This window comes from Achromobacter sp. ACM05 (genome assembly GCF_019218915.1).
GTDB classification, from domain to species: domain Bacteria; phylum Pseudomonadota; class Gammaproteobacteria; order Burkholderiales; family Burkholderiaceae_B; genus Achromobacter; species Achromobacter animicus.
This window is the reverse complement of sequence record NZ_JAHUWQ010000001.1, coordinates 1,025,181-1,081,074: the sequence shown is the minus strand read 5'-3', so window position 1 is coordinate 1,081,074 and position 55,894 is coordinate 1,025,181. Positions and strand designations below refer to the sequence as shown.

The window sequence follows — 55,894 nt, the reverse complement described above, 5'->3', positions numbered from 1 at the left end:
CCACGGGCAATATCCCCGTCACCATGCCTACGTTCACGAACACGTAGATGAACAGCATCATCGTCAGCGCCCCCGCCAGCAGCCGGCCGAATTGCGACGCAGCCCGGGATGCGATCGTCAGACCGCGCGCCATCATCAGGCCGTACAGCACCAGGATTGCAATGCCGCCGTACAAGCCGAATTCCTCGGCGTACACGGCAAAGATGAAGTCAGTCGTGCGTTCCGGGATGAAGTCCAGGTGCGTCTGCGTTCCCTTCATGTAGCCCTTGCCGTAGACGCCGCCCGAGCCCACTGCGATCATTGACTGGATCGTGTGAAAGCCCTTGCCCAGCGGATCGGAGCTGGGATTGAGCAGTGTGCAGACCCGGTGCTTCTGGTATTCATGCAGCACCACCCAGTCCACATCCGGCTCGCAGAGCTGATCTTCGTAATAGACCAGTGTGCCGATGGCAATGACGCCGGCCAGCATCACCGGCACCAGCAGTTTGAACGACAGTCCCGCGAAATAGATCACGAAAAAGCCCGCGCCGAACACCAGCAGCGCCGTGCCCAGGTCGGGCTGCAGCACGATCAGGCCAAAAGGTGCGGCCAGCATCGCGGCGGCGGCGAGGAAGTCGCGCACGCGGACCGCGCCTTCGTGGCGCTGGAAATACCAGGCAAGCATCATCGGCACCGCGATCTTCATCATCTCGGACGGCTGGATGCGGGTCACGCCCAGGTTCAGCCAGCGGGTTGCGCCCTTGCTGGTTTCGCCGAAGAACTCGACGCCCAGCAGCAGCACCACGCCCACCACATAGAACGGCAACGCCAGCTTCATCAGCAGCTTTGGCGGAATCAGCGCCATTGTCCACATCGCGAAGAACGCGATGATGAAGTTGCGCGACTGTTCCGCGAAGCGCCAATCCGTGCCACCGACGGCCGAGTGCATCACCGTCAGGCCCAGCGCCGCGAACATCATCAGGATCGCGAGCAGCGGCCAGTCGAAGGCCGTGAATACGCGCAGCAGAATCAGGCCAAGACGTTTCATTGTTGGCGCACCAGGTCGGAGGCGATGTCATCGACGGTCGCCATGGTGTCGGCGGGCTGGGGACGCGCGATCTTGTCCTGGCGATCCTTGGCCAGCCAGTAATCGAAGACCTTGCGCGCGACCGGGGCCGCCACGCTGGCGCCCCAGCCGGCGTTTTCGACGATCAGCGCCACGGCGATGCGCGGTTGCTCGAGCGGCGCGAAGCCCATGAACAGCGCGTGATCGCGCAGGCGTTCGTCGATCGCGCTGGCCCGGTAGTGGCCGCCACGCAGACTGAACACCTGCGCCGTGCCAGTCTTGCCGGCCGCCTGGTACGGCGTGTTGGCGAACGCGCGCCGCGCCGTGCCGGCGCGCACCACGTCGGCCATGGCGTTCTTGATGACGTCCACGTTGGCCTGCTTGAGGGGTATGCGGTAGTCCGGCGGTGCCTCGGTGGGCTTGGCCACGCCCGAGCGCGAATCGCGTACCGCGTGCACCAGGTGCGGGCGGCGGTACAGGCCGTTGTTGGCCAGCGTGGACGTGCCCTGCGCCAATTGCAGCAGCGTAAAGGCGTTGTAGCCCTGACCCACCGCCACGGAAATCGTTTCGCCCGCGTACCAGCGCTGGCGCTCCTTGTCCTTGTAGGCCGAGCGCTTCCAGTCGGTGGACGGCAGCACGCCGCGTTTCTCGCCTTCCAGGTCGATGCCGGTGATCTGGCCGAACCCGAACTGCTTGGTGAAATCGTGCAGGGCGTTCACGCCGATTTCAGGGCCGAGCGAATAGAAATAAGTGTCGGACGACACGACGATGGCCTTGTGCATGTCCGTCATGCCGTAGGCCGCGCCGCCCGCGTTGCGGAACTTCTGTCCGCCGAATTCGTAATAGCCCGGGTCCGAAACCCGATCGGTCGCGCGGCGTTTGCCCAGTTCCAGCGCCGCCAGCGCCACGAAAGGCTTGTAAGTGGAGCCGATGGGATACGTGCCGTACAGGGGACGGTTGATAAGCGGATGGTCCGGCGATTCGTTCAGCATGCGCCAGTTGTCGACGTCGATGCCATCCACGAACAGGTTCGGGTCGAACGACGGCTGCGACACGAACGCCAGGACCTCGCCCGTATCCGGGTCGATGGCGACGAGTGCGCCGCGCTGGCCCTCGAAGGCCTCTTCGGCCACCTTCTGCAGGCCCATGTCGATGGACAGCATGATGTCCGAGCCCGGCACCGGATCGATACGGCGCAGCGTGCGCATGGGCCGGCCGCCGGCGGTGACCTCGACTTCTTCGAGGCCCGTGCGGCCGTGCAGCTGCTCTTCCCAGGTCTTTTCGATGCCCTTCTTGCCGATGACCTCGGTGCCGCGGTAGTTGCCGAGCTGCCCGGCCCGGTCCAGCTCTTCGATGTCGTTGTCGGCGATGCGGCCGATGTAGCCGACCACGTGCGCAGCCGACACGCCCTGCGGGTACTCGCGCACCCAGCGGGCGCGCAGTTCCACACCCGGGAACTGGAAGGCGTGCGCGGCAAACCACGCGGCTTCGGTTTCGTTCAGGTTGTTGCGCAGTTGCAGGCTGGCGTAGCGGCTGGATTCGGCCGCGCGGCGCTTGAAGCGGCGCTGGTCGGACGGGCTGATGTAGACGACTTCGGTCAGGCGCTCGAAGAGTTCGTTCATGTTGCCCGCGTGGGCCGGCACGACTTCTAGCGTGTAGGTGCGGTAATTGCGGGCCAGGACTTCGCCGTTGCGGTCCAGGATCTCGCCGCGGCGCGGCGGAATCGGCACGACCGCGATGCGGTTGCGGTCGGCGCGTTCGGACAGGCCCTCGTAGCGGTCGACCTGCAGATACCAGAAACGGCCGACCAGCACGCCGAAGCAGACCAGGGCGAAGGCGCCGCCCACCCAGGCGCGCAGGCGAAAGCGCTGCTTCTGCTGCTGGCCGGTTTTCTTGAATTCAAACATGACGCAACGCCGCCGTCAGGCGGATGAGGATTCGGCGTCGTCGACACCGCGTTGCGGCAGGTGCAGCACCCAACCCGCCAGCGGCCACAATGCAGCCGTCAGCAGCACGCTGATGCCCCAGTCCCAGCCCGGCCATTTTCCGGCCAGCCACGCGTGGATGATCTGGGTGACGAAGCGCGCAATGAAGAACACAGGCAGCATGTGCATCGCCTGGCTCCAGAGGTCGAACCGTTGCAGCCGGCGATGCAGGACCACCGCGCCGTAGGCGACGAGCGTGTACGACAGCGCGTGCTCACCCAAGAGACCGGCGTCGTGCACGTCCATCAGCACGCCGAAGAAGAAAGCCGTGAACAGACCCACGCGGCGCGGCTCGTGCACGCACCAGAAAGCGATGATGAGCAGCAGCACGTCGGGCGCGCCCTGCCACAGACGCCACGGCAGCAGCGACACCAGCCAGGCGAGCAGGACGGTGCCCCACACGAAGAAGGCATGCGCGGGGCCCGACAGCCGGTCGGGATGCACGTTGCTGGGCGTGCCAAGGCGGCGCGGGGACTGCCCCGCAGCGTGTTGGTTAGTCCGATCCACCGGAATCGACCTCCTGACGGTTGGACTCGGCGCGATCCACATCCACCTGCAGAACCAGGAAATGGCGATAGCGTTCGGGATGGGCCAGCGGTTCACATACGGCGCGCGCGAAACCGGAGGCGGTATCGCGTTCCACCGAGGTCACCTTGGCCACGGGCAGGCCGGCGGGAAAGAGGCCGCCGACGCCGCTGGTGACAATAGTATCGCCTTCCTTGATGTCGGCATTGGCCGCCAGGTAACGCACTTCCATCTTGCCGGGCGAGTTGCCGCCGAACGCAATCAGACGAAGTCCGTTGCGCAGAAGTTGCACGGGGATGGATACCTGCTCGTCGGTGACGAGCGCCGCCTCGGCGGTCATGGGCGTCACGCGGACGATCTGGCCAACCACACCGCCTTCGTCGATGACGGGCATGCCGGGCGCCAAGCCAGCCTTGCTGCCCTTGTTGAAGACCAGGCGCTGCGTGAACGCGTTGGTGGGTTCGTACATGACTTCAACGACCACGGCGGACTGCGCCACGGTGTCGGTCACGCCAAGCAGGCGGCGAAGCTGGGAGTTTTCGGCGGCAAGCTGCGCCGCGTGGGATGCGACTTGGGCGAGTTCGATGCGCTGACGCTGCAAGGCTTCGTTTTCGCTGCGGATGAGGTTGGCCGCGTTAACCCATTCGTTGACTTGCTGGACGAGATCGCGCGGCGCCATGACGGCACGCTGGAACGGATAAAGCCCTACGGCAATCGCGCGGCGCGCCGGTTCCAGCATGCGCCATTGGGAATCCATGACGATCAGGGCCAGAGCAAGGACGACCAGAACGACCAGCCGCACCTCTGCCGGTGGGCCGCGCCTGAATAGGGGGGGAGTCCCTTGTCGTTGCATGAATCTCAGCCCGGGCGCCCGCGTCCGAGGCCCCCGCAGCGGCCGGAGCCAGAAAAAAGCGGGGCTCCGGGCTGGCGGGCAATATTAGTCGTTGATGAAGATGGCGCCCAGTTTCTCAAGGTGTTCCAGCGCCTCGCCGCAACCGCGCACGACGCAGGTCAGGGGATCGTCGGCCACCACGACCGGCAGGCCGGTTTCTTCTTGCAGCAGGCGGTCCAGGTCACGCAGGAGCGCGCCGCCACCAGTCAGGGCGATGCCCTTGTCGGTGATGTCGGCGCCCAGTTCGGGCGGCGTCTGTTCGAGCGCGATCTTGACGGCGGAAACGATCTGGTTGAGCGGATCGGTCAGCGATTCGAGGATCTCGTTGGACGAGACCGTGAAGCTGCGCGGCACGCCTTCGGCCAGATTGCGGCCCTTGACTTCGATTTCGCGGACTTCGGAACCCGGGAATGCCGAGCCGATTTCCTTCTTGATCAGTTCGGCCGTGGGTTCGCCGATCAGCATGCCGTAGTTGCGGCGGATGTAGTTGACGATGGCTTCGTCGAACTTGTCGCCGCCGACGCGCACGGAACCCTTATAGACCATGCCGCCCAGCGAGATGACGGCCACTTCCGTGGTGCCGCCGCCGATGTCGACGACCATCGAGCCGCTGGCGTCGGACACGGCCAGGCCGGCGCCAATGGCGGCGGCCATGGGTTCTTCGATCAGGAACACGTGGGAAGCGCCGGCGCCGAGCGCCGATTCACGGATGGCGCGGCGTTCAACCTGGGTGGAGCCGCAGGGTACGCAGACGATGATCCGCGGGCTGGGCGCCAGCATGTTGCGGGGGTGCACCATGCGGATGAACTGCTTGAGCATCTGTTCGGTGACCGTGAAGTCGGCAATCACGCCGTCTTTCATGGGCCGAATGGCCTCGATGTTGCCGGGAACGCGACCGAGCATCTGCTTGGCTTCGTGCCCGACGGCCTGAATGATCTTCTTGCCGTGGGGGCCGCCTTCATGACGGATTGCGACCACGGAAGGCTCATCGAGAACGATGCCCTTGCCGCGGACGTAAATCAGCGTATTGGCGGTACCTAGGTCAATCGCCATATCGCTGGAAAAATAACTGCGCAGGAATCCGAACATGGGAGCTCAGCTAAATTCTGGGGGGAATTGGGGTCAAGCCGCGGGGCGTTTGGCCCGTGAAACAACGGGTCCGCCTGTCATCACGGCGATTAAACCGTGAATCATAACTTATAATTTCCCCGGAAATAGCGCATAAATGCAGGCTATTCAAGCTTTGTAACGGGTTTGGCGTATGCATACTGCCCACTCCCGCCCCGCGGCCTTCGCTTACCGATTTTTGCAATCCCCCATGGCGCTCAACGACAAAGATGTGGCCCGCATTGCCCGGCTGGCCAGAATCGAACTGACCCCCGACCAGCGCACTGTCGCGCAGGCCGAACTCAACGGCATCCTCCACCTGATCGAACGGCTTCAGTCCGTCGATACCCAAGGCGTCGAACCCCTGGCTCATCCTTTGTCCGCGCACGAGGACATCGTATTGCGCCTGCGTGAAGACGCCGTGACCGAAGCCGGATCGGAAGCCCGCCGCCAGGAACTGCTGGCCAACGCGCCCGATGCCCAGGACGGCCTGTTCCTGGTTCCCAAGGTCCTGGATTAAGTCATGACGAAACCTGCCCTGCATACCCAATTCGAGGGGATCGCCGCGTTGCGCGCGGCCCTCGCGCAACGCGAAGTCAGCGCGGTAGACCTGGCGCAAAGCGCCCTGTCGGCCGCAGAAGCGGCCAGCGGCCTGAATTCCTTTTTACATATTGACGCCGAATTGACGCTGGCCCAGGCCCGCGCGGCCGACGCTGCACTGGCGGCCGGCACCGCGGGTCCGCTGGCCGGCATTCCGATCGCCCACAAGGACGCGTTCGTGACGCGCGGCTGGCGCACTACCGCGGGCAGCAAGATGCTCGACGGTTACGTCAGCCCGTTCGATGCGACCGTCGTGGAACGCCTGGGCGCGGCCGGCGCGGTGTCGCTGGGCAAGCTGAACTGCGACGAATTCGCCATGGGCTCGGGCAACGAGAACTCGGCATACGGCGCCGTGAAGAACCCCTGGGATCACGCCGCCGTACCCGGCGGCTCGTCGGGCGGTTCGGCCGCCGCCGTGGCCGCCCGCCTGGTCGCCGCCGCCACCGGCACCGACACCGGCGGTTCGGTCCGCCAACCCGCCGCGCTGTGCGGTGTCAGCGGCATCAAGCCCACTTACGGCACCGTGTCGCGTTACGGCATGGTGGCCTTCGGCTCCAGCCTGGACCAGGCCGGCCCGCTGGCCCCCAGCAGCCGCGACCTGCTTGAAATCCTGGATGTCATCAGCGGCTTCGATCCGCGCGACGCCACCAGCCTCGAAAAATGCGATGGCGCGGTCAACGAACCCGGCCGCGTGCGCCGCGACTTCGACGCCGCGCAGGCCCGTTTTGACGCCGCCGGCAGCCAGCCGCTCAAAGGCCTGCGCATCGGCGTGCCTGAAGAATACTTCGGCGCCGGTCTGGCCCCCGATGTGGCCGCCGCCGTGCAGGCCGCGCTTGAGCAATTCGAGGCGCTGGGCGCCGTGCGCGTGCCCGTCTCGCTGCCGCGCACCGAGCTGGCCATTCCGGCGTATTACGTCATCGCCCCCGCCGAAGCGTCCAGCAACCTGGCCCGCTACGACGGCGTGCGCTACGGCCATCGCGCCAAGCAGTATGGCGACCTGAACGAGATGATCAGCCGCTCGCGCGCCGAAGGCTTCGGCGACGAGGTCAAGCGCCGCATTCTGATCGGCACCTACGTGCTGTCGCACGGCTATTACGATGCTTACTACTTGCAGGCGCAGCGCCTGCGCCGCCTGATCGCGCAGGACTTCCAGCGCGCCTATGCCGACCAGTGCGACATCATCATGGGACCGGTGACGCCGTCGGTCGCCAAGAACATCGGCGACAACCGCGACGACCCGACCGCCGACTGGCTGGCCGACGTCTACACGCTGGGCGTCAGCCTGGCGGGCCTGCCCGCCATGTCGATCCCCTGCGGCTTCGGCGGCGAAAAACAGAATCGCCCCATCGGCCTGCAGATCATCGGCAACTACTTCGACGAAGGCCGCCTGCTGGCCATCGCCGACCGCTACCAACACGTGACGGACTGGCATCAGCGTGCCCCTGTCCAGCAAGGCTGAGAACATGAACTGGGAAATCGTCATCGGCCTGGAAACGCACACGCAGCTTTCCACGGACTCCAAGATCTTTTCGGGCAGCAGCACGCAATTCGGCGCCGCACCCAACACGCAGGCGAACGAAGTTGACCTGGCCCTGCCGGGCAGCCTGCCGGTCATGAACCGCGGCGCGGCCGAACGCGCCATCCGCTTCGGCCTGGCCGTGGGCGCCAAGATCGCCCCGCGCTCGGTTTTTGCGCGCAAGAATTATTTCTACCCTGACCTGCCCAAGGGCTACCAGATCAGCCAGTACGAGCTGCCGGTGGTGGTGGGCGGCTCGCTGTCGTTCTTCGTCGGCGAAGAAGAAAAGACCGTCAACCTGACGCGCGCCCACCTTGAAGAAGACGCCGGCAAGTCCCTGCACGACGACTTCAACCTGGGCAATGGCAGCCCGGCCAGCGGCATCGACCTGAACCGCGCCGGCACCCCGCTGCTGGAAATCGTGACCGAGCCCGAAATGCGCTCGGCTGCCGAGGCCGTGGCCTACGCGCGCGCGCTGCACAGCCTGGTCGTGTGGCTCGGCATTTGCGATGGCAACATGCAGGAAGGCTCCTTCCGCTGCGATGCCAACGTGTCGGTCCGCCCCGTGGGCCAGAGGGAATTCGGCACCCGCACCGAGATCAAGAACGTCAACTCGTTCCGCTTCCTGGAACGCGCCATCACCTATGAAGCGCGCCGCCAGATCGAGCTGATCGAGGACGGTGGCACCGTCGTCCAGGAAACGCGCCTGTACGACGCCGACCGCGACGAAACGCGCAGCATGCGCAGCAAGGAAGACGCGCATGACTACCGCTACTTCCCCGATCCCGATCTGCCCACGCTGGTGATCTCCAGCGCGTGGGTGGACGAGGTCCGCGCCGCCATGCCCGAACTGCCGGCCGCCCAGCGCGCCCGCTTCGAAACGGAATACGGCCTGCCCGCGTACGACGCCGCGCAACTGACCATCAGCCGCGATCTGGCCGCGTACTTCCAGGCGGTCGCCAACGCGCTGCCGGCCGGCCAGGCCAAGCTCGCGTCCAACTGGGTCATGGGCGAAGTCGCCGCCGTGCTCAACAAGGAAGAAAAGACCATCGCCGAATCGCCCGTCGCGGCGCCGGCGCTGGCGGCCCTGATCGGGCGCATCATCGACGGCACGATCTCCAACAAGATCGCCCGCGAGGTCTTCGGCGCCATGTGGGCTGGCGAAAACGGCGGCGATGCCGACGCCATCATCGAATCGCGCGGCCTGAAGCAGATCAGCGACACGGGCGCCATCGGCGCGATGATCGACGAGGTGCTGGCTGCCAACCCGGCCATCGTCGAGGAGTACCGCGCCGGCAAGCAGAAGGCGTTCAACTCTTTGGTCGGCCAGATCATGAAGGCGGCCCGCGGCAAGGCCAATCCGCAGCAGGTGAACGATCTGCTGAAGCAGAAGCTGGATAGTTGATGGACCGCCGGTTCTCGTCGCGGAGAACCGGCGCAATATCAGACTGAATCGGGGGCCGCGGCATATTGCCGCGGCCTTTTGTTTGGCCAAGAATGATCTGGTCGATTTCGCCGGAGGCTTGGCCATGAACTACACCGAGGTCAGCAGCAACGACTTGCTGCACCGATTCACCGATTACCTGCAGGCCCTCAGCCAGGGGCAGCACTTCATCATCGCTGTCGACGGCGTGCGCCGCGCAAGGCTGACGCCCGTCCTGCCCGATACCTCACTGAACGCGCACGATGCCCTGGAGGCCATGAAGCGCCTGCACACCGCGGCTCCGGTCTCCCACGACATCATCCGCGCCTGGATCGAAGAAGGCCGTGAATGAACACCATCCGTCTGGTGCCGGACGCGTCGGTCGCCCTTGCCTGGCTGCTGTACCGCGTGGATGTCCACGAATCGCTGCTTGCCCAGCATCTGCTCGACGTCGCGCACGGCTCGCAGAACACCGTGCCTCACATCTGGCGCGTGGAAGTTGCCAATGGCGTTTTGCGTGCAGAGCGCAGCCAGCGCATTTCGCGGGCCCAGGTCGCTGCGTTCAATCAACTTCTCGACAACCTGCCCATCGCCGCCGACAACGACGATGCGGCTTCCAGCATCGCGCGCACCTGCCAGCTTGCCCGCGCCCATGGGTTGACTGCCTACGACGCCAGTTATCTCGAACTCTCGCTGCGGCAGCGCGCGTGCCTGGCCACCTTTGACCGCAAGCTGGCGGACGCGGCGCGGGCCAGCGGCGTCACCGTGTTCGGGCAACCGCACGGCGTCGCCGAACCCGTTGCGCCCTACCTATGGCAATGACGTTTTGGCAATTGCATCTTTGCAATGACAAAGGGCGGCCCATGGCCGCCCTTTGTCATTGCTTTCAGCAACGAGACGCTTACTTCACCCCGTACTTCGTCCGATACGCCAGCACGGCATCCCGGTTCTCCGCAAACGACGCATCATCCTGCAGCAGGGCCAGGATGTCGGTCAGCGAGGCAATCGCCACCACGGGGATGCCGTAGGTCTTGGCCACGTCCTGCACGGCCGAATGCGGCGACAGGGCGTCGTCCGGGCCGGCGCGTTCCATGCGGTCCATCGCGATCAGCACGGCGGCCGGTTCGGCGCCGGCGGCGCGGATGATTTCCACGGACTCGCGCACCGACGTGCCGGCCGTGATCACGTCGTCAATGATGACGACCTTGCCTTTAAGCGGAGCGCCGACCAGCGTGCCGCCTTCGCCGTGATCCTTGGCTTCCTTGCGGTTGTAGGCGAACGGCACGTCGCTGCGGCCCTGCATGTCCGGGTGGCCGGCCAGCGCCACGGCGGTGGCGGTGGACAGTGGGATGCCCTTGTACGCGGGGCCGAACAGCATGTCGAACTCGACGCCGGAATCCAGCAGCGCCTGTGCGTAGAACTGCGCCAGCTTGCCGACCGAGCGGCCATTGTTGAACAGGCCTGCGTTGAAGAAATAGGGGCTGATGCGGCCCGACTTGACCTTGAAACTGCCAAAGCGCAGAACGCCCTCGTTCAAGGCGAAACGGACGAAATCCAGGGCGGTGACGGAGGACGGGGCGGCGGGCATGCAGGGTGATCCGGTAGGTGGCAGACCCCGCATTTTATCCGCTGTCGGGGCTGTTCCAGGTGGCCGCGGTGGAGTCGGTTAAATTCCTGGCATTGTCCGCCCCCCTGCGGCCGCATTACAGGAGTTTCGCTTTGCTGCGCATCACGTCGATCAACCTCAATGGCATCCGGTCCGCCTTCAAAAAGGGCCTGCAACCGTGGATGGAAAAGCACGCCGCCGACGTGCTGTGCCTGCAGGAAATCAAGGTATCCCACGAGGACCTGACCGACGAACTGCGCCATCCGCCCGGCTACACCGGCCACTTCCACCACGCCGTGAAGAAGGGCTACAGCGGCGTGGGCATCTACCTGCGAGATGCCGCCGAGCGCGTGAACAACGGCTTTGATTGTGAAGAGTTCGATAGCGAAGGCCGCATCATCCGCGCCGACTGGAAGGATCTGTCGGTCATCAGCGCCTACCTGCCTTCCGGCTCCAGTGGCGACGAACGCCAGCAGGCGAAGTACCGCTTCCTGGACAGTTTCGGCCCGTGGATCGATGCCTTGATGCACGAGCACAAGACGACCGGCCGTGAATTCGTCATTTGCGGCGACTGGAACATCGCGCACAAGGAAATCGACCTGAAGAACTGGAAGGGCAACATGAAGAATTCGGGCTTTCTGCCCGAAGAGCGCGCGTGGCTGACGGACGTCTTCGACAAGCGCGGCTTTGTGGACGTATTCCGCACCATCGACGACCGCCCCGACCAGTACACTTGGTGGAGCAATCGCGGCCAAGCCTGGGCCAAGAACGTCGGGTGGCGCATCGACTACCAGATCGCGACCCCCGGCATCGCGGCCAAGGCGCGCAGCGTCGCCATCTACAAGGACGAACGCTTCTCGGATCACGCGCCGTTGACGATCGATTACGACTTCACTTTGCGCGCGTGATTTTTCTCAAAATAAATATAGGGACGCATTAAGGGCGCCAAGCGGGCGGCGGCGTCTTTGCGACGCTGCCGGATGCCCCGCAGCGGCGTATCAGAAGGCGCCCTGCCCTATGCCGCATCGGCGAAATTAAACGGGGACACTTCAAAAATCCCTGAATTTTCAAGCTCCCCCGTTTGATCAGCCCGGTTTCCATCCACAGGCGATCAACACTCCGCTTTTATACGTCCCCGTTTATCGCCCGGAAAAATCCGTTTGTTATCAAGGTGATGGCGCAGTTTTTCGCTTTGCGCAGGGCAACATTTTGCCCCTACAATCCCCGCACCATACAGGTGCAGCCATGCACCAAAACAAACTGATCGCGCCCCAATTTGGCGCAATTTCCGCACCTATTCGAAGCACCCCCGAGGAGATCATGGTGAAAGTGCAGAGTCTGGACGACTTCCTGCGTGGCGTCGCCGCGCGCGACCCGCAGCAACCCGAATTCATGCAAGCCGTCCAGGAGGTGATGCTCAGCTTGTGGCCCTTCGTCGAGAAGCATCCCCACTACGCCGAGCACGCTCTGCTGGAACGCCTGGTCGAACCGGAACGCGTCATCCAGTTCCGCATCTGCTGGACCGACGATCAGGGCCGCGCCCAGGTCAACCGCGGCTTCCGCATCCAGCACAGCTCCGCAATCGGGCCCTTCAAGGGCGGCATGCGCTTTCACCCGTCGGTGAACCTGTCGATCCTGAAATTCCTCGCCTTCGAACAGACCCTGAAGAATTCGCTGACCACGCTGCCCATGGGCGGCGGCAAGGGCGGTTCCGACTTCGATCCCAAGGGCAAGTCCGACGCCGAAGTCATGCGCTTCTGCCAGGCGCTGATGATCGAGTTGTATCGCCACCTGGGTCCGGACACCGACGTGCCCGCCGGCGATATCGGCGTGGGCGCGCGTGAAGTCGGCTTCATGGCCGGCATGATGAAAAAGCTGTCCAACTCGACCGCCAGCGTCTTCACCGGCAAGGGCCTGACCTTCGGCGGCAGCCTGATCCGCCCCGAAGCCACCGGCTACGGCACCGTCTACTTCGCCGAAGAAATGCTCAAGCGCGTGGGCAAGTCGTTCGACGGCATGCGCGTGTCCGTGTCGGGCTCGGGCAACGTGGCGCAGTACGCCATCGAGAAGGCCATGGCGCTGGGCGCGCGCGTCATCACCGTGTCGGATTCGAACGGCACCGTGGTCGACGAAGCCGGCTTCAACCACGAGAAGCTTGTGGCGCTGATGCACATCAAGAATGACCTGCGCGGCCGCCTGGACACCTACGCCCGCCAGTTCGGCCTGCAGTACGAAGCCGGCAAGCGCCCGTGGCACGTGCCCGTCGACGTCGCCCTGCCCTGCGCCACGCAGAATGAGCTGGAGCTGTCGGACGCCCAGACGCTGATCAAGAACGGCGTGCTGGCGGTTGCCGAAGGCGCCAACATGCCCGCCACGCTGGACGCCGCCAAGGCCTTCATCGCCGCGCGCGTGCTGTACGCGCCGGGCAAGGCCAGCAACGCCGGCGGCGTCGCCGTGTCGGGCCTGGAAATGGCCCAGAACTCGGCCCGCCTGTCGTGGACCCGCGAGGAAGTGGACACCCGCCTGCATGCCATCATGCGCGACATCCACGAAAACTGCGTGCGCCACGGCCATTCGGAGCGCGAGTACGTGAACTACCTGGACGGCGCCAACATTGCCGGCTTCGTCAAGGTCGCGGACGCCATGCGTCAGCAAGGGCTGTATTGATCGCCGCCCGCTGAAGCGCGCGCGACAACGCGCGGGCCCGGCATGCAAAAGGCCGACTCGGATGAGTCGGCCTTTTGCATTGCGGCGATGGCGGGCCGCGGATGGGCCCGCGCCTGCGCCTTTAAAAAGCGCGCAGCCTGGCGGGGTGGCGCAAAGATCAGTGCTTCATCGCGCCGTGATCGTGGCTCATGCCGGGATTGTGCGAGGCCGGCTTGACCTTGAACTCCACCGCCACTTCGCCTGCCTTTTCGAACTTGAGCGTGGCGGGCACAGTGGCGCCATCCTTGAACGGCGCCTTCAGCTTGATGAACATGACGTGATAGCCGCCCGGGCTGAGCTTGACCTCGGTATCGGCGGGCAGCGCGATGCCGCCTTCGACCTGACGCATCTTGGAGACGCCGTTTTCGGTCTGCACGGTGTGCAGTTCGACGCGTTCGGCGGCATCCGACGAGACCGACAGCAGACGGTCCGGCGCCTTGGCATCGTTGTCGATATCCATGTACCCCGCACCGTTGGCCTGTCCGGGCGCCGAGGCGCGGACCCAGAGATCGTCGACTTCGACCTGGCCGACCTTGTAGTCCTTGGCCCACGCCGAACCGGCGGTGCACAGGCCGATCGCGGCAACAACGGCAAACTTGCGGATGTTCATGGGTGTCCTCCTGAGACGTTAGCGGCGCCTGACCAGGCTGCGGGCGGCTGACAGCACCGAGTCGGTCAAGGCTTCCATGGCCTCGGAGTTTACCCGCCAATGCTGCCAGTAGAGCGGCACGTCCTCCCACGCCCGGCCGCGCAGCAGAACGAGTTGACCGGCATCAAGATGTTCCTGCACGAGCGGCAGCGGGTTCATGGTCCAGCCCAGTCCGCCCAGCGTGGCCTGCACGAAGGCGCGCGTGGACGGCACCCACCAGACCGGCGGCTCCCACGGCGCGGGGTCGGCGATCTTGTGCGCAAACCGCGCCTGCAGCGCGTCCTTGCGGTTGAAGACCAGAACGGGCGCCTGAGCCAGCGTCTGCGCGTTGACGCCCGAGGCGAAGTAGCGCTTGTGGAAGTCCGGCGTGCAGGTGGCCACGTAGCGCATGCTGCCCAACGCGTGGATGCGGCAGCCCTGCACCGGATCGGCCAGCGTGGTCACGGCGCCCAGCACGGAGCCGTTGCGCAGCAGCGCGGCCGTGTGATCCTGGTCTTCGGACAGCATGTCCAGCGTGGCGCGGGTGCGCGCCGCGAATTGCAGGGCGGCGTCGACGAACCAGGTTTCCAGGCTGTCGTGGTTGACCGCGATGGGGATGCTGGCGTGGGGCACGTCGTCGTCGGCGACGCCCAGCCGGTTCAGCGCGTCGTGCTCCAGCAAGGCGGTCTGCTCGGCCAGTTGCACCAGCACCTGTCCGTCTGCCGTGGCGGCGGCCGGCACCGTGCGTTGGACCAGCAGCCGGCCCATCCGGTCTTCCAGCGCCTTGATCCGTTGCGACACCGCCGACGGCGTGACGCTGAGCGACAGCGCCGCGCGCTCGAAACTCCCTTCGCGCACCACTGCGGCCAGGGCGCGCAGGTTGCCATGATCGATTTTCATGAGATTAGAAATACTTAATATAGTGAAGGAAAATTAGCTGTATTTCATATACATGGCAAGGGAAAATGGCGCATTGCCGATTGCTCTCAGCAATTCGGCCATCCATCAAAGCGCCGCTACAGGCGTTGCAGTCACAGGTATTTTTTCCATGTTTGCCACCTTGTCATCCCCCACCTTTCTTACCGCCTGGGCCAGCGGCACGGCCACGGGCCTGGGCCTCTTTGCCGTCGTGGGCGCGCAAAGCGCGTTCATCCTGCGCCAGGGCCTCATGCGCGCGCATCTGCTGAGTGTCGTCGCCATCTGCGCGCTGATCGACGCGGTCTTCATCTTTGCCAGCGTGTCCGGCCTGCAGGCGCTGACCGCGTGGTTCCCCTGGCTGACGACCGCCGTGCTGTGGTTCGGTGTGGCGTTCCTGACCTGGTACGCGGCGCAGTCCGCGCGCCGCGCCTGGACCGCCACGGGGGGTCTGGCCGCCGCCCGCGACGTGGTGCCGTCGCGCCGCGCCGCCATGCTGGGCGCGCTGGGTTTCTCGCTGCTGAACCCGCACTTCTGGCTGGACATGGTGGTGGTCGGCTCACTGGCGCACGGCTTCGAAGACGCCCGCATGGCCTTCGCCGCCGGCGCTTTCACCGCCAGCCTGCTGTGGCTGGCGGTACTGGGCATCGGGTCGCGGCTCTTTGCTCCCTTCTTTGCCAGCGCGTCGGCCTGGCGCGCGCTGGACGGCATCATCGCCGTGGTCATGGCTGGTTTGGCGATCAGCCTGGCGCTGAAGGGCGTCTGAGCCTCGCCATGTACACCTCCACGTTCATCTTCGCCATAAAGCAGTTCGACGACGCATTCCACCGCCTCGACCAGCGCATCGCAGAGGCGGCGCGCGCGATGCCGGGCTACCTGGGGGAAGAATCCTGGGAAGACACCACGCGCGGGTTGTTCGCCAATGTCTATTACTGGCAATCGCTTGAAGCGTTGGACGCGCTGATCCGGCATCCGGCGCATCAGCAGGCCAAGGCCGCGCAGTCGCAATGGCTGGACGGTTACCGGGTGGAGATTGCCCAGGTGCTGCGCCAGTACGGGCACGGCGTGCCCGCGCCGGCACTTTTATAATCGGCGCCTCACCACTTTCTGTCGGGCGCCGGGCCGGCCCGCCAACGCGCCATGCGTGGACCTTCGCCTTCCAAAGACGTGCGCCTGCCGCCGCTTGCCGCCATCCAGGCGTTCGAAGCGGCCGCGCGGCTGGGTTCCTTCGAGCGTGCGAGCGAAGAACTCTTCGTCACAGCCAGCGCCATCGGCAAGCGCATCGCATCGCTGGAAACCTTGCTGGATGTCACGCTGTTCATTCGAAGCAGCCGCGGTGCGACGCTGAGCGCGGCCGGACGCGAGTACCTGGAACAAGTGCGTACGGCGCTCGATCTGCTGTCCGACGCCTCGCTGCACAAGCGCAACGAACCCAAGCTGGAAACGCTGCGCGTCGTGTCCACGCCGACATTCGCCCGGCAGGTGCTGATTCCTGCCCTGCCCGGTTTCACCGCGGCAAACCCCGGCGTCGAACTTGAAATCATGCTGTCCATTCCCTACCTGGACATCATGCCCCCCAACGCCGACGTCTGGATCCGCTTTGGCAGCGGCAAATATCCCGGCCTTCATGCGCATCCGCTCACGCACGATCCGGTGTTCGCGGTGTGCGCACCGAGTTATCAAGCGGCGCGCGGCCCGTTCAAGCGGCCCGCCGATCTGGCGCGCGCCGACCTGTTGCGTTGCCCGATGGAACCCTGGCGTCCGTGGCTGGCGGCGGCGGGCCTGGACTGGCCCGAGCCGTCGCGCGGCGTGTGGCTGGTAGACCTGGGCATGATGCTCGCCGCGGCGCGCGCCGGCCAGGGCGTGGCGCTGACTCGCCGATCGCTGGCCGCCGAGTGGCTGGACGAAGGCAAGCTCGTTCGCCTGCTGGATGTGGAGATCCCCGGCGAGTCGCAGTACTACCTGTGCACCGAAGCCACACGCACACCGGGCGGCGCGGCCCAGGCGTTTTCCCTATGGCTCGCCGAGGTCTGCAAACGCGCAGCCCAATGGCCATGCGGGCCGCAGGCCGGTCAGGAATAAATTTCCAGTTATCTGCGGAATGAATTTCCGCACGACGCCGCACCCTGATCGCTAGGATGCGGCCAGCGTGACTGCGCCCGTCCCGGAGACACGCTGTGTGGACAAGCGGAAGCGGACGCATTGCGAACGCAACACCGACGCACGCCCATCACCGCCCATTCCACTCACAGCATTCAGCAAGCTGAAAGGAACCTTGCATCCGCACTAGGTATTTACGCGGAAAAGCACCGCCGGGTCAGATTCGCGTAAGCGATTAAGCAGACAGTCACGACACGCAACAAAGGAGCGCGCCAACAAAACACCATCCGCCGATTGGCGCCGGCACACGGCTTTCCACGCAGTTCACCCAATTACAACGGAGACATCCATGGATTTTCGTTTGAAGCTGCTTGCAGGAACCCTTGCATTTGCCGTATCGGCCGCGTCCCACGCCGCCGACCCCATCAAGATCGGCGTGGCCGGCCCCTACACGGGCGGATCGTCCTCGATGGGCGTCAGCATGCGCGACGGCGTTCGCCTTGCCATTGAAGAGATCAACAAGAACGGCGGCGTGATGGGCCGCCAGCTCGTCGCGGTCGAACGCGATGACGAAGCCAAGAACGAGCGCGGCGTGCAGATCGCGCAGGAACTGATCAACAAGGAACAGGTGACCGCCACCGTCGGCTACATCAACACCGGCGTCGCATTGGCCTCCCAACGTTTCTACCAGGACGCCAAGATCCCGGTGTTCAACAACGTGGCCACCGGCAGCGTGATCACGCATCAGTTCAAGGCGCCTGAATACCCCGACAACTACGTGTTCCGCAATGCGGCCCACGACAGCATTCAGGCCCCGATGATCGTGGAAGAAGCGATCACGCGCCGCGGCTTCAAGAAGGTCGCGATCCTGGCCGACTCCACCAACTACGGCCAGCTCGGCCGCGAGGACCTGGAAAAGGCCCTGGACGCCAAGGGCATCAAGCCGGTCGCCGTCGAGAAGTTCAACATCAAGGACGTCGACATGACGGCCCAGCTGCTCAAGGCCAAGGCCGCGGGCGCTGAAGCCGTGCTGACCTACGGTATCGGCCCGGAGCTGGCCCAGGTCGCCAACGGCATGACCAAGCTGGGCTGGAAGGTGCCGATCATCGGCAGCTGGACGCTGTCCATGGCCAACTACATCGACAACTCCGGCGCCAACGGTGAAGGCGCGCGCATGCCCCAGACCTTCATCCAGGACCCGGACACGCCCAAGCGCAAGGCGTTCATCGACGCCTACCTGGCCAAGTTCAAGCCCAAGAACAACCGCATCGATTCGCCGGTGTCGGCGGCGCAGGGCTATGACTCCATCTTCCTCTTGGCCGCGGCCATCAAGCAGGCGAACTCGACCGACGGTCCCAAGGTGCGCGAAGCACTGGAAAACCTGCAGACCCCGGTCGAGGGCGTGGTGATGACCTACAACAAGCCCTTCTCGCACGACAACCACGACGCGATCACCGCGAAGGAAGTGGTCATCGGCGAGGTCAAGGGCGGCCGGGTCATCAAAGCCAACTAAATCCCGACAAGCAGGAAGGCGGCGGCTGCCCGGCCGCCGCCGCCCGCGCCTGAAGTTTCGGGCGCGGGGCATGCAGCCGCCTGAAAACAGCGTTCTGCCCAAGGGGGTTGGGACGGAACACAGCGCCTCAAGACACACACCATGATTCTTCTACAGCTCATCTATAGCGGTATCGCGCTAGGCATGATCTATGCGGTCATTGCGTTCGGCTACCAGCTCACCTTCGCCACATCGGGCACCTTGAACTTCGGCCAGGGCGAAGCCCTGATGCTGGGTGCGCTCGTCGGCCTCACGCTCGTCGGACTCGGCGTGAACTACTGGGTCATGATTCCCATCGTCTGCATCTTCGGCTTCGCGCAGGGCGCGCTGGTCGAACGCGTGGGCGTGCGGCCCGCCATCAAGACGCGATCGGAATTCGGCTGGATCATGGCCACCATTGCGTTGGGCATCATCTTCAAGAACGTGGCCGAAAACATCTGGGGCCGCGACGACCTGCGCTTTCCCTCGCCGCTGCCCGAGGCGCCGATTCAGGTGCTGGGCGCCAACGTGCTGCCGATGGAGCTGCTGGTGGTGTTCGGCGCGCTGGGCATGATGATTCTGGTGGAAATCTTCAACCGCAAATCCATCTACGGCAAAGCCTTCGTCGCCACGTCCAACGACCGCGACGCGGCCGGCCTGATGGGCATCAACACCGGCATGGTCATCACGTTCTCGTACGCACTGTCGTCGCTGACTGCGGCGTTTGCCGGCGTACTGGTCGCGCCGCTGACGCTGACGGGCGCCACGATGGGCGCCGTGCTGGGCCTGAAGGCATTTGCCGTCGCGATCATTGGCGGCCTGTCCAGCGGGATGGGCGTCGTGGTGGGCGGGCTGATCCTGGGGATCGCCGAAACGACCACCGGTTTCTATCTATCAACGGGATACAAAGACGTGCCGGGATTGGTATTGCTGCTGCTCGTTCTGACCTTCAAGCCCGCCGGCCTGTTCGGCAAGACCGCGATCAAGAAGGTGTAAGCGATGAAACCCCTGCATCTTCTCCTATCCATCGTGGCCGTGGCCTGCCTGGCCGCCGTGCCGCTGGGCGTGACCAACACGTATTACCTGCACTTGATTGAAACCATCATGATCTATTCGATCCTGCTGTTCGGGCTCGATATCGTGGTGGGCTACACCGGCCAGGTGTCGCTGGGCCACGCCGGCTTGTTCGGCATCGGCTCGTACGTCGCCGGCGTGCTGGTCTTTCACCTGCAGATTCCCATCTGGCTGACGCTGCCCGCCGCCATCGTCATCGCCGCCGCCTTTGGCGCAGTGCTGGCGCTGCCGGCGCTGCGCGTCACCGGCCCCTATCTGGCGATGGTGACGCTGGCCTTCGGCACGATCATCCAGATTCTGATCAACGAGATGACCTTCCTGACCGAAGGCCCGCTGGGCATCAAGGTCACCAAGCCGTCCATCGCCGGCCACGTGCTGACCAAGGCCGAGTACTTCTGGCTGGTCGCCGCGCTGCTGGTGATCTCGCTGATCGTGGTGCACCGGATTTTGAAGTCGCACCTGGGCCGCTCGTTCGAAGCCTTGCGCGACAGCCCGATCGCATCCGATTGCATGGGCGTGTCGGTGTACCGGCACAAGGTGATCGCCTTCGTCATCAGCGCCGGCTTTGCCGGCCTGGCGGGCGCGCTGTACTCGTATTCGGAACAGTACATTTCGCCGAACACGTACAACTTCGAACTGACGATCCTGTTCCTGCTGGCCATCATCATGGGCGGCCGCAAGAGCCGCACCGGCGCGCTGCTGGGCGCCTCGATCATCGTGCTGCTGCCCAAGATGCTGGACGACATCGGCACCTTCCGCCTGATCGCGCTGGCGGTGGCGATCCTGGTGACGGTGGGCAGCGTCGTGGCCATCTCCAAGGGCCGCACCGAGCCGCGCAAGGTCGCGGTGCCGGTGATCGGCACGATCGTGCTGGCCATCTTCTCGTACTGGCTGGACGCCGTCACCGACTGGCGCCTGACCATCTTCGGCGCGATGATCCTGTTCGTCGTGTACTACCTGCCCGACGGCATCGTGGGCTTCGTTCGCAACCTGTTCTTCTCCACGCGCCGCGCGGCGCTGGCCGTCAAGAAAGACCTGGTGAAGGAACAGGACGCCGTGCCGGACGCGGTGGCGGGCAAGGGCGAGACCCTGCTCGCAGCCAAGAACGTGCTGATGCAGTTCGGCGGCCTGAAAGCCCTGAACGAGGTGGACCTGACCGTCAAGCGCGGCACCATCCACGGGCTCATCGGACCCAACGGTTCCGGCAAGAGCACGATGATGAACGTGTTGACCGGCATCTACGTGCCCACGGCCGGCGCGGTGGAGTTCGGGGGCAAGTCGCTCGTCGGCCTTCCGCCCGCGGACATCGCCGAAGCCGGCATCGCGCGCACGTTCCAGAACGTGCAACTCTTCGGCGAAATGACCGCGCTGGAGAACGTGCTGGTGGGCCTGCATCACACGTTCACGACGGGTCTGGCTGGCATCGCGCTGCGCACGCCCAAGTGGAAGACCGAGGAACAGGGCGCACGGGCACGGGCCATGGCGCTGCTGGAGTTCGTCGGCCTGGAATCGCTGGCCAGCGAAGAGGCGCGCAACCTGCCCTACGGCAAGCAACGCCTCCTGGAGATCGCCCGCGCACTGGCGCTGGATCCGCAACTGCTGCTGCTGGACGAACCGGCGGCAGGCCTGACGGCGCCTGACATCGTGGAACTGCTGGCGATCATCCGCAAGGTGCGTGACCACGGCATCACGCTGATCCTCATCGAGCACCACATGGACGTCGTGATGGGGGTGTGCGACACGGTGTCGGTGCTGGACTTCGGCCAGAAGATCGCCGAGGGCCTGCCTAACGAAGTGCAAAGCAACGCCAAGGTGATCGAGGCGTATCTGGGCGGCGCGCCCGCCTGACGCCAAGGGGACAAGAAGATGCTATCGATCAAGAATCTGGAAGCAGGCTACGGGAAGGTGAAGGTGCTGCACGGCATCAGCATGGAGGTGCCGAAAGCCAAAGTGGTGACGCTGATCGGCTCGAACGGGGCTGGGAAGACGACGACGATGCGGGCGCTGTCGGGGATGATCCGGCCGACTGCGGGGGAGATCACGCTGGGTAGCAAGCGGATTGATGGGATGGAGTCACATCGCATCGCGCGGCTGGGACTGGCGCATTCGCCGGAGGGGCGCCGGGTGTTTCCTACGCTGTCAGTGACCGACAATCTGCTGCTGGGTGCGTTTCCGCGTCTGACGGGTAGCCGGCCTAAGGGTGACGTTCAAGCTGATCTGGGGCGGGCGATGGATCTTTTCCCTCGGCTGAAGGAACGGCGGGATCAGCTGGCGGGGACGCTGTCAGGCGGTGAGCAGCAGATGCTGGCGATGGCGCGTGCGGTGATGTTGAATCCGGAATTGGTGCTGCTGGATGAGCCTTCGATGGGATTGGCGCCGATTCTGGTGGAAGAAGTGTTCCGGATCATTGCGCGGCTCAAGGAAGAAGGCGTGACGATGCTGCTGGTGGAGCAGTTCGCGGCGGCGGCGTTGAATGTCGCGGATTATGGGTATGTGCTGGAGAATGGGAGGATTTCTGTGCATGGGAGTGCGGAGAAGTTGAAGCATGATCCGGCTGTGGTGGCGGCTTATTTGGGTGGGGGGCATTGAACGGGTTGGCTGTGGCGTTATTCGGCTGGCGGTGAGGGGGGTTCTTTAGACGCCCGCCGCAGCGGGGGCCGGGGTGCGCGGGGCTACGATTGCGGTCCGGAGCCTTCGCTCCGGACTTCCCCGTCCTCAACCTCGTCCGCCTTCGGCTCCCTACGGTTTCCGTCGGGCGCATCTACACGCCCCGCGCACCCCGGCCCCCGCTGCGACAGGCTCCAGTTGATTCAGCTTTACCGGTGGCGGGGCGAGTTGGGTTCTTTAGGTTCTTGCCTACGGTGGGGGAGAGAGAAAGATCTTGCGGGGCCCGCCCGCGGCGGCCGCGCGGGCGGCCTTCGGGGGCTTACGCAGCGTCTTGCGTCGGGGCGATGACGCTTCGCGTGTGGCTGCGGTGTGGTTGGGTTCTTGCCTATGGCAACGTTGGGTGTCTGACACTGACGAGCACCATTCGCAAGCCGCTCTCCGCACGCGCGCAAGCGCACACCGCACCGACGAACCGCAGCTCCGATGCCGATTGCCGCCGCCCGGGCGGCAGCAATTCGGCGGCCTCGCAGATCTCCTACCCTGAACACAGGTCTTGTAGCGCCGCATACCAAAGACCCTCGTAGCACGGCGTCGCGGTCACCGTGGGCGCGAGCGCCGTCGATGCGCCCGACGGAATCCGTAGGAGTCGCCGCAGGCGAGGACGAGGATGAGGAAGGGGAAGTCCGGAGCGAAGGCTCCGGACCGCAATCGTGGGCGATCGTGCCCACGGTGACCGCGGCGTCGGGCGACCTACGAAGAGCTTCGTGGCGCGCCAAAAGAAAATGGGCCTCCGCAGGCAACCGACCAAATCAGTCTTCGCCTGCAAGGCCCACGCTCACGTCGCATCACTCTCGATGCAACGTCACCCTCAAACGATCGTAAGCGTCACATCAATGTTGCCGCGCGTGGCGTTCGAGTACGGGCACACGATGTGTGCGGCCGCGACCAGCTTTTCAGCTTCTGCGCGGTCCAGGCCCGGCAGGGAGATCTTCAGTTCCGCTTCGATGCCGAAACCCGTCGGAATCGCGCCGATGCCGACGATGCCGTTTACCGACACGTCCGCCGGGATCGCGATCTTGTCGCGGTTGGCGACGAACTTCATGGCGCCCAGGAAGCAGGCCGAGTAGCCGACGGCGAACAGTTGTTCGGGGTTCGTGCCTGCTGCGCCGGCGCCGCCCAGTTCGCGCGGGGTGGTCAGCTTGACGTCGAGGTTGCCGTCGTCGCTGACGCCACGGCCTTCACGGCCTCCGGTGGCGGTGGCGTTGGCGCGGTAGAGGACTTTTTCGATCGACATGGTGTGGTTCCTTTGAATAAAAGTTTGTACTGCTTGCCTTACGGGACCCTTCCCGTGTTGGCGGTCAACGATGAACTTGCGACTTGCTTAGGACTTTAAATAGTGAACAACAATATCGTGCGCTATTTATAAAACCGGATGATGACAGTCATCACCCACAACCTCAAAGACTTCCGGCCAGCTTCTCCCGCAGCGCGTGCAGCATCTTCGTCATGCCCTGCGCTTCGTCCAGCGAACACTGCGCTGCCGCGCCAACCGCGTGCGGCACCGCTTCGGCCTTTTCGCGCAGATCGCGGCCCTGTTTCGTCAGGCCCACGATCACCTGGCGCTCGTCGGTCACGGCGCGCTTGCGCGTCACCAGGCCCGCGGCCTCCAGGCGCTTGAGCAGCGGCGTCAGCGTGGCCGAATCCAGAAACAGGCGGCTGCCGATATCCGTCACCGTAATTTCGTCGCCTTCCCACAGCACCAGCATCACCAGGTATTGCGGGTAGGTCAGGTCCAGCCCGCTCAGCAGCTTGCGGTACACCTTGTTCATCGCCAGCGAGGTCGAGTACAAGGCGAAGCACAACTGGCTGTCCAGCAGCAGCGGGTTGAATGCGGCTTTGGTCTTGTTTCTGGATTTCATGGTGCGATATTAAATAGCGCGCGATTTATCGTCAACACTTTTTTTCAATGCCGATAACGATTACGCCGCCTGCTCCGCTTCCACCGCGCCGCGGTCCGAGCCGTATTGCTTCAGCCCGTCCAGGTCCAGCACCCGAACCGCCCCGTATTCCACGTTCAGCAGCCCCGCCTCCTCCAGCTTGCGCAGCGCCTGGTTCGCACGCTGGCGTGACACCCGGGCCAGATAGCCGACTTCTTCCTGTGTAATCGTCAGTCGCATCCCCATGCCCGGATACAGCAAAGGGTTGAAGAGCTCGGCCAGACAGCGGGCCACGCGCGCATCGGGATCGAGCAGACGGTCGTACTCCGCCTTGCCGATGAACTGCGCCACGCGCTCGTTCAATTGATGCAGCAGATACCGGTTGAACGGAATACTGGTATCCAGCAACCAGTCGAACGTCGTGCCCGGCAGGCGCGCCACCACTGAATCGCGCAGCGCCACGATGTCGTACTTGCGGACTTCGCGTTTCAGCAGCGAGCCCTCGCCGATCCAGCCCCCGGCGGGCACGCCCGTCAGCGATGCGACCTTGCCTTCCGAATTGCCCACCGACACCTTCACCAGTCCCGCCAGCACGCCGATCCAAGCCTGGGCGAGTTCGCCTTTGCGCTCTATGATCGATCCGGCAACGACCTGCTGCACGGAAAGGTCCCGCTCCACGCGCGCTTGCTGTTCGGCGTTGAGCACGCGGAACCAGGCGGCGGCGAGTTGCAGGGAGTCGGATAGCTGCATCGGGAATACCCTAAAAGGTCCTTGAATGTCGCGATGGTGACAGTTGGTAGCAACCCAACCTTATACCTTAACTCCTGCCGTAAATCTAAAACCAACTGGTCAAGTACACCGCCGCAACCGCCGCTTCCATTGCAGGCACTGCGCGCGATGCGCCCAAACCGGAGGAGACAACGTGGCACATTCATCGCCCGCATCTGCACAGGTGCCGGCGGCGCCGGACACCTTTCCGGCGCTGCTGCTCGCGCATGCCAACGTTCGTGGGTCGCGGCCCGCGATACGAGAGAAAGACCTGGGGATCTGGCAAACCCTGACCTGGTCCGAAGTGGCGGAGCATGTCCGTCACGTCGCGCAGGGTCTTGCATCGCTCGGCATTCAGCCCGGCATGCACGTCGCCGTCATCGGTGAAAACCGCCCGCGTCTCTATATGGCCATGATGGCCGCGCAATCGCTCGGCGCCATTCCGGTTCCGCTCTATCAGGACGCGGTCGCGCAGGAAATGGTCTACGTGCTGCAGGATGCGGAGATCAGCGTTGCGATCGTCGAGGACCAGGAGCAGGTCGACAAGATGATCGAGGTGCGCGAACAGTGCCCTGCGCTCAAGCATGTCGTGTTCGACGACCCGCGCGGCTTGCGCCATTACGCCGATTCCATGCTGCTGTCGTATGAGCAACTGGAAGCGCTGGGCAGCGAATATGCCGCCAAGCATCCCGACTTCTACGCGCGCGCCGTCGCTGCCGTGCAGCCGCACGACGCCGCGGCCATGTTTTATACGTCCGGCACGACGGGCAAACCGAAGGGCGTGGTGCTGACGCACCATGCGCTCATCGACCGCGCGCGCGCCGTGTCGGAAATGGAAAAGCTGACCGACCAGGAAGACGTGCTGGCGTACCTGCCGCCCGCCTGGATCGGCCAGAACATGTTCTCGTACACGCAGTTGCTGGTCACGGGCTTTACGGTGAATCATCCCGAGTCGCCTGACACCGTGTCGATCGATATGCGCGACATCGGCCCCACCTATTACTTCGCGCCGCCGCGCGTGCTGGAAGGTCTGCTGACCCATGTGATGATCCGCATGGAGGACGCGGGCTATCTCAAGCGCAAGCTGTTCGCGGCGTGCATGAAGCTGGCGCGCCGCGTTGGCACGAAGATCCTGGACGGTGAATCCGTCAACGCCTGGGACCGCATGCGCTACGCGGTGGGCAACGTGCTGATCTACGGTCCGCTGCGCAACGCGCTGGGCATGAGCCGCGTGCGCGTGGCGTACACGGCCGGCGAAGCCATCGGTCCGGACCTCTTTGTGTTCTACCGCTCCATCGGCATCAACCTGAAGCAGCTGTACGGCTCCACCGAAACCTCGGTGTTCGTCTGCGTGCAGCCCGATGGCCAGGTTCGCGACGACACCGTCGGACCGCCGGTGGCGGGCGTGGAGATTCGCGTGGCCGACAACGGCGAGATCCTGGTCAAGAGCCCGGGGCTCTTCAAGGAGTACTACCGCAATCCCGACGCCACGGCCGAGGCGCGCAGCGCCGACGGCTGGTTCCACACGGGCGACGCGGGCTATCTGGATACCGACGGGCAGCTCAAGATCATCGATCGCGCCAAGGACGTGGGCAAGCTGGCCAACGGCAGCCTGTTTGCGCCCAAGTACATCGAGAACAAGCTCAAGTTCTTCCAGCACATCAAGGAAGCGGTGGCGTTCGGCGCCAACCGCGAAGACGTGTGCGCGTTCATCAACATCGACCTGGAAGCCGTGGGCAACTGGGCTGAACGCCGTGGCCTGCCCTATGCCGGCTACACCGACCTGGCGGGCAAGGACGAGGTCTACCAGCTGATCGCCGAGTGCGTGGAGCAGGTCAACGCGGATCTCGCGACCGATCCCAAGCTGGCGGCGTCGCAGGTCAGCCGTTTCCTGATCCTGCACAAGGAACTGGACCCGGACGACGACGAGCTGACCCGCACGCGCAAGGTGCGCCGCGCCTTCATCGCGCAGAAGTACGGCGTGCTGATCGACGCGCTCTTTGGCGGCAAGCAGTCGCAGTTCATCGAGACCGAAGTGAAATTCGAAGACGGACGCACCGGCAAGATTTCGGCGGATCTGCGGATCCATCCGGTCAAGACGTTTCCCGCCATCACCGCCCGAGCCGCGTAAAGAACATGAGCACTAACGACCGCGACCAGCGTATCGGCGATGTCATGCTGGACATGCAGAACATCTCCCTGTCTTTCGGCGGCGTGAAGGCGCTGACCGATATTTCCTTCAACGTGCGCGAGCACGAGATCCGCGCCATCATCGGGCCCAACGGCGCGGGCAAGAGCTCCATGCTCAACGTCATCAACGGCGTGTACACGCCGCAGCAAGGCGGCATCGCTTTTCGCGGCGAGCGGTTTTCGCGCATGAACCCGCGCCGCGCCGCTGAAATGGGCATCGCGCGCACGTTCCAGAACCTGGCGCTGTTCAAAGGCATGAGCGTTCTGGACAACATCATGACCGGCCGCAACCTGCGCATGAAGAGCGGCCTGCTGGCGCAGGCGTTCCGCCTGGGGCCGGCCGAGCGCGAAGAGATGCAGCACCGCGAGTTCGTCGAGAACATCATCGACTTCCTGGAAATCCAGGCCTATCGCAAGACGCCGGTGGGCCGCCTGCCCTACGGGCTGCAAAAGCGCGTCGACCTGGGCCGCGCGCTGGCGATGGAGCCGCGTCTGTTGCTGCTGGACGAGCCGATGGCCGGGATGAACATCGAGGAAAAGCAGGACATGAGCCGCTTCATCCTGGATGTGAACGATGAGTTCGGCACGACCATCGTGCTGATCGAGCACGACATGGGCGTGGTCATGGACATCTCGGATCGCGTCGTGGTGCTGGACTACGGCAAGAAGATCGGCGACGGCAAACCCGACGAAGTTCGGGCGAATGAAGACGTCATCCGCGCCTATCTCGGCGTGTCGCACTAAGCCGGACAACCAAGGCGGAAAGACATGGGATTTTTTCTAGAGACCTTATTCGGCGGCCTGATGAGCGGCATGTTGTACGCGCTGATCGGCCTGGGCTTCGTGCTGATCTTCAAGGCGTCGGGCGTCTTCAACTTCGCACAGGGCGCGATGGTGCTGGTGGCGGCGCTGTCGATGGCGCGCTTTTCGGAATGGCTGCCGCGCTGGCTGGGCTTTGACAACATGATCCTGGCCAACGTGCTGGCGTTCATCGTCAGCGCCATCGTGATGTTCCTGCTGGCGGTCGCGATCGAACGCTTCGTGCTGCGGCACCTGGTCAACCAGGAAGCCACGACGCTGCTGATGGCCACGCTGGGCATCAGCTATTTCCTGGACGGCCTCGGCCAGATCACGTTCGGCAGCTCGGTGTACTCCATCAACGTCGGCATGCCCAAGGATCCGCTGATGATCCTGGACTCGGTGTTCGAAGGGGGGCTGCTCATCAACCTTGAAGACCTGACGGCGGCGGTCATCGCCGCGCTGCTGGTGGCGACGCTGGCGCTGTTCTTCCAATACACCTCGACGGGCCGCGCGCTGCGTGCCGTGGCCGACGACCACCAGGCCGCGCAGTCGATCGGCATTCCGCTGAACCGCATCTGGGTGATCGTGTGGAGCGTGGCCGGGCTGGTGGCGCTGGTGGCGGGGATCATCTGGGGATCGAAGTTCGGCGTGCAGTTCACGCTGTCCACCGCCGCGCTGCGCGCGCTGCCGGTGGTGATCCTGGGGGGGTTGACGTCGGTGCCTGGCGCCATTCTGGGCGGCCTCATCATCGGCGTGGGGGAAAAGCTGTCCGAGGTCTATCTGGGGTCGCTGGTGGGAGGCGGCATCGAAATCTGGTTCGCCTACGTGCTGGCGCTGGTGTTCCTGCTGTTCCGTCCGCAAGGGCTGTTCGGCGAGAAGATCATCGACCGCGTCTAAGCCTGCGTCACCGAGGATAAAAAATGTTCTATCGCGAAAACGGCCAATTCAAGACCAGCTATCGCGCTGACCAGCAGATCTTCCCGATCCGCCAGGACCGCGTCTTCATCTGGCTGCTGATGGCGGTGGCGTTCATCGTCGTTCCGGCCATGGCCAGCGACTACCTGCTGCGCGCCATCCTGATTCCGTTCCTGATCCTGGCGCTGGCCGCCGTGGGCCTGAACATCCTGGTCGGGTACTGCGGACAGATCTCGCTGGGCACGGGCGCCTTCATGGCGGTGGGCGCGTATGCGGCGTGGAACTTCGGCGTGCGCTTTCCAGGCATGCCGCTCGTGGTGCAAATCTTGTTGGGCGGCTGCTTTGCCACCATCGTCGGCGTGATCTTCGGCATCCCCAGTTTGCGCATCCGCGGCCTGTATCTGGCGGTGGCAACGCTGGCGGCGCAGTTCTTCGTGGACTGGGCGTTCCTGCGCATCCCCTTCTTCACCAACTATTCGTCCTCGGGCAGCGTGTCGGTGCCGCCGCTCACGGCCTTTGGCCTGCCGGTGCAAAGCGCCATGGAGAAGTACCTGTTCGTGCTGATCCTGGTTGTCATCTTCAGTTTGCTGGCCAAGAACCTGGTGCGCGGCGCCATCGGCCGCCAGTGGATGGCGATCCGCGACATGGACGTGGCGGCGTCGGTCATCGGCATCCGGCCCATGTACGCCAAGCTGACGGCGTTCGCGGTCAGTTCGTTCATCGTAGGCGTGGCCGGCGCCCTGTGGGGTTATATCCACCTGGGCTCCTGGGAGCCGCTGGCGTTCGACCTGGGCCGCTCGTTCCAGCTGCTGTTCATGGTCATCATCGGCGGGCTGGGCTCGATCATCGGCAGCTTCTTCGGCGCGGCGTTCATCGTGCTGGTGCCCGTGGCACTGGCGAACATCCCGCACATGCTGGGCCTGCCGCTGTCGGTGGACACCGCCGCGCACATCGAGCACATGGTGTTCGGCGCGCTGATCGTGTTCTTCCTGATCGCCGAGCCGCACGGCCTGGCGCGGCTGTGGAGCATCGGCAAGGAGAAGCTGCGGATCTGGCCGTTCCCCCACTGATCTTTTTTCGTTTTGATTTCCGCGGGTCCGACGCGGCACGACCGCGCTGGACCACCGCCCCGAATACCCGGCTCAAGACCGGGCCAATCCCGGTGTCCCAGGGTTGAACCGACCCAAGCACCACGCAGGAGGTAAATGGAGATGAAGCGTCTTAACCTGAAGTTGGCGGCAGCCTTGATGGCCGCAGCCGGCGCCGCAGGCGCCGTGGCCACGCCGGCAATGGCGGCCGAAGAGCAGTTCGTTCCGTTGCTGGTGTATCGCACGGGATCGTTCGCGCCGCTGGGCATTCCCTGGGCCGACGGCAAGCTGGATTACCTGAAGCTCGTCAACGAACGCGATGGCGGCGTGAACGGCGTCAAGATCACGTACGAAGAATGCGAGACCGCCTACGCCACGGACCGCGGCGTGGAGTGCTACGAGCGCTTGAAGGGCAAGGGTACGGGCGCCTCGGGCTTCGATACCCAGTCCACCGGCATCACCTTCGCGGTCAGCGACAAAGCGATCATCGACAAGGTGCCCGTGGAGACCATGGGCTACGGCCTGTCGCAATCGGTGGACGGCAGCGTGTTCGAGTGGAACTTCCCGCTCCTGGGCACGTACTGGACTGCCGCCGACGTGATGATCCAGGACATCGCCAAGAAAGAAGGCGGCATGGACAAGCTCAAGGGCAAGAAGATCGCCTTGGTCTACCACGACTCGCCGTACGGCAAGGAGCCGATCCCGCTCTTGCAGAAGCGCGCGGCCAAGGAAGGCTTTGAGCTGCTGCTGTATCCGGTGACGGCGCCGGGCGTGGAGCAGAAGTCCACCTGGCTGCAGATCCGCCAGGCGCGTCCGAATTATGTGCTGCTGTGGAGCGCGGGCATCATGACGCCCACCGCCATCCGCGAAGCGCAGGCCAGCGGCTATCCGCGCGACAAGATGTACGCGATCTGGTGGGCAGGGTCGGAAGGCGACGTGAAGGACCTGGGCGATGTCGCCAAGGGCTACAACGCCATCACCATCCACAACAGCGGCGCCGACAGCGACAAGGTCTATGACGATCTGAAGAAGTACGTCTACGACAAGGGCCAGGGCGCGGACAAGACCGGCAAGACCACGCTGGGCACCATCGCCCACACGCGCGGCATGATGATCTCGATGCTGCAGGTGGAAGCGATCCGCGCCGCGCAGGAGAAGTACGGCAAGGGTAAGGCGCTGACGCCCGAGCAGGTGCGCTGGGGCTTCGAGAACCTGGATCTGACGCAGGAAAAGCTCGACAAGCTGGGCTTTGGCCAGATCATGCGTCCGGTCAAGACCTCGTGCGCCAACCACAAGGGCGATGACTGGGCCCGCATCGTGCAGTGGGACGGTTCCAAGTTCAAGGTCGTTTCCGACTGGTATCAGGCCGACAAGACGATCCTGGACCCGATGGTCAAGGAATCGGCGGCCAAGTACGCCAAGGAAAAGAACATCACGCCGCGCAAGTGCGAGTGATGCTTCTGGAGCACCCGCGGCCCCGCGCCGCGGGTGCGCAACGCAGGTTGATATGAACCGGCGGCCGGCTTTCCGGCCGGCCGCCGCCACGCCGCAGGAAGGTTTATGAACGACGCCAATATTGCCGCCGCCGACGCCCCCCAGGTGCTGCTCGATGTGAACGGCATCGAGGTGATCTACAACCACGTGATCCTGGTGCTCAAGGGCGTGTCCCTGCAGGTGCCGGAAGGCAGGATCGTGGCGCTGCTGGGCGCGAACGGCGCCGGCAAGACCACGACGCTGCGCGCGATCTCGAACCTGCTCAAGGGCGAGCGCGGCGACGTCACGAAGGGCCACATCCAGTACCGCGGCCAGCGTATCGAACGCCTGACGCCCGCCGAACTGGTCAAGCGCGGCGTCGTGCAGGTGATGGAAGGCCGGCATTGCTTTGCCCACCTCACCATCGAGGAAAACCTGCTGACGGGCGCCTATACGCGCAGCATGAGCCGGGGCGACACCACCGCCGCGCTGGAGCGGGTCTACCAGTATTTCCCGCGCCTGAAACAGCGCCGCACCAGCCAGTCCGGCTACACCTCGGGCGGCGAGCAGCAGATGACCGCGATCGGCCGCGCGCTGATGGCCAACCCCAACATGATCCTGCTCGATGAGCCGTCGATGGGTCTGGCGCCGCAGATCGTCGAAGAGATCTTCGAGATCGTGCGCGACCTGAACCAGCGCGAGCGCGTGAGCTTCCTGCTTGCCGAGCAGAACACCAACATCGCGCTGCGCTACGCCGATTACGGCTACATCCTGGAGAACGGGCGCGTGATGATGGACGGCGCGGCCGCCGACCTGGCGCAGAACGAGGACGTAAAGGAGTTCTACCTGGGCATTTCCAGCGGCGAACGCAAGAGTTTCCGAGACAACAAGTTCTACCGCCGCCGCAAACGCTGGCTGGCCTGATTCCCGACGCGGGCAAGCCAGCGCTTGCCGCATGGCGCCGGCAACGGCGCCGCCAACCGGCACACGAGAAGGTGCGATTCCATGTCCGAGTTTTTCGATGACCGCGAAACCCGCGCGCCCGAGCAACGCGAGCGCGATCTGATGGCCGCCCTGCCCGGGGCGATTGCGCGGGCCATCGCGCGCGCGCCGGCCATTGCCGAGCAACTGCGCGGCGTGGACCCCGCCACGATCACCTCGCGCGAGGCGCTGGCCCGGCTGCCGGTCCTGCGCAAGCATGAACTGCTGGAACGCCAGCAGCACAGCCGCGACGACGGCGCGCGGCCCGCCGGTCCCGAGAAAGCCTTCGGCGGGTTCTCGGCCATCGGCTGGGGCGAAGCGATGCGCGTGTTCGCCTCGCCCGGTCCGATCTATGAACCGGAGAGCGCGCGGTCGGATTACTGGCGCTTCGCGCGCGCCCTGTACGCGGCGGGCTTTCGCGCCGGCGAACTGGCCTACAACTGCTTTTCGTACCACTTCACGCCGGCCGGCTCGATGATGGAAACGGCCGCCCACGCCGTGGGCTGCACCGTGTTTCCCGGCGGCACCGGGCAGACCGAGCAGCAGGTTCGCGCGATTCAGGACCTGGCGCCCAGCGGCTACACCGGCACGCCGAGCTTCCTGAAGATCATTCTTGAGAAATCAGACGAACTGGGCGTGAAGCTCGATTCGCTGCGGCGCGCACTGGTCTCCGGCGAAGCCTTTCCGCCGTCGCTGCGCGACTGGCTGGCGGCGCGCGGCATCGACGGCTACCAGGCCTACGGCAGCGCCGACCTGGGCATGATCGCGTTCGAGACGCCCGCGCGGGAAGGACTTGTGGTGGGCGAGGACATCATTGTCGAGATCGTGCGCCCAGGCACCGGCGAACCCGTGCCGGCAGGCGAAGTCGGCGAGGTCGTGGTGACCACGTTGAATCCGGATTACCCGCTGGTGCGCTTTGGCACCGGCGATCTGTCGGCGGTGATGTCCGGCATCTCGCCGTGCGGACGCACCAACACGCGCATCAAGGGCTGGATGGGACGCGCCGACCAGACCACCAAGGTGCGCGGCATGTTCGTGCATCCGTCGCAGGTGGCGGACGTGGCGCGGCGGCACCCTGAGATCCTGCGCGCGCGGCTGGTCATCAGCGGCAGCACCGGGTCGGACCGCATGGTGCTGAAGGTGGAGTCGCGCGTGCAGAACGACGCGCTGGCCCGCCGGATTGCCGATTCGGCGCGAGACGTGACGAAGTTGCGGGCCGATGTCGAATGGGTGGCCGAGGGTGGCCTGCCGAACGACGGCAAGGTCATCGACGACATCCGGACGTACGAATAGGCGATTCGACGCGAGAGCAAGCGCGAGGGCAAGCGCGTGAGCAGGCGCGCGGGCAAGCGGCCGCTACGCGCGCGGTCCGGTTGCGTCGCCGTCGCGACGCCCAGCCCGCGTGATGTACGCGTGGATGCCCATGCCAGCGAGCATCGCCCCCGCAAACACCGCTGCGTCGCCGATGCCGGCCGCGGCAGCGACGAGCGCCGGGCCGGGGCAGAAGCCCGCCAGCCCCCACCCCACGCCAAACGCCAGGCTGCCGGCGGCCAGGCGCGCGTCGAGCCGGGTGGCTTGCGGCCAGCGCATGGGCTCGCCGGACAAGCTGGCCCGGCGACGCCGCAACAGCGCATAACCGACACTGGTCGCCAGCACGGCGCCGCCCATCACGAATGCCAGGGTAGGATTCCACAACCCGGCCAGATCCAGAAAGCCCAGCACACGCGCCGGGTCCGCCAAGCCCGATGTGAGCAGGCCCAGTCCGAAGACGAGCCCGGCGGCGAAGGCGTAGAGCGCGGCCATGATCAGACGCCCGCCACGTGCCGCAGCACGTAGACCGTGGCAAAGCCCGCGGCCATGAAGATCAGCGTCGCCACGAGCGACCGGCGCGAGCCGCGCGACAGGCCGCACACGCCGTGTCCGCTGGTGCACCCAGACGCATAGCGCGTGCCGATGCCGACCAGCAGGCCGGCGACGATAAGGCGCGGCGTGCTGGCCTCCACCGTGATGGAAGGCAATTCGGAAAAGAGGCGGAACAGCCAGGGCGCGGCGCACAGCCCCAGCAGGAAGGCGATGCGCCAGCCCCCGCCGCGCTCGGGCGCCAGCAACCCGCCCACGATGCCGCTGATGCCCGCGATGCGTCCCGCGCCCAGCATCAGCAGCACCGCGCCGGCGCCGATCAGCAGGCCGCCCGCCGTGCCGGCGGCCGGGGTGAAGGCGGACCAGTCCACGTTCACTTGAGTGACTCCATGGCGCGTCCGCAGTACAAACTGGATAGCGTTTTCATCACCTGGCTGACCTCGAAGCTGGCCATCTGGTAATAGACGTATTTGCCCTCGCGCCGCGTCGCGACCAGACCCTCGTCGCGCAGCACACCAAGCTGTTGCGAGAGCGTCGGCTGGCGGATGCCGGTCAGCGATTCCAGCTCGCCGACGTTGCGTTCATTCTGGACCAGCTGGCACAAGAGCAGCAAGCGGTCTTCGTTGGCCAGCGCCTTGAGCAGCGCGCAGGCCTGGGTGGCGGACTCGCGCAGGACGGCGACTTCGCAATCGGTAAGGGGAGCGTTCATGACGAGGTGTCGGACACGTGGGGGATAGCGGCGTCATTATATTTATGAATAAACTATGCGCAAATATTATTTATTTTCGTAAATTGACCTGATCGGGCCGCCCGTGCGGCCTTCACGCGAGCCCTCATGACCCCGCACATCCAGGCCTTCTTCGACACCGTTACTGCGACCATCACCTACGTCGTCCACGAACCCGCGCCCGGCGGCGCGTGCGCCATCATCGATTCGGTGCTGGACTACGATCCCAAGTCCGGCCGCAGCAGCACCGCCAGCGCCGATCGCGTGGCCGATTACGTGCGCGAACGCAGCCTGCGGACCGTCTGGCTGCTGGAAACCCATGCCCACGCCGATCATCTGTCGGCGGCGCCCTACCTGCAACGGCAACTCGGCGGCGTGATCGCCATCGGCCAGAGCATCCGCACCGTGCAGGGCGTCTTCAAGACCATCCTGAACCTGGAGCCGGAGTTCCAGCTCGACGGCTCGCAGTTCGGCCATCTGTTCGCCGACGGCGAGACCTTTCAGATCGGTTCGCTGACCGCCACGGCCATCCACGTGCCCGGCCATACGCCGGCCGACATGGCCTATCTGATCGGCGATGCGGCATTCGTGGGCGACACGCTTTTCATGCCGGACGTGGGCACGGCGCGCTGCGATTTTCCCGGTGGCGACGCGCATCTGCTGTATCAGTCGATCCAACGGCTGCTGAGCCTGCCAGACGACACGCGGCTCTACATGTGCCACGACTATCCGCCCGCGGGCCGCGAGGCCGCCTGGCAAACCACCGTGGCCGAACAGCGCCGCGGCAACATCCACGTGCGCGACGGCATTAGCGAGGACGAATTCGTCGCCATGCGCACGCGGCGCGATGCCACGCTGTCGATGCCCACGCTGATCCTGCCGGCGATCCAGGTGAACATCCGCGCGGGCCATTTCCCGCCCCCCGAAGACAACGGCGTGCGCTATCTCAAGATTCCCGTCAACGCGCTCTGACCCCGGCCGCGGCGCACTTGCGCCGCGCGGCCTTATCCCGCAAGATCGCCCGATCGCAGCCACCCGATCCGACGCGCATCCATGTTTGCCGAAGCCGAAGCCGACCCCATCCTGTCCAAAGACGAATTCAAGGCGCTCGAAACGCGGCTGCGCGTCGCGTTGCTCAATGCGCAGTACGAACGGCTGCGGCAGGCCGACAAGACGCTTCTGATCGTCGTGGCCGGCATCGATGGCGCCGGCAAGGGCGCGACGATCAACCTGCTGAACGAATGGATGGACCCGCGCCACATCCGCACGCTGGCCTACGGCCCGCGCGAAGGCGACGAGCTCGAGCGCCCACCGCTGTGGCGCTACTGGCGCGATCTGCCGCCCAAGGGCAGCACGGGCATCGTGTTCGGCTCATGGTATACGCCGCTCGTCATTGAAGCCGTGCGCAAGAAGCCCAACGCGGACGCGATCGAGGCGCACTCGGCGGCGATCATGCGCTTTGAGACCATGCTGGCCGCCGAAGGCGTGCAGATCATCAAGCTGTGGTTCCACCTGTCCGCCAAGGCGCAGAAGACGCGTGCACAGCGCCTGCTGGCCAACCCCGATACGGCCTGGCAGGTCAGTCCGGTCGACATGAAGGTCAACAAGCGGTTTGACCGCATCCGGGCCGGCGCCCAAGTCGTCCTCAATCACACCGACTGCGGCCATGCGCCGTGGGTAGTGATTCCCAGCGCCGACGAAAACATGCGCGCCGCCCGCACGGCCGAGGCGGTGCTCGGCGCGCTGCGCCGGCGCGGCGTGCCCCGCCTGCCGCCCGCTTTCGTGGCGCACTCCAGCACGACGCGCATCGTGGACCGGCTGGGCAAGCTGGACTACGACGCCAAGGTGGACAAGGAAGACTACGAGACCGAACTCGGCCTGCTGCAAGGCCGGCTGGCGCGCGCCGCCCGATCCGACAAGTTCAGGAATCGCTCCCTGATCCTGGTGTTCGAGGGGCAGGACGCCGCCGGCAAGGGTGGCGCCATCCGCCGCGTCACACACGCGCTGGATATCCGGCAAGTCGACATCACGCCGATATCCGCGCCCACGACCGAAGAGTTGGCCCGGCCCTATCTGTGGCGTTTCTGGCGCTGCATTCCCCGCCATGGCCGCATCGGCATCTTCGACCGCTCGTGGTACGGCCGCGTGCTGGTCGAGCGCGTCGAAAAGCTGATACCGCCCGCCCGGTGGCGCCGCGCGTATGCCGAGATCAACGACTTCGAGGAACAGCTTGCCGCCAGCGGCGCGCTGGTGCTGAAGTTCTGGCTGGCCGTCACGCCCGACGAGCAGCTCAAGCGTTTTCACGAGCGCGAGAAATCGCCGTTCAAAAGCTTCAAGATCACGCCCGACGACTGGCGCAACCGCGACAAGTGGAAAGAATACGCGGCGGCAGCCAACGAGATGATGACGCGCACCGACGTGGCCCACGCGCCGTGGCATCTGGTGTCGGCCAACGACAAGCGTTACGCTCGCCTGCAGGTGCTGCGGCATATCGTCGACGCCATGGAAACCCAACTCTGAAGACCCCAGGAGGCCTTGCGCCATGAGTACCGCAGAAATCCGTCCCATCGTCGCCACCGACTTCGACGCCTGGCTGCCCCTGTGGAAGGGCTACCAGGACTTCTACCGCGTCAGCATCGACGACGCCGTCACGCGCAACACCTGGGCGCGCTTCCTGGACCCCGCCGAGCCCATGCACGCGGCGCTGGTCTATGAAAGCGGCCGCGCTGTCGGCATGGTGCACTGGATCTTCCATCGCTCCACCTGGACCGCCGGCGACTACTGCTACCTGCAGGACCTTTATGTGGACCAGGACGCGCGCGGCACGGGCGCGGGCCGCAAGCTGATCGAGCACGTCTACGCCGAAGCCGCCGCGGCCAACTGCGCCCGCGTCTATTGGCTGACACACGAAACCAACGCGACCGCCATGCAGCTCTACGACCGGATTGCCGACCGTTCCGGCTTCATCCAGTACCGCAAGGTGATGGCTTGAGCGCGCGCGATCCCAATTGTCCGCTGTGCCAGGAAGACGGCGGCACGCTGCTGTGGCGCGGGCCGCACCTGCGCATCATCGAGGTCGACGACGCCGACTATCCAGGCTTCACGCGCGTGATCTGGAACGGTCACCTGGCCGAGATGACCAGCCTGTCGACGCATGGCCGCGACCTGCTGATGCGGGCGGTGTACGTGGTGGAGGAAACGCAGCAGGCGATCCTGACGCCGGACAAGATCAACCTGGCGTCGCTGGGCAACATGGTGCCGCACCTGCATTGGCACGTGATCCCGCGCTGGCGCGGCGACCGGCATTTTCCGGATCCGATCTGGGCAGCGCCGCGCATCGCGCCGGGCGCTGAGCCGGATTCCTGGAAGGACCGGCAGGCGCAGGTGCAAGCGCTGCTGCCTCGCTACCGCGACCGGCTGGTGGAAGCCATGAATGCGTTGCTATGGCATTGAGCCTGCGTGGGCGTTGAGGCTGTCAGGGCAATGAGCCGCCAGGCGCCACGGCTGCAGGCCCGCGCCGCTCCCCCAGCCAGCGTGCGTACGCCGATTCGACCAACTGCGCGGTGCGATCCGCGCTGAACATACCCTGCCCGCGGATGAATTCGCGGCCCGCCTCGCCCATGCGGCGTCTGCGTTCGGGATCGGCCAGCAGGCTTTCCAGCGCCGCGGCCAGCGCAGCCGGGTCCCGCGGCGGCACCAGTAGCCCGGTCACGCCGGCCTGCATGGTTTCCGGCACGCCGCCCACGTCGGTGCCGATCACCGGCACCCCCATGGCGGCGGCCTCGACGAACGCCGTGCCAAAGGCTTCGCGGTGGGTCGGCAACGCAAACACGTCGAACGCCTGCAATACGTTGCCGATGTCATGACGCCGGCCCAGGAAGTGCACGCGCGATGCGAGGCCCAGGGATTGCACCTGCGCCTTCAGGCGCTCGAACACCGGCATGCCATCTCCGGCCAGCACCAGGTGGACATGCGGAAACGTGGCCACAACCTGGTGGAAGGCGTCGATCAGGTCCGCGTGCCCCTTTTCCGCACGCATCACGGCCACGCAACCCACCACGAGCGCGTCGTCAGGCAGCCCGAGTTCTTGCCGGACAGAGCCCTGGCCATCGCTTTCGGGCAGGACGATCGGGGAATGGATGGTGGCGATGGACTGGGGCGCCGCGCCGCCATCCAGCAGCTGGCGGTGCACGTGCCGGCTCACCGCGATGACGCGGTGGGCCAGCCACGTGTAGGCGTACAGCGAGTTGATCGGCTTGGCCAGGTGGCGGGTGCGCACAATGAGCGGCGTGCGCGCCAGGCGCGCGCCCATCGCGGCCCGCACCGTGTCGCTGCGGCTGTGGGTGTTGACTACGTCGAACCGGCCACGAGCCGCCACGCGCCGCACGAATGCCACGCTGCGCATGAAATTCACGGGGCCGTCCATGTTGATGGTGTGCACGGTGAACCCGGCGTCGCGCAGGCGCTGCGTCAGTTCGGCGTGCGGCTGGCACACGGCTTCCAGGTGATGGCCGCGCTCGCGCATGGCGACCATCTCCTTATAGATGCAGAATTCCTGTCCGCCGAACGCCGTAGCCGCCTCCGTATGCAGAATGCGCAGGCGGCCGGTGGTGACGGGCGAGGGATGCAGGTCTGAAGGGTTGCGTGGCGGCATGACGGCGAAGGGCGCCAGGCGGCCTGGCGAAGCCACGACAGAATCGTGGGTTCAAAAAAGGCCGACGGTGTCGGCCTGTAATAGGGTTGTTACATAGAGGTTAAGTGAATGTAATCGACAAACCGCTGGCGCGACAAGCCGGTCGGATTCGCGGTGCTTTGCGCTGCCGGTGCGCAGCGTCAAACTTCCGGTTCGCCGTGATCCGGCGCGTCGCGGGCGTTGCAGTAGACTGGCCGCACCGTCAGTTGCAGGAGCCGGCATGAAATCGTCCAACATCATCGTGCAGCGTGTCTATGAAGGCACCGGTCCGGAAGGTCACTACCTCGCCCTGGTCGACCGCATGTGGCCACGCGGACTGCGCCGCGCAGACCTTGGCCTGGACGAATGGGCCCGCGACATCGCCCCCAGCGCCGAACTGTGCAAATGGTTCAGCCACATCGAGGACCGCTGGGATGACTTCCGCGCCAAGTATCTGGCTGAACTCGCCACCCCAGCGCAGCAATCGCGCATGGCGGCGTTGCTGGACGCCGCGGGGGATCGCCCCCTGACCTTGCTTTTCGGCGCGCGCAATACCGAGCACAACCAGGCGGTGGTGTTGCGCGACGCGCTTCTCGACTACGCCCGACATCACCGCAAACGCGCAGCCTGAACCAGCCGTCCCCGCGCCGCGATCCGCCTGCGCTTCCGTCTTTACCCCCTTTACCCTTATGCCCAGCCGATGGCGCGCGCCCTGCGCGCCCGAGCCTATCCCAGAGGAATTCCATGTCTTTCAGTTCCGATGCCTGGACCCGCAACGCCGCGCTCTATGAAAAGACGCGCGACATGCCGTTCAACCGCGAGTTGGCCAGCGGCCAGCTCGCCGAGGACGCGTTCAAGCACTACATGATCCAGGACGCGCACTATCTGGTGGCGTTCGGACGCGCGCTCGCCATCGCCGCCGCCAAAGCCGGCGATGCCGATGGCGTGGTGCAGTTTGCCGAGGCCGCCAAGGGCGCCGTCGTCGCCGAGCGCAGCCTGCACGCCGGGTTCATGCAGCAGTTCGGCATCGACGCCGCTACCTTCGAAGCCACGCCGCTGACGCCGGCGAGCCATCACTACACCAGCTTCCTGATTGCCACCGCCTGGAGCGCGCCCTATCCGGTCGTCCTGGCCGCCCTGCTGCCCTGCTTCTGGATCTACGCCGAAATCGGGCGCGACATCCACGCACGCGCCGTGCGGCCCAATCCCTACGCGGCCTGGATCGACACCTACGCCGGCGACGATTTCCACGCGCTGGTCCGCGCCGTGATTGCCGCCGTAGATCGTGCGGCGGATACGGCGTCGCCGCAGACCCTGGCCGCGATGCACCAGGCCTACACGCACGCCGCCCAGCTTGAATGGATGTTCTGGGATTCGGCGCACCGTCAGGCTGGCTGGCCAGTCTGATTGGGAAGGCGGTCAGATCGCACAAGCGGGCCAATCCGGCTGACCGGGCTGTGCCAAAATCGCGCCCATGCCGATCGACAACCGCCTCACATCCAACGCCCTGGCCGCCCAGGCCGCGCAACTGCCTGCCGCGTGGCAGGCCGCCCTGTCCGCCGACCCCGCCGTCGCCGCCGCGCTGGCTGCCGCCACCGCCCACGTGGAGGCGCGCCTTGCCCAAGGCGCCGTGGTGTATCCCGCCACGCCCTTCCGCGCGCTGCATGGCCTGGCGCCGTCGGACGTGCGCGTCGTGATCCTGGGCCAGGATCCCTACCATGGCCCCGGCCAGGCGCAGGGCCTGGCGTTTTCGGTGCCGGACGATTGCAAGCGCCCGCCCAGCCTGCGCAACATCTTCAACGAGATTGCGCGCGACTATCCGGCGCTGAGCGTCCCGGCGGGCAACGATCTGAGCCCCTGGGCCGACCAAGGTGTGCTGCTGCTCAACACGGCACTCACGGTCGAAGACGGCCAGCCCGCCTCGCACGCGAAGCGCGGCTGGGAAACGGTGACGGATGCGCTGATCGCGCACGTGGCACGCGATCCCTCGCCCAAGGTCTTCATGCTGTGGGGCGCCCACGCGCAGGCCAAGCGGCTGTTGCTTCCGCCCGACAGTGGTCATCTCGTCCTGATGTCCAACCATCCATCTCCGCTATCCGCCCGCCGGCCGCCTGTGCCCTTCCTCGGATGCGGGCATTTCCGGGCCACCAACACCTGGCTGCAGGACCAAGGGAAAAACCCTATTGATTGGGGGCTGGACAAAAAAATAATTCCATTGCAGGGCGAATTCGGGTTATGATCGCCGCACTGCACAAAACGAGTTCGGCATTTACCGCCTTGATTTAGCGGAATTTTTTGCAGACTGCCGGGAAGCCTATCCCCGGCCTCATGCCGAACTATCATCGATTCCTGACCCCTTTCCTTTCGCCCTGCGTTCCATCAGTACAAGAGAACGCGCCACGCGCATGGTTGATCCGGTCGGCACGATGCTCCATCAACCGTCGCCTGGATCCGGCCGCCTAATCCCCTGGCCCGACCAAGCACTGCGTCGCATTGATTGCGGCAAGGGAAAGTAATGTCTTTCGATACCCTGGGTCTCGCGCCCGCCCTGTTGTCGGCCGTTCAAGAAGCTGGCTTCACCACCCCCACCTCCGTTCAAGCCGCCGCCATTCCGCAAGCACTGGCCGGCCACGACCTGATGGTGTCCTCGCAGACCGGCAGCGGCAAGACCGCCGCCTTCATGCTGCCCGCCCTGCACCGCATCGCCCAGATGCCCGCCAACAAGGGCGTCGGCGTGCAAGTGCTGGTGCTGACCCCGACCCGCGAACTGGCCCTGCAAGTCACGGAAGCCACCGCCACCTACGGCCGCAAGCTGGCCGACCTGCGCACCGCGACCGTCGTGGGCGGCATGCCCTACGGCGCGCAACTGAAGGCGCTGTCGCGCCGCGTTGACGTGCTGGTCGCCACCCCGGGCCGCCTGATCGACCACCTGCAATCGGGCCGCGTCAAGCTGAACACCGTGCACACGCTGGTGCTGGACGAAGCCGATCGCATGCTGGACATGGGCTTCATTGAAGATATCGAGACCATCGTCGAGCGCCTGCCCGAAGGCCGCCAGACGCTGCTGTTCTCGGCCACGCTGGACGGCACCGTCGCCAAGCTGGCCTCGCGCATGATGCGCGAGCCGCAGCGCATCGAGATCGCCGGCGCCAAGGAAAAGCACACCAACATCACGCAAAGCCTGCTGTACGCGGACGATGCCAGCCACAAGATGCAACTGCTGGATCACGTGCTGCGCGACGCCTCGCTGGATCAAGCCATCGTCTTCACGTCGACCAAGCGCGGCGCGGACGACCTGGCCGACCGCCTGGCCGACCAAGGCTTTGCCGCCGCTGCCCTGCACGGCGACATGAACCAGCGCCAACGCACCCGCACGCTGTCGCAACTGCAGCGCGGTCAGCTGCGCATCCTGGTCGCCACCGACGTGGCCGCCCGTGGCATCGACGTGCAAGGCATCAGCCACGCCGTCAACTTCGACCTGCCGATGCAAGCCGAAGACTACGTGCACCGCATCGGCCGCACGGGCCGCGCCGGCCGCAACGGTCTGGCCTTCACGCTGGCCACGCACTCCGAGCGCCACAAGGTCCGCCGTATCGAGCACTACATCGGCCAGTCCATCACCCCTGAAGTGATCGCCGGCCTGGAACCCAAGCGCACCCCGCGTCCGTCCACCGGCGGCGGCGGTGGCAAGCCGTATGGCAAGCCTTTCGGCAAGCGTCCCGGCGGTTTCGGCGGTTCGCGCCATTCGGGCGGCTTTGCAGGTAACCGCGACGGCGCGCCGCGCGATGGCGCACCGCGTGAAGGCCGTTCGTTCGGCGGCCCGCGTGGCGAGTTCAAGCCGCGCGACGGCGGCTACCAAGGCAACCGTTCGTTCGACGACCGCCCGTTTGGCGACCGCCCGCAGCGTTCCTTCGGTGACCGTCCCAGCTTCGGCGATCGTCCCCAGCGCGAAGGCGGCTACCAGGGCAATCGTCCCTTCGGCGACCGTCCTCAGCGTGAAGGCGGCTTCCGCGGCGGCGACCGCGATTCGCGTCCCAGCTTCGGTGACCGTCCCAGCTATGGCGACCGTCCGCAGCGCGATGCCCGCCCGTTCAGCGAGCGTGCCCCGCGTGAAGGCGGCTTCCGTGGTGGCGATCGCGACGCGCGCCCCAGCTTTGGCGACCGTCCCAGCTTCGGCGACCGTCCGCAGCGCGAAGGCGGCTTCCGCGGCGGTGATCGCCCCGAAGGCGGTTTCCGTGGCAAGCCCTCGTTCGACAAGCGTCCTGGCGCCCCCGCCAAGCGCTTCGGCAAGTCGAACGATCGCCGCGGCTGATCCCCACGCCTGATTCAAAAAAGCCCCGCGGCCATGCCGTGGGGTTTTTTTTTGGGAAAATGCCGGTTTACCCACGTCTCTGCCGCCCATGCAACGCCCCGCCCCCGCCAATCTGCCCCCACTTTCCCCCGCCGCGCGTGAGCACAGCGACGCCGCCGCCGCCCACCTGCGCGCCGCGATCGCGTCCAACGGCGGCTGGCTCCCGTTCGATCATTGGATGGCGGAAGCCTTGTATGCCCCCGGGCTGGGCTATTACGCGGCAGGCAACGTCAAGCTGGCCGATGCAGACGACGGTGGCAAGACGCCAGCCGGCGACTTCGTGACCGCACCACAGCTCACGCCGCTGTTTGCGCGCACGCTCGCGCGCCAGGCGGCCGAGGTGCTGCGCCAGACCGGCACGCACGACGTGCTGGAGTTCGGCGCCGGCACCGGCGCGCTGGCCGAAGGCGTGCTGCATGAACTGGATGCGCTGGGCCTGGCCGACACGCGCTACTGGATCCTGGAAGTGTCGGCGGACCTGCGCGCCCGACAGGCCGAACGGCTGGCGCCTTTCGGCGACAGGGTGCAGTGGCTGGATGCGCTACCGAACGCGTTTTCGGGCTGCGTGCTGGCCAACGAGGTGCTGGACGCGATGCCCGTGTCGCTCTTTGCCTGGAGCGAAGCGGGTCAGGTGCAGGAACGCGGCGTGACGGTGGATGCGAACGGCGGGTTCACGTGGGAAAATCGGCCGGCCCCGGCGGCCCTGGCCACCGCCGTTGCGGCACGCATGCCCGCGCTGCCCGGCTATGTGTCCGAAATCAATCTGCAGGGCGAGGCGTGGATCGCCGCGATGGGCAGTTGGCTCGAGCGCGGCGCGGCCTTGCTGGTGGACTATGGCTTTCCGCGCAGCGAGTACTACCATCCGCAGCGCGCGGGCGGCACGCTGATGTGCCACCTGCGTCACCATGCGCATGGCGACCCCTTCACCGCGCCGGGCCTGCAGGACATCACTGCGCACGTGGACTTCACCGCGATGGCGGAAGCCGCCCTTGAGGCGGGCATGCAGGTGCTGGGCTACACCTCGCAGGCCCGCTTTCTGATGAACGCCGGATTGATGGATCTGCTGGCCGGGCTGGACCCGTCCGATGCCCAGGCCTACGCGCAGGCGGTCGCGCCCGTGCAGAAGCTGCTGTCGGAGGCCGAGATGGGCGAGTTGTTCAAGGTGCTGGCCATCGGCCGCGGCATGACGGCGCCGTTGTCCGGGTTTTCACGCGGCGACCGGCTGGGCAAGCTGTAAGCGACGAGTAGTGGCCGACGGCGCTGAGCGGCTGCGGCGAGTAACTGCGGCGAATAACTGTGACGAGTAACTGCGGCAAGCGGCTGCGATGTGCAACTGCGGCAAGCGCCGCAGCGGCCGGCCGAATCAGCCCGCCTGCAGATCCACCAATCGCGCCAATCGCGCCTGGCGCACGCTTTCCTTGATGCGCGCCGGCTCGCCCGCGCACGCCTTGGCGATGGCGCCCGCGTCCACGCCGCGCACCGCCGCCACCCGTTCCTGCCAGGCGGGCATATCCACCGCGCGCAACACGGCCGCGGCATCCAGCAATTCAAAAAAGCGTTCGGGTTTGCGCAAGGCGTCGGCGCGCTCCATCAGCGCAAGTTGCGCGTCGGCGCCGTCCGGCATGCCGTCCAATGCATCGAGCGCGTCCAGCACATCAGGCAGCAACCGCGCATAGTCGTTGCATTCCGTGGGCACGCGCATCCGGCGACCAAGCGCCTCGCGATCGGGCGTCAGGCGGCACATCAGCGCGTAGCGGCTTGCCAGCGGCAAGCCCTGCTGCGCGGCGCGGTCGACCTGCGGCCCCACTTCCTGCACGCCCTGCAGTTCGGGCATCACGCGCGCCAGCGCGCCGGATTCGGCTAGCACGCCCAGCATGCGCGAAGGCGTTTGCGCCATCAGGCCGCGCGACAGTTCCTTCCAGACGCGCTCGGCCACCAGCGCATCGGCCTCGCCAGCCGCCACCATGCGCCGGCACAGCGTCATCGTTTCCGGCGCCACGCTGAAATCGCCAAAGCGCGCCGCAAAGCGGGCGAGGCGCAGGATGCGCACGGGGTCTTCCTCGAACGCCTCGCCCACGTGCCGAAAGACGCGGGCGCGCAGGTCGTCGGCGCCGTTCAGCGGGTCGACGAGCTGTCCGTTCTCGTCCTGCGCAATCGCGTTGACCGTGAGGTCGCGGCGACGCAGGTCTTCCTCCAGCGTGACGTCCGTGCCCGTATAAAAAGTGAAGCCCTTGTAGCCTCGCCCCGACTTGCGTTCGGTGCGGGCCAGCGCGTATTCCTCTTTCGTGCGGGGATGCAGGAAGACGGGAAAATCGCCGCCGACCGGAATGAAGCCGCGGCGCGTCATGTCCTCGGGCGTGGCGCCCACCACGACCCAATCGTGATCGCCAGCCGGCAGGCCCAGCAGCGCGTCGCGCACGGCGCCGCCGACGATGTAGGCGCGCAGGCCCTCGGTGGCCGGGTCCCGCGTCATTGCGCCGCGGCGGTTTCAGTGCCGACCGGCACGATGTTGCCCAGGCGTTCCTTCAGCGATTGCGGCTGGCCGGTGAACATCGCCGCGTAGTACGTGGCGTTGGACATCACGTTCTTGACGTACGTGCGCGTTTCGGTGAAGGGGATGGTCTCGGCAAAGATGGCGCCTTCAACCGGATGCGTGAACGTCGAGCGCCAGTTGCGCGGCCGGCCCGGACCGGCGTTGTAACCTGCGCTGGCCAGCATCTGCGAACCGTTCAGGTCGCGCAGCACGATGTTCAGGTAGTTGGTGCCCAGTTCGGTATTGGTGTCGAAATCATTGACGCTGCCAGGGGTGAAGTCGCTCATGCCGATCTTGCCGGCGACCCACTTGGCCGTGGCGGGCATGAGCTGCATCAGGCCCGAGGCGCCCACATGCGAGCGCGCATCCATGATGAACCGCGATTCCTGGCGGATCAGCCCGTACACCCACGCCGGATCGAGCGCGATGGCGTTGGCCTTGGCGGTGACGCGGCCCTCGAACGGCGCGATGAAGCGCTGGCTGAAGTCGAATTCCTTTTCCGTGCGGTCCGACGTGTTGACCACGCGGTCGTAGATGTTTTCGGCGCGGGCAAGTTCGGCGGCCGCCATGAGCTGACGGTCGTTCATGCCGCGCAGCGTGAAATTCCATTCAGGCACGGCCTCGGCACGCCAGCCCAGACGGAACAGCAGCACGGCGCGCTGCAGGCCCGGATTGGCGCGCGCCTCGGCGATCTCGCGGTCGCTGATGGGCGCCGGACGCGGCGGCACGTTGATGCGCCGGCCAAGTTCTTCGGCCGCGAGCTGGCCGTAGAAATCGAAGCGGTCGGAGATGCTGGCATAGGCGGCCTGGGCCTTTTCCTTGTGGCCCTGCGCGGCCTGGCCGCGGGCCTTCCAGTACACCCACGCGGTCTCGGCCTGCTGCGAGGCCGGCATCTCGTCGATGGATTCGATGACCCACTTCCAGTCGATCTTGGGCTGGCGCAGCGCCGCGCGCACCTTCCAGGCGGCGTTGTATTCCGTCATGCGGATATGGCCGGCCTCGCGGTACCAGTCGTTGGCGCGGCTGTCCAAGCCCAGCGCGGCGGCCAGCGCGTACTGCCCCCGCACCCAGGCCAGATTCTGCTTGGACATCGACTTGGCCCATTCGCGGCGCAGATAGGAATCGGCGACGCTGACGTCCGACCGCGCCAGGCGGGCCAGCGCGATCGTGACCAGTTCCTTTTCGTTGCGGCCCACCGGCATGCGGTCCTGGCGCGTGAGCCACTTCATGGGGTCCTTCATCAGGACGTCGTAGGTCTTCACGTCGCGCGGCTCGAACATGTACTGCACGAACTTGCGCGCGTCGGTGGTCTTGTTGGCCTCGATGGCGTCGCGCAGCTGCGGTTCAAGCTGCTCCCAGCCCAGGATGCCGTCGGCCACGAGCTGGTCGTACAGCGCCCAGCACGCGCTGCCGGGCGCGAAGACGGCCATCGCCTGCGCGGCGGTGGCGCGCTGGCCGGTCATGTGCTTGGCGTCAAGAATGGCGCATTCGATCTGCGCGTTGCTGTTCTTCACGGGCGCCAGCTTGCGCACGGTTTCGAAGTCGCCGCTGCGCGCGGCAGCCAGCAGCCAGTCGCCGCGCAGGCGGTCGGCCAGGTAGGCGTCGCCATTGCTGTTGATGAACTGCTGCAGGGCCGCGACGGGACGGCCCGAGGCGGGCGGCGTCCAGAGCTGGTAGCGCAGCAGCCAGTACTCGGGGTACATGCCCAGCGGATCGCCCTTGGCCTGCGGCACGAGCACGCCCAGAACGGACCACTGCTTGCGGCTCATGGCCTCGCGGGCGGCGACCACGGCGGCCAGCGCGGGGGTTTCGGCAGTAGGCGGCAGGCCCGCCAGCGCCACGGGCGGCACCGCGATCATCGGCTGGGCGGCCTGCACGGCGGGCTGGGGCTGAGGATTGACGGCGGCGCTGCGCTGCTGCGCATCAACGGGCGCACAGGCGGCGGTGAACAGCGCCACCAGCGGGAGAAAGCGGTGCAACCCGCGGTACAGCCCGGAGCGGGCGTCGGCGGCTTGGGACGAGGATTTCTGATACCGTGGTGGCTGCTGGGCGCCTGTCTCTCGACGCACCCGCATGCTGAGCCTACGCAAGTTCGTCTTCAGCATGTTTGCCTTCATCTTCAACCCCCCGGTTACAGCCACAGCATGACTACGCAAAATACTCAAGAGGATACCGCAGTCCAGGAGCGCACGCGATTGCGAAAATTGCGTGCAGACCTGCCGGAAGACCAGCGCAGCCGGGGCGCTTTGCTCATGCGCGCGCGCCTGTTCACGTGGCTGAACGTCGCCCGCGACCAGGCCGTGCAGGCGGGCAATCCGGCCCCCACAACCGTCGCCGCGTTCTGGCCCATGGCCGACGAACCCGATCTGCGCCCTCTGCTGACGCAATGGAGCGAGGCCGGCATGACCGTCGCCCTGCCCGTGGTGCGCGAGCGCAACGCGCCGCTCGCGTTCCTGCCCTGGACGCCCGAGGCCGAGCTGCGCGCCGGCCCCTACGGCATCCAGGAGCCAGTGGCCGGTCCCGAACTGCTGCCTGATGTCGTTCTGGTGCCCACCCTCGGTTACACGGAACAGGGCGATCGCCTGGGCTACGGCGGCGGCTACTACGACCGCACGCTCGCCGCCCTGCGCGAACGCGGCCACGCGTTCACCGCCATCGGCATCGCCTGGAGCTGCGGTGAGCTGGAGCCGGGATACGTCCCCGCCGCGCATGACGTCCGCCTGGACGCGGTGCTGACCCAGGACGGCTGGGTGCCGCACGCCCCGCTCGAGGAAGGCAAGACAGGCGGATCGGTCCTGCATTCGTATCGGATGAACTGACACGCCGGTCTGCGGTGCAACCAACGCACCCGTGCGATGCCCCCACTGACGCACCCGTCGGCGCACCCGGCGACGCACCAGCCTGACGCATCAGCAGCTTCGCGAGGGCGCACCAGCGTGGTGCGCCTTCCAACGCCCCCGCGCCCGCCGTGGCGCGGCCTGTCCCCCGATCTCCGCGTCGTCCGCCGTGGGGATGGCAATTCCCCCGTCCGCAGCGCATATTGACTCCGTGGCGCCCGCCAACCGCCAAACCTGGCATGCGGGTTGCTTGTAGATATGCATCTGCACCGGAGGAGCCATGATGGACAGACCCGCCCGCCCATCCGCCTATGACGAAATGCGCGACGGCGAAAACCGCATCCGCGCGCACTATCAGGCATTCGAGCGCTGGCACAACGAGCAGTCGGCCGAGGCCATGTCCGTGCGCCGGCTCGAGGCCGACCTGAGCTTTCGCCGCGTCGGCATCACGTTCTCGGTGGCGGGCGACGCCGCCGGCACCGAGCGCCTCATCCCTTTCGACCTGATCCCCCGCATCATCCCCGCCGACGAATGGCGGCTCCTGGAGGCGGGCCTGAAGCAGCGCGTGCGTGCGCTGAACCTGTTCATCCGCGACATCTATCACGGCCACGACATCGTGCGCGCCGGCATCGTGCCAGCCGAGCAGGTCTTCCTGAACGCGCAATACCGCCCCGAGATGCAGGACGTCGACGTGGCCGAGGACATCTACTGCCACATTGCCGGCGTGGACATCGTGCGGGCGGGCGCCGGCGAGTTCTATGTGCTGGAGGACAACCTGCGCGTGCCGTCGGGCGTGTCGTACATGCTGGAGAACCGCAAGATGTCGATGCGGCTGATGCCGGACGCCTTCGGCCGCGTCAAGGTCGAACCGGTGGCCCACTACCCCGACCTGCTGCTGGACAACCTGCGCGAGGTCGCGCCCCACGGCGGCGACGACCCCACCGTGGTGGTGCTGACGCCGGGCATGTACAACTCGGCGTACTTCGAGCACGCGTTCCTGGCGCAGCAGATGGGCGTGGAACTGGTCGAAGGCCAGGACCTGTTCGTCGAACAGAACACCGTCTACATGCGCACCACGCGTGGGCCGCGCAAGGTGGACGTGATCTACCGCCGGCTGGACGACGATTTTCTGGATCCGCTGGCGTTTCGCGCCGATTCCGCGCTGGGCGTGCCAGGCCTCTTGTCGGTGTATCGCGCCGGCCGCGTCACGCTGGCCAACGCCATCGGCACCGGCATCGCCGACGACAAATCCACGTACCTGTACGTGCCAGACATGATCCGCTTCTACCTGGGCGAAGAACCCATCCTGTCGAATGTGCCCACCTGGCGCTGCGGCCGGCCGGACGAGCTGTCGCACGTGCTGGCCAACATGCACGAACTGGTGCTCAAGGAAGTGCACGGCGCGGGCGGCTACGGCATGCTGGTCGGGCCGTCCGCCTCGCGCGCCGACGTGGACGCGTTCAGGGACCGCGTGCGCGCCAACCCCGGCAACTACATCGCGCAGCCCACGCTGGCGCTGTCGACCACGCCGACCTACGTGGAATCAGGCGTCGCGCCGCGCCACGTGGACCTGCGTCCGTACGTGCTGTGCGGCAAGGAGATCCGCACCGTGCCGGGCGGCCTGTGCCGCGTGGCGCTGACCGAGGGCTCGCTGGTGGTCAACAGCAGCCAGGGCGGCGGCACGAAGGACACCTGGGTGCTGGAGGACTGACCATGCTGAGCCGAACCGCCGACAACCTGTTCTGGATGTGCCGCTACACCGAGCGCGCCGAAAACACCGCCCGCATGCTGGACGTGAACCTGCAGATGTCGCTGCTGCCGCAGGACACGCACACGCGCGAAGGCTCGTGGCTGGGCGTGCTGCGCATTTCCGAGCTGCAGGGCCTGTACCAAAGCAAATACGCCTCCATATCGCCGCACGACGTGCTGCAGTACATGGTGCGCGATCCGGAAAATCCGTCATCGATCTATGCCTGCATGCGCGCCGCTCGCGAAAACGCGCGCGCGGTGCGCGGCAGCCTGACGACCGAAGTCTGGGAAACCTACAACACCACCTGGCTTGAACTTCTCAAGCACCTGCACACCGGCCTGCTGGAGCGCAATCCGGGCGAGTTCTTCGAGTGGGTGAAGTTCCGCTCGCATCTGGCGCGCGGCGTCACGATCGCCACCATGCTGGAAGACGAGGCGCTGTACTTCATGCGCATCGGCATGCATCTGGAACGCGCCGACAACACCGCGCGCATGCTGGACGTGAAGTTCCATGAACGCGGCGGCGCGGGCGCGCAGGACAGCCGTGCGGAACCGGCCGGCGCGGCCGCCGTGCAAAGCGAGTTCTACCGCTGGTCGGCGCTGCTCAGTTCCGTGTCCGGCCTGGAGATCTACCGCAAGGTGTACCGTGATGTCATCACGCCCGACCGCGTGGCTGAACTGCTGATCCTGCATGGCGACATGCCGCGATCGCTGCTGGCCGCGATGCGGGCGGTGGCCGGCGACCTGGCGCGCGTCTCGAATCAGCGCTCCACGGAAACCGAGCGCCGCGCGGGCATGCTATGTGCGGAGCTGCAGTACGGGCGCGTCGAAGACATACTGGCGAGCGGACTGCACCGCTACCTGGATCGCTTCCTGGACCGCATCAACGACCTGGGCAACCGGATCAGCCAGGACTTCCTGGTGCCGCTGTCGGCCTAACACGGGAGAGGCAATGAAGCAGATCATCACGCACGTCACGCATTACCGCTACACGGCGCCGGTCAACTACAGCATCCAGACCCTGCGCCTGACGCCGCGCGACGACGAGCACCAGCGCGTGCTGCGCTGGCACATCGAGGCTCCGGGCGAACTGGACAAGCAGGTCGACGCCTACGGCAACATCACGCATACCCTGACGCTGAACCAGCCGCACAGCGACATCGAACTGCGCGTCTCCGGCCAGGTGCTGGTGGCGCCGCTGACGCGCGGCGTGCTGGGCAGCGAAGACAGCCGCCTGCCGGTGCACGCCTATTGCGTGCCGACGCGGCTGACGCAGGCGGACGAGACGATTCTGGCCTTTGCGCGGGCAGTGTTGCCGAATGGACTGTCGACGTCGGACGACATCCTGAAACTGGCGGCGGCGATCCACGGACGCGTGGCCTACGTGCCCGGCACCACGGACGTGACGACCGCCGCCGATCAGGTGCTGGCCCTGGGCCTTGGCGTGTGCCAGGACCACGCCCACCTCTTCCTGGCCTGCGTGCGCGGCCTGGCGGTGCCGGCGCGGTACGTCAGCGGTTACCTGTACACCACCGCCGAACATGCGGCCAGCCACGCGTGGGCGGACGTCTGGCTGCCCGACGTGGGCTGGACCAGCGTGGACATCACCAACAACCAGTTCGCCTCGGAGTGCCATTGCCGGCTGGCGGTGGGCCGGGACTACGACTCGGCCTCGCCTGTGCGCGGCGTGCGCACCGGCGGCGGCGAGGAATCGATGGAGATCAGCGTCCAGGTCCAGGCCGGCGCGCAGCAGTAGCCGGCAGCAATAAGCCGCCGCAGTATGCCGTTACATCCGCCCCGCCGCGCCGCAATACAATGCGTGGTGGTTTTCCCTCTTTCCGATCATGACCTACTGCGTAGCCGCCCGCCTCGACGCCGGCCTGGTGTTTCTCTCCGACTCGCGCACCAATGCGGGCGTCGACCAGATCAGCGTCTTTCGCAAAATGACCGTTTTCGAACTGCCGGGCGAGCGCGTCATGGTCCTGATGACCTCCGGCAATCTGGCGGTCAGCCAGGCCGTGCTGAACGTGCTGACCCGTCAGCGCGAAGAAGGCGCCGACACCCTCTGGAACGCGCCCGACATGTTCGCGGCCACGCGGCTGGTGGGCGCGGCGGTGCGCGAGGTCTACCGCAGCGAGGCCGCCGCCCTGCACGAGCAGGGCGTGGATTTCAACGTCAGCATGATCTTCGGCGGCCAGATCGGCACCGAACAATGCCGCCTGTTCCAGGTGTATTCGGCGGGCAACTTCATCGAGGCCGGCCAGGAGTGCCCGTATTTCCAGATCGGCGAGGCCAAGTACGGCAAGCCCATCCTGGATCGCGTGCTGCAGCCGGACACCTCGCTGGACGAGGCCGCCAAGTGCGCGCTGATCTCCATGGATTCCACGCTGCGCTCCAATATCTCGGTCGGCGTGCCACTGGACCTGCTTGTGTATAGCGCCAACTCGTTGCGCGTGACGCACTTTGCCAGCATCGACGAACACAACGAATACTTCCGCATGATCCGCGGCACCTGGGGTGAACGCCTGCGCCAGGTCTTTGCGGAAATCCCGGATCCGTCGTGGACCAATCCCGACGCCCCCGGCTCACTGGTGCCGCCGTCGCGCGTGCACCAGCCGCTGCGCATGGAGCCCGTCAACACCGCCCACGCCCCCTACGTGACGCCGCAGGTGCTGGCCGAAGAGCCGGGCAAGGACCAGCCCAACTGAGGCGGTTCGGGCGCAACACAGGGCGGGCGTCCACCCTTCAGCGGCCCTCACCCTTCAACGACGCCGACACATCAGCGCCGCTCGAACTTCGGCGCGCGCTTTTCTTCAAACGCCTTGCGGCCTTCCTTGGCGTCGGCGGTGGCAAAGCAGATCGCCTGCAGATCGCGCTCGTACTCCACGGCCTTCTCCAGCGGCATCGACAGCGCGGCGCGCAGATTGACGCGGGCCGTCTCGGCCGCGATGGGCGCGCGCGAGGCGATGGTGGCGGCAAGCGCCTGCGCGCGCTCGCGCAGTTGTTCTTGCGGCACCACCTCGCTCACCAGGCCCCAGGCCAGCGCCTGCTCGGCGCGGATGGGGTCGCCGGTCAGCACCATCAGTGCGGCGTTGCTCGGGCCGATGGCATGGACAAGCTGCGCCGTCATGCCGCCGCCGCCGATCCAGCCCAGCTTGATCTCTGGCGCGCCCAGGCGCGCGTTGTCGGCGGCGATGCGGATATCGCAGGCCAATGCCATCTCAAGGCCGCCGCCGAAGGTGTAGCCGTTGATCGCGGCCACCGTGGGCTTTTTCAACATGCGCACGCAGTCGCAGTAGTCGAGCCGGTTGCGAAAATCCCAGGGCGTCGCGTAGCGGTCCAGCTCGGTAATGTCCGAGCCGGCGCAGAAGGCCTTGGGACCCGCACCGGTCAAGATCACCGCGCGCACCTGCGCGTCGGTATTGCATTGCTCCACCGCCGCGATCAGCAAATCGGCCATCTCGGGCGTCATCGCGTTCAGCTTCTCTGGGCGGTTGAGTTCGATGATGGCGACATGGCCATCGATACTGAGATTGACGAGTGCGCTCACGTCGACATCCTTATTGCGGAGTGCTTGGGGTGGCGGCCAGGCTGGCCTCGAAACGCTCGGTCAGGCCGCGCGCCAATGCATGGGACGATGCACCGGCGGCGACGCCATCGCGCAGGAACTGCGAGGCCTCGCTCTGAAAGGCGATGTAGCCGTCGTGCCGCGGCCGGATCGAGGCCGCTTCCAACGTGCGGGCCGTGTTGGCGTAGAAGTCGCCGCTGGCCGCATTCACGCTTGCGTCGGCCCAACTGCCACGATGGCTGGGCTGTCCTTCGTGCTGCGGGATGAAGCGGCTTTGGGTATCGGCTGCCAGCAGCCACAACAGATGCGCGCGCAGTTCCGGCCCTACCATGCAGCGCCGCGAAATCGCGATGCCGGTGCCGCCGAGAATCGACCCGGGCTGCCCAGCATCATCGTGCGGCGCGTCGCGGAACGTGAGCGGCTTGGCGACCGCCGACGTGGCGTAGTTCACGTAGCCATAGACCAGCGGGCAGAGCGTGATGTCATCGCGCGCGCTCATGTGGCCAAGCAACGCGATCGGGTTGTACGCCAGGGCGTGCGCGGGCGTGCGACGCGCCAGTTCGGTGAGCACGTCGCACGCGCCGGCGAGCGTCGCCTCGTCATGCCAGGCGCCGTGCGGCCGCAGGTCGGAGTCGGGCGCGATGGCGGCGGCGATCGACAGCAACGACAGAAACGGATGCGGACCACCCCAGCTGAGCGCGACCGAGCCGCTACGTTGCGACAGCGTCAGCACCTCATCCCATGTGCGCGGCGCGGGGCCGTCGAGCCGATCAGCGCGCGTGGCCATCACCTGCGTGGCGGCGTCCAGCGGCAGCGCCCATTGGCGATCGGCCATGCGATAGCTGTCGTACGACAGTCCGATGCTGTCGCGTGCGATCCGCGCCAGCTCGTCGGGCGCGAACACGGTGTCCAGCGGCTGCAGGCAATCGTGCGCCAGGGCTTCGCCCAGATGCGGATGATCCAGCACCACCAGGTCATAGCGGGCGCAGAGTTCGGCAATCGGCGCCGACTCGAAGCCTTCGAGCGATTGCTTGTCCCAGTGCACCAGCGGCGTGTGGGCCGTCGCCGCGTGCAGGGCGTTGAAGCCGCGCGGGTGATCCCAGGTCAGCCCGCGATACGGCAGCGCGCGCTCGCTCATTCCGAGGCTCCACGCAACACTGCACCCGACGCCGCATGGGCGGCGA

Annotated in this window: 55 protein-coding genes (2 of these 55 only partly in view); 35 read left to right on the top strand and 20 right to left on the bottom strand. The window is 65.9% G+C overall.

What is annotated here, in order from left to right:
- The 5 genes from rodA to KW836_RS04940 form a co-directional block, all read right to left on the bottom strand.
- On the bottom strand, positions 1-1,027 hold the 5' portion of the coding sequence (gene rodA, locus KW836_RS04960) for a rod shape-determining protein RodA (RefSeq protein WP_056560313.1). Its footprint begins 110 nt before the window's first position; only the first 1,027 of its 1,137 coding nucleotides appear in the window; its start codon is at positions 1,025-1,027; its stop codon lies off the left edge, out of view.
- Positions 1,024-2,952 (bottom strand): penicillin-binding protein 2, encoded by a 1,929-nt coding sequence (gene mrdA / locus KW836_RS04955; RefSeq protein WP_175124993.1) that lies wholly within the window; start codon positions 2,950-2,952, stop codon positions 1,024-1,026. The genes rodA and mrdA overlap by 4 nt, the downstream gene beginning before the upstream one ends.
- Before the next feature lie 15 nt (positions 2,953-2,967).
- The gene (gene mreD, locus KW836_RS04950; protein WP_175125001.1) at positions 2,968-3,474 is read right to left on the bottom strand and encodes a rod shape-determining protein MreD; all 507 of its coding nucleotides are present in this window, start codon (positions 3,472-3,474) and stop codon (positions 2,968-2,970) included.
- 49 nt (positions 3,475-3,523) lie between these two features.
- Entirely contained in the window at positions 3,524-4,408 is an 885-nt protein-coding gene (gene mreC / locus KW836_RS04945) for a rod shape-determining protein MreC (protein ID WP_056560320.1), read from the bottom strand.
- Positions 4,409-4,492: 84 nt separating this feature from the next.
- Entirely contained in the window at positions 4,493-5,536 is a 1,044-nt protein-coding gene (locus tag KW836_RS04940) for a rod shape-determining protein (protein WP_006216320.1), read from the bottom strand.
- A 229-nt stretch (positions 5,537-5,765) separates the two neighbouring features.
- Between KW836_RS04940 and gatC the strand changes: the two genes are divergently transcribed.
- From gatC to KW836_RS04915, 5 genes are all read left to right on the top strand, one after another.
- Positions 5,766-6,074, top strand: coding sequence for an Asp-tRNA(Asn)/Glu-tRNA(Gln) amidotransferase subunit GatC (gene gatC, locus KW836_RS04935; protein ID WP_175124992.1), 309 nt, complete (start codon positions 5,766-5,768; stop codon positions 6,072-6,074).
- A gap of 3 nt (positions 6,075-6,077) precedes the next feature.
- On the top strand, positions 6,078-7,613 hold the full coding sequence (gene gatA, locus KW836_RS04930; RefSeq protein WP_218342587.1) for an Asp-tRNA(Asn)/Glu-tRNA(Gln) amidotransferase subunit GatA: 1,536 nt from the start codon (positions 6,078-6,080) through the stop codon (positions 7,611-7,613).
- Between the two features lie 4 nt (positions 7,614-7,617).
- Positions 7,618-9,075, top strand: coding sequence for an Asp-tRNA(Asn)/Glu-tRNA(Gln) amidotransferase subunit GatB (gene gatB, locus KW836_RS04925; RefSeq protein WP_218342586.1), 1,458 nt, complete (start codon positions 7,618-7,620; stop codon positions 9,073-9,075).
- 124 nt (positions 9,076-9,199) lie between these two features.
- Positions 9,200-9,445 carry a hypothetical protein gene (locus KW836_RS04920; RefSeq protein ID WP_175124989.1) on the top strand — a complete coding sequence of 82 codons (246 nt, stop codon included), beginning with the start codon at positions 9,200-9,202 and terminating at the stop codon, positions 9,443-9,445.
- Complete coding sequence (locus KW836_RS04915; protein ID WP_175139639.1) at positions 9,442-9,915, top strand: type II toxin-antitoxin system VapC family toxin; 474 nt, start codon at positions 9,442-9,444, stop codon at positions 9,913-9,915. Before KW836_RS04920 ends, KW836_RS04915 begins: the two co-directional genes overlap by 4 nt.
- Before the next feature lie 79 nt (positions 9,916-9,994).
- On the opposite strand, the gene pyrE is transcribed toward KW836_RS04915, so the two are convergent.
- Positions 9,995-10,681 carry an orotate phosphoribosyltransferase gene (pyrE, locus tag KW836_RS04910; RefSeq protein ID WP_175124987.1) on the bottom strand — a complete coding sequence of 229 codons (687 nt, stop codon included), beginning with the start codon at positions 10,679-10,681 and terminating at the stop codon, positions 9,995-9,997.
- A 131-nt stretch (positions 10,682-10,812) separates the two neighbouring features.
- Between pyrE and KW836_RS04905 the strand changes: the two genes are divergently transcribed.
- Together KW836_RS04905 and gdhA are read left to right on the top strand one after the other, a co-directional pair.
- On the top strand, positions 10,813-11,607 hold the full coding sequence (locus KW836_RS04905; protein ID WP_218343266.1) for an exodeoxyribonuclease III: 795 nt from the start codon (positions 10,813-10,815) through the stop codon (positions 11,605-11,607).
- Positions 11,608-12,019: 412 nt separating this feature from the next.
- Entirely contained in the window at positions 12,020-13,366 is a 1,347-nt protein-coding gene (gene gdhA / locus KW836_RS04900) for an NADP-specific glutamate dehydrogenase (protein ID WP_105241110.1), read from the top strand.
- Between the two features lie 157 nt (positions 13,367-13,523).
- Here gdhA and KW836_RS04895 read toward each other — a convergent pair whose 3' ends face one another.
- Positions 13,524-14,015 carry a copper chaperone PCu(A)C gene (locus tag KW836_RS04895; RefSeq protein ID WP_175124985.1) on the bottom strand — a complete coding sequence of 164 codons (492 nt, stop codon included), beginning with the start codon at positions 14,013-14,015 and terminating at the stop codon, positions 13,524-13,526.
- Between the two features lie 18 nt (positions 14,016-14,033).
- Positions 14,034-14,933, bottom strand: coding sequence for a LysR family transcriptional regulator ArgP (locus tag KW836_RS04890; protein WP_056560345.1), 900 nt, complete (start codon positions 14,931-14,933; stop codon positions 14,034-14,036).
- 148 nt (positions 14,934-15,081) lie between these two features.
- Here KW836_RS04890 and KW836_RS04885 point away from each other — a divergent pair, with 148 nt between their 5' ends.
- The 7 genes from KW836_RS04885 (at position 15,082) to KW836_RS04855 (ending at position 22,242) form a co-directional block, all read left to right on the top strand.
- The gene (locus tag KW836_RS04885) at positions 15,082-15,714 is read left to right on the top strand and encodes a LysE/ArgO family amino acid transporter (protein ID WP_218342585.1); all 633 of its coding nucleotides are present in this window, start codon (positions 15,082-15,084) and stop codon (positions 15,712-15,714) included.
- Positions 15,715-15,722: 8 nt separating this feature from the next.
- Entirely contained in the window at positions 15,723-16,037 is a 315-nt protein-coding gene (locus tag KW836_RS04880; protein ID WP_175124983.1) for an antibiotic biosynthesis monooxygenase, read from the top strand.
- Between the two features lie 51 nt (positions 16,038-16,088).
- Positions 16,089-17,030, top strand: a complete 942-nt coding sequence (locus KW836_RS04875) for a LysR substrate-binding domain-containing protein (protein WP_218342584.1) — start codon at positions 16,089-16,091, stop codon at positions 17,028-17,030.
- A 367-nt stretch (positions 17,031-17,397) separates the two neighbouring features.
- Positions 17,398-18,561 carry an ABC transporter substrate-binding protein gene (locus tag KW836_RS04870; RefSeq protein WP_175124981.1) on the top strand — a complete coding sequence of 388 codons (1,164 nt, stop codon included), beginning with the start codon at positions 17,398-17,400 and terminating at the stop codon, positions 18,559-18,561.
- A gap of 141 nt (positions 18,562-18,702) precedes the next feature.
- Positions 18,703-19,575 carry a branched-chain amino acid ABC transporter permease gene (locus KW836_RS04865; protein ID WP_006216335.1) on the top strand — a complete coding sequence of 291 codons (873 nt, stop codon included), beginning with the start codon at positions 18,703-18,705 and terminating at the stop codon, positions 19,573-19,575.
- A gap of 3 nt (positions 19,576-19,578) precedes the next feature.
- Entirely contained in the window at positions 19,579-21,501 is a 1,923-nt protein-coding gene (locus KW836_RS04860) for a branched-chain amino acid ABC transporter ATP-binding protein/permease (RefSeq protein ID WP_175139640.1), read from the top strand.
- Positions 21,502-21,519: 18 nt separating this feature from the next.
- Positions 21,520-22,242, top strand: coding sequence for an ABC transporter ATP-binding protein (locus KW836_RS04855; RefSeq protein ID WP_056560356.1), 723 nt, complete (start codon positions 21,520-21,522; stop codon positions 22,240-22,242).
- Between the two features lie 886 nt (positions 22,243-23,128).
- Here the strand turns inward: KW836_RS04855 and KW836_RS04850 are convergent.
- The 3 genes from KW836_RS04850 to KW836_RS04840 all read right to left on the bottom strand — a co-directional run bounded on the left by KW836_RS04850 (position 23,129) and on the right by KW836_RS04840 (position 24,947).
- Positions 23,129-23,554 (bottom strand): organic hydroperoxide resistance protein, encoded by a 426-nt coding sequence (locus KW836_RS04850; protein ID WP_056560358.1) that lies wholly within the window; start codon positions 23,552-23,554, stop codon positions 23,129-23,131.
- Between the two features lie 163 nt (positions 23,555-23,717).
- Positions 23,718-24,179 (bottom strand): MarR family winged helix-turn-helix transcriptional regulator, encoded by a 462-nt coding sequence (locus tag KW836_RS04845; RefSeq protein ID WP_175124979.1) that lies wholly within the window; start codon positions 24,177-24,179, stop codon positions 23,718-23,720.
- Positions 24,180-24,239: 60 nt separating this feature from the next.
- The gene (locus KW836_RS04840; protein ID WP_175124978.1) at positions 24,240-24,947 is read right to left on the bottom strand and encodes a Crp/Fnr family transcriptional regulator; all 708 of its coding nucleotides are present in this window, start codon (positions 24,945-24,947) and stop codon (positions 24,240-24,242) included.
- A 172-nt stretch (positions 24,948-25,119) separates the two neighbouring features.
- On the opposite strand from KW836_RS04840, the gene KW836_RS04835 reads away from it, so the two are divergent.
- The 7 genes from KW836_RS04835 to KW836_RS04805 all read left to right on the top strand — a co-directional run bounded on the left by KW836_RS04835 (position 25,120) and on the right by KW836_RS04805 (position 33,706).
- Entirely contained in the window at positions 25,120-27,096 is a 1,977-nt protein-coding gene (locus tag KW836_RS04835) for an AMP-binding protein (protein WP_218342583.1), read from the top strand.
- Positions 27,097-27,101: 5 nt separating this feature from the next.
- Complete coding sequence (locus tag KW836_RS04830; protein ID WP_175124976.1) at positions 27,102-27,899, top strand: ABC transporter ATP-binding protein; 798 nt, start codon at positions 27,102-27,104, stop codon at positions 27,897-27,899.
- Positions 27,900-27,923: 24 nt separating this feature from the next.
- Positions 27,924-28,853, top strand: a complete 930-nt coding sequence (locus tag KW836_RS04825; protein ID WP_063955103.1) for a branched-chain amino acid ABC transporter permease — start codon at positions 27,924-27,926, stop codon at positions 28,851-28,853.
- Between the two features lie 23 nt (positions 28,854-28,876).
- A complete protein-coding gene (locus KW836_RS04820; RefSeq protein WP_218342582.1) occupies positions 28,877-29,941 on the top strand; it encodes a branched-chain amino acid ABC transporter permease in 1,065 nt (354 codons plus the stop codon).
- Positions 29,942-30,076: 135 nt separating this feature from the next.
- On the top strand, positions 30,077-31,414 hold the full coding sequence (locus tag KW836_RS04815) for an ABC transporter substrate-binding protein (protein ID WP_108005808.1): 1,338 nt from the start codon (positions 30,077-30,079) through the stop codon (positions 31,412-31,414).
- 105 nt (positions 31,415-31,519) lie between these two features.
- Positions 31,520-32,356 carry an ABC transporter ATP-binding protein gene (locus tag KW836_RS04810; protein WP_175124974.1) on the top strand — a complete coding sequence of 279 codons (837 nt, stop codon included), beginning with the start codon at positions 31,520-31,522 and terminating at the stop codon, positions 32,354-32,356.
- Positions 32,357-32,437: 81 nt separating this feature from the next.
- Positions 32,438-33,706 carry a phenylacetate--CoA ligase family protein gene (locus KW836_RS04805; protein ID WP_218342581.1) on the top strand — a complete coding sequence of 423 codons (1,269 nt, stop codon included), beginning with the start codon at positions 32,438-32,440 and terminating at the stop codon, positions 33,704-33,706.
- Between the two features lie 63 nt (positions 33,707-33,769).
- Here KW836_RS04805 and KW836_RS04800 read toward each other — a convergent pair whose 3' ends face one another.
- Genes KW836_RS04800 through KW836_RS04790 form a run of 3 tightly spaced genes read right to left on the bottom strand, consistent with a single transcriptional unit; the run spans position 33,770 to position 34,982 of the window.
- Complete coding sequence (locus tag KW836_RS04800) at positions 33,770-34,216, bottom strand: DUF6691 family protein (RefSeq protein WP_218342580.1); 447 nt, start codon at positions 34,214-34,216, stop codon at positions 33,770-33,772.
- A 2-nt stretch (positions 34,217-34,218) separates the two neighbouring features.
- Positions 34,219-34,650, bottom strand: a complete 432-nt coding sequence (locus tag KW836_RS04795; RefSeq protein WP_218342579.1) for a YeeE/YedE family protein — start codon at positions 34,648-34,650, stop codon at positions 34,219-34,221.
- On the bottom strand, positions 34,647-34,982 hold the full coding sequence (locus KW836_RS04790) for a helix-turn-helix transcriptional regulator (protein WP_175124970.1): 336 nt from the start codon (positions 34,980-34,982) through the stop codon (positions 34,647-34,649). The genes KW836_RS04795 and KW836_RS04790 overlap by 4 nt, the downstream gene beginning before the upstream one ends.
- A gap of 126 nt (positions 34,983-35,108) precedes the next feature.
- On the opposite strand from KW836_RS04790, the gene KW836_RS04785 reads away from it, so the two are divergent.
- The 4 genes from KW836_RS04785 to KW836_RS04770 all read left to right on the top strand — a co-directional run bounded on the left by KW836_RS04785 (position 35,109) and on the right by KW836_RS04770 (position 38,453).
- Complete coding sequence (locus tag KW836_RS04785) at positions 35,109-35,972, top strand: MBL fold metallo-hydrolase (RefSeq protein WP_218342578.1); 864 nt, start codon at positions 35,109-35,111, stop codon at positions 35,970-35,972.
- An 81-nt stretch (positions 35,973-36,053) separates the two neighbouring features.
- Positions 36,054-37,520: a polyphosphate:AMP phosphotransferase gene (pap, locus tag KW836_RS04780; RefSeq protein ID WP_218342577.1), complete on the top strand. Its 1,467-nt coding sequence runs from the start codon at positions 36,054-36,056 to the stop codon at positions 37,518-37,520.
- A 22-nt stretch (positions 37,521-37,542) separates the two neighbouring features.
- On the top strand, positions 37,543-37,992 hold the full coding sequence (locus tag KW836_RS04775; RefSeq protein WP_105241129.1) for a GNAT family N-acetyltransferase: 450 nt from the start codon (positions 37,543-37,545) through the stop codon (positions 37,990-37,992).
- Complete coding sequence (locus KW836_RS04770; RefSeq protein WP_175124967.1) at positions 37,989-38,453, top strand: HIT family protein; 465 nt, start codon at positions 37,989-37,991, stop codon at positions 38,451-38,453. Before KW836_RS04775 ends, KW836_RS04770 begins: the two co-directional genes overlap by 4 nt.
- Before the next feature lie 22 nt (positions 38,454-38,475).
- Here KW836_RS04770 and KW836_RS04765 read toward each other — a convergent pair whose 3' ends face one another.
- Positions 38,476-39,654: a glycosyltransferase gene (locus KW836_RS04765; RefSeq protein ID WP_218343265.1), complete on the bottom strand. Its 1,179-nt coding sequence runs from the start codon at positions 39,652-39,654 to the stop codon at positions 38,476-38,478.
- Between the two features lie 259 nt (positions 39,655-39,913).
- Here KW836_RS04765 and KW836_RS04760 point away from each other — a divergent pair, with 259 nt between their 5' ends.
- The 5 genes from KW836_RS04760 to KW836_RS04740 all read left to right on the top strand — a co-directional run bounded on the left by KW836_RS04760 (position 39,914) and on the right by KW836_RS04740 (position 45,260).
- The gene (locus KW836_RS04760; RefSeq protein WP_175136814.1) at positions 39,914-40,303 is read left to right on the top strand and encodes a DUF488 domain-containing protein; all 390 of its coding nucleotides are present in this window, start codon (positions 39,914-39,916) and stop codon (positions 40,301-40,303) included.
- 113 nt (positions 40,304-40,416) lie between these two features.
- Entirely contained in the window at positions 40,417-41,079 is a 663-nt protein-coding gene (gene tenA, locus KW836_RS04755) for a thiaminase II (RefSeq protein ID WP_218342576.1), read from the top strand.
- Between the two features lie 67 nt (positions 41,080-41,146).
- On the top strand, positions 41,147-41,911 hold the full coding sequence (locus KW836_RS04750) for a uracil-DNA glycosylase (protein ID WP_175136816.1): 765 nt from the start codon (positions 41,147-41,149) through the stop codon (positions 41,909-41,911).
- 276 nt (positions 41,912-42,187) lie between these two features.
- Positions 42,188-43,984 carry a DEAD/DEAH box helicase gene (locus KW836_RS04745; protein WP_218342575.1) on the top strand — a complete coding sequence of 599 codons (1,797 nt, stop codon included), beginning with the start codon at positions 42,188-42,190 and terminating at the stop codon, positions 43,982-43,984.
- 88 nt (positions 43,985-44,072) lie between these two features.
- The gene (locus tag KW836_RS04740; RefSeq protein WP_218342574.1) at positions 44,073-45,260 is read left to right on the top strand and encodes a class I SAM-dependent methyltransferase; all 1,188 of its coding nucleotides are present in this window, start codon (positions 44,073-44,075) and stop codon (positions 45,258-45,260) included.
- Positions 45,261-45,386: 126 nt separating this feature from the next.
- Here KW836_RS04740 and KW836_RS04735 read toward each other — a convergent pair whose 3' ends face one another.
- On the bottom strand, positions 45,387-46,496 hold the full coding sequence (locus KW836_RS04735; RefSeq protein WP_218342573.1) for a CCA tRNA nucleotidyltransferase: 1,110 nt from the start codon (positions 46,494-46,496) through the stop codon (positions 45,387-45,389).
- A complete protein-coding gene (locus KW836_RS04730) occupies positions 46,493-48,631 on the bottom strand; it encodes a transglycosylase SLT domain-containing protein (protein ID WP_370633005.1) in 2,139 nt (712 codons plus the stop codon). The genes KW836_RS04735 and KW836_RS04730 overlap by 4 nt, the downstream gene beginning before the upstream one ends.
- A gap of 69 nt (positions 48,632-48,700) precedes the next feature.
- On the opposite strand from KW836_RS04730, the gene KW836_RS04725 reads away from it, so the two are divergent.
- From KW836_RS04725 to KW836_RS04705, 5 genes are all read left to right on the top strand, one after another.
- The gene (locus KW836_RS04725; RefSeq protein WP_175186170.1) at positions 48,701-49,375 is read left to right on the top strand and encodes a 5-formyltetrahydrofolate cyclo-ligase; all 675 of its coding nucleotides are present in this window, start codon (positions 48,701-48,703) and stop codon (positions 49,373-49,375) included.
- Between the two features lie 298 nt (positions 49,376-49,673).
- Positions 49,674-51,104 carry a circularly permuted type 2 ATP-grasp protein gene (locus KW836_RS04720; RefSeq protein ID WP_218342572.1) on the top strand — a complete coding sequence of 477 codons (1,431 nt, stop codon included), beginning with the start codon at positions 49,674-49,676 and terminating at the stop codon, positions 51,102-51,104.
- Between the two features lie 2 nt (positions 51,105-51,106).
- Positions 51,107-52,081, top strand: coding sequence for an alpha-E domain-containing protein (locus KW836_RS04715; RefSeq protein WP_218342571.1), 975 nt, complete (start codon positions 51,107-51,109; stop codon positions 52,079-52,081).
- A 13-nt stretch (positions 52,082-52,094) separates the two neighbouring features.
- Positions 52,095-52,898, top strand: a complete 804-nt coding sequence (locus KW836_RS04710; RefSeq protein ID WP_175136823.1) for a transglutaminase family protein — start codon at positions 52,095-52,097, stop codon at positions 52,896-52,898.
- A gap of 88 nt (positions 52,899-52,986) precedes the next feature.
- Positions 52,987-53,850: a proteasome-type protease gene (locus tag KW836_RS04705; RefSeq protein ID WP_175136824.1), complete on the top strand. Its 864-nt coding sequence runs from the start codon at positions 52,987-52,989 to the stop codon at positions 53,848-53,850.
- Positions 53,851-53,921: 71 nt separating this feature from the next.
- Here the strand turns inward: KW836_RS04705 and KW836_RS04700 are convergent, their stop codons facing one another.
- The 3 genes in view from KW836_RS04700 to KW836_RS04690 are tightly spaced (at most 10 nt apart) and all read right to left on the bottom strand, a layout consistent with a single transcriptional unit that may run on beyond the window.
- Positions 53,922-54,692 (bottom strand): enoyl-CoA hydratase/isomerase family protein, encoded by a 771-nt coding sequence (locus tag KW836_RS04700; RefSeq protein WP_128829573.1) that lies wholly within the window; start codon positions 54,690-54,692, stop codon positions 53,922-53,924.
- 10 nt (positions 54,693-54,702) lie between these two features.
- The gene (locus KW836_RS04695; protein ID WP_218342570.1) at positions 54,703-55,848 is read right to left on the bottom strand and encodes an extracellular solute-binding protein; all 1,146 of its coding nucleotides are present in this window, start codon (positions 55,846-55,848) and stop codon (positions 54,703-54,705) included.
- Positions 55,845-55,894: the 3' end of a CaiB/BaiF CoA-transferase family protein gene (locus tag KW836_RS04690; RefSeq protein ID WP_175136830.1), read on the bottom strand. Its footprint extends 1,144 nt past the window's final position; only the last 50 of its 1,194 coding nucleotides appear in the window; its start codon lies beyond the right edge, outside the window; its stop codon occupies positions 55,845-55,847. The genes KW836_RS04695 and KW836_RS04690 overlap by 4 nt, the downstream gene beginning before the upstream one ends.

What these genes read in the sequence shown, in the direction of transcription:
- KW836_RS04750 (WP_175136816.1), top strand. Translation starts at nt 41,147, where the DNA reads ATGCCGATCGACAACCGCCTCACATCCAACGCCCTGGCCGCCCAGGCC.
- gatC (WP_175124992.1), top strand. Translation starts at nt 5,766, where the DNA reads ATGGCGCTCAACGACAAAGATGTGGCCCGCATTGCCCGGCTGGCCAGA.
- KW836_RS04865 (WP_006216335.1), top strand. Translation starts at nt 18,703, where the DNA reads ATGATTCTTCTACAGCTCATCTATAGCGGTATCGCGCTAGGCATGATC.
- KW836_RS04870 (WP_175124981.1), top strand. Translation starts at nt 17,398, where the DNA reads ATGGATTTTCGTTTGAAGCTGCTTGCAGGAACCCTTGCATTTGCCGTA.
- KW836_RS04760 (WP_175136814.1), top strand. Translation starts at nt 39,914, where the DNA reads ATGAAATCGTCCAACATCATCGTGCAGCGTGTCTATGAAGGCACCGGT.
- KW836_RS04720 (WP_218342572.1), top strand. Translation starts at nt 49,674, where the DNA reads ATGATGGACAGACCCGCCCGCCCATCCGCCTATGACGAAATGCGCGAC.
- gdhA (WP_105241110.1), top strand. Translation starts at nt 12,020, where the DNA reads ATGGTGAAAGTGCAGAGTCTGGACGACTTCCTGCGTGGCGTCGCCGCG.
- KW836_RS04895 (WP_175124985.1), bottom strand. Translation starts at nt 14,015, where the DNA reads ATGAACATCCGCAAGTTTGCCGTTGTTGCCGCGATCGGCCTGTGCACC.
- KW836_RS04815 (WP_108005808.1), top strand. Translation starts at nt 30,077, where the DNA reads ATGGAGATGAAGCGTCTTAACCTGAAGTTGGCGGCAGCCTTGATGGCC.
- KW836_RS04775 (WP_105241129.1), top strand. Translation starts at nt 37,543, where the DNA reads ATGAGTACCGCAGAAATCCGTCCCATCGTCGCCACCGACTTCGACGCC.
- KW836_RS04765 (WP_218343265.1), bottom strand. Translation starts at nt 39,654, where the DNA reads ATGCCGCCACGCAACCCTTCAGACCTGCATCCCTCGCCCGTCACCACC.
- pap (WP_218342577.1), top strand. Translation starts at nt 36,054, where the DNA reads ATGTTTGCCGAAGCCGAAGCCGACCCCATCCTGTCCAAAGACGAATTC.
- KW836_RS04710 (WP_175136823.1), top strand. Translation starts at nt 52,095, where the DNA reads ATGAAGCAGATCATCACGCACGTCACGCATTACCGCTACACGGCGCCG.
- pyrE (WP_175124987.1), bottom strand. Translation starts at nt 10,681, where the DNA reads ATGCCCGCCGCCCCGTCCTCCGTCACCGCCCTGGATTTCGTCCGTTTC.
- KW836_RS04885 (WP_218342585.1), top strand. Translation starts at nt 15,082, where the DNA reads ATGTTTGCCACCTTGTCATCCCCCACCTTTCTTACCGCCTGGGCCAGC.
- mrdA (WP_175124993.1), bottom strand. Translation starts at nt 2,952, where the DNA reads ATGTTTGAATTCAAGAAAACCGGCCAGCAGCAGAAGCAGCGCTTTCGC.
- KW836_RS04745 (WP_218342575.1), top strand. Translation starts at nt 42,188, where the DNA reads ATGTCTTTCGATACCCTGGGTCTCGCGCCCGCCCTGTTGTCGGCCGTT.
- KW836_RS04850 (WP_056560358.1), bottom strand. Translation starts at nt 23,554, where the DNA reads ATGTCGATCGAAAAAGTCCTCTACCGCGCCAACGCCACCGCCACCGGA.
- KW836_RS04705 (WP_175136824.1), top strand. Translation starts at nt 52,987, where the DNA reads ATGACCTACTGCGTAGCCGCCCGCCTCGACGCCGGCCTGGTGTTTCTC.
- KW836_RS04855 (WP_056560356.1), top strand. Translation starts at nt 21,520, where the DNA reads ATGCTATCGATCAAGAATCTGGAAGCAGGCTACGGGAAGGTGAAGGTG.
- KW836_RS04725 (WP_175186170.1), top strand. Translation starts at nt 48,701, where the DNA reads ATGACTACGCAAAATACTCAAGAGGATACCGCAGTCCAGGAGCGCACG.
- KW836_RS04715 (WP_218342571.1), top strand. Translation starts at nt 51,107, where the DNA reads ATGCTGAGCCGAACCGCCGACAACCTGTTCTGGATGTGCCGCTACACC.
- KW836_RS04860 (WP_175139640.1), top strand. Translation starts at nt 19,579, where the DNA reads ATGAAACCCCTGCATCTTCTCCTATCCATCGTGGCCGTGGCCTGCCTG.
- KW836_RS04880 (WP_175124983.1), top strand. Translation starts at nt 15,723, where the DNA reads ATGTACACCTCCACGTTCATCTTCGCCATAAAGCAGTTCGACGACGCA.
- KW836_RS04875 (WP_218342584.1), top strand. Translation starts at nt 16,089, where the DNA reads ATGCGTGGACCTTCGCCTTCCAAAGACGTGCGCCTGCCGCCGCTTGCC.
- KW836_RS04800 (WP_218342580.1), bottom strand. Translation starts at nt 34,216, where the DNA reads ATGGCCGCGCTCTACGCCTTCGCCGCCGGGCTCGTCTTCGGACTGGGC.
- KW836_RS04810 (WP_175124974.1), top strand. Translation starts at nt 31,520, where the DNA reads ATGAACGACGCCAATATTGCCGCCGCCGACGCCCCCCAGGTGCTGCTC.
- tenA (WP_218342576.1), top strand. Translation starts at nt 40,417, where the DNA reads ATGTCTTTCAGTTCCGATGCCTGGACCCGCAACGCCGCGCTCTATGAA.
- KW836_RS04920 (WP_175124989.1), top strand. Translation starts at nt 9,200, where the DNA reads ATGAACTACACCGAGGTCAGCAGCAACGACTTGCTGCACCGATTCACC.
- KW836_RS04730 (WP_370633005.1), bottom strand. Translation starts at nt 48,631, where the DNA reads ATGCGGGTGCGTCGAGAGACAGGCGCCCAGCAGCCACCACGGTATCAG.
- KW836_RS04840 (WP_175124978.1), bottom strand. Translation starts at nt 24,947, where the DNA reads ATGCAGCTATCCGACTCCCTGCAACTCGCCGCCGCCTGGTTCCGCGTG.
- KW836_RS04830 (WP_175124976.1), top strand. Translation starts at nt 27,102, where the DNA reads ATGAGCACTAACGACCGCGACCAGCGTATCGGCGATGTCATGCTGGAC.
- KW836_RS04845 (WP_175124979.1), bottom strand. Translation starts at nt 24,179, where the DNA reads ATGAAATCCAGAAACAAGACCAAAGCCGCATTCAACCCGCTGCTGCTG.
- gatA (WP_218342587.1), top strand. Translation starts at nt 6,078, where the DNA reads ATGACGAAACCTGCCCTGCATACCCAATTCGAGGGGATCGCCGCGTTG.
- gatB (WP_218342586.1), top strand. Translation starts at nt 7,618, where the DNA reads ATGAACTGGGAAATCGTCATCGGCCTGGAAACGCACACGCAGCTTTCC.
- KW836_RS04805 (WP_218342581.1), top strand. Translation starts at nt 32,438, where the DNA reads ATGTCCGAGTTTTTCGATGACCGCGAAACCCGCGCGCCCGAGCAACGC.
- KW836_RS04735 (WP_218342573.1), bottom strand. Translation starts at nt 46,496, where the DNA reads ATGACGCGGGACCCGGCCACCGAGGGCCTGCGCGCCTACATCGTCGGC.
- KW836_RS04785 (WP_218342578.1), top strand. Translation starts at nt 35,109, where the DNA reads ATGACCCCGCACATCCAGGCCTTCTTCGACACCGTTACTGCGACCATC.
- KW836_RS04695 (WP_218342570.1), bottom strand. Translation starts at nt 55,848, where the DNA reads ATGAGCGAGCGCGCGCTGCCGTATCGCGGGCTGACCTGGGATCACCCG.
- KW836_RS04825 (WP_063955103.1), top strand. Translation starts at nt 27,924, where the DNA reads ATGGGATTTTTTCTAGAGACCTTATTCGGCGGCCTGATGAGCGGCATG.
- KW836_RS04740 (WP_218342574.1), top strand. Translation starts at nt 44,073, where the DNA reads ATGCAACGCCCCGCCCCCGCCAATCTGCCCCCACTTTCCCCCGCCGCG.
- KW836_RS04890 (WP_056560345.1), bottom strand. Translation starts at nt 14,933, where the DNA reads ATGAAAATCGATCATGGCAACCTGCGCGCCCTGGCCGCAGTGGTGCGC.
- KW836_RS04820 (WP_218342582.1), top strand. Translation starts at nt 28,877, where the DNA reads ATGTTCTATCGCGAAAACGGCCAATTCAAGACCAGCTATCGCGCTGAC.
- mreC (WP_056560320.1), bottom strand. Translation starts at nt 4,408, where the DNA reads ATGCAACGACAAGGGACTCCCCCCCTATTCAGGCGCGGCCCACCGGCA.
- KW836_RS04790 (WP_175124970.1), bottom strand. Translation starts at nt 34,982, where the DNA reads ATGAACGCTCCCCTTACCGATTGCGAAGTCGCCGTCCTGCGCGAGTCC.
- KW836_RS04940 (WP_006216320.1), bottom strand. Translation starts at nt 5,536, where the DNA reads ATGTTCGGATTCCTGCGCAGTTATTTTTCCAGCGATATGGCGATTGAC.
- KW836_RS04915 (WP_175139639.1), top strand. Translation starts at nt 9,442, where the DNA reads ATGAACACCATCCGTCTGGTGCCGGACGCGTCGGTCGCCCTTGCCTGG.